The organism is Natrinema limicola JCM 13563, from assembly GCF_000337475.1.
Classification (GTDB): Archaea; Halobacteriota; Halobacteria; order Halobacteriales; family Natrialbaceae; genus Natrinema; species Natrinema limicola.
In genome coordinates this window covers 1-56,324 of record NZ_AOIT01000050.1, presented here as the reverse complement: position 1 = coordinate 56,324, position 56,324 = coordinate 1, and the positions used below count along the sequence as shown (strand labels likewise).

General features: G+C 64.1%; 56 protein-coding genes and 1 pseudogene (1 of these 57 running past the window's edge). 29 read left to right on the top strand and 28 right to left on the bottom strand.

The features are described 5' to 3' along the window. On the bottom strand, positions 1–745 hold the beginning of the coding sequence (locus C476_RS12850) for a DNA polymerase II large subunit (RefSeq protein ID WP_008013641.1). The gene continues 2,885 nt to the left of window position 1, outside the view; 745 of the gene's 3,630 nt are visible here — the first part of the coding sequence; it begins with the start codon at positions 743–745; its stop codon lies off the left edge, out of view. 1 nt (position 746) lies between these two features. Then, entirely contained in the window at positions 747–1,166 is a 420-nt protein-coding gene (locus C476_RS12845) for a PPC domain-containing DNA-binding protein (RefSeq protein WP_008013638.1), read from the bottom strand. A 265-nt stretch (positions 1,167–1,431) separates the two neighbouring features. Between C476_RS12845 and C476_RS17875 the strand changes: the two genes are divergently transcribed. Beyond that, positions 1,432–1,836: a hypothetical protein gene (locus C476_RS17875; RefSeq protein ID WP_206536889.1), complete on the top strand. Its 405-nt coding sequence runs from the start codon at positions 1,432–1,434 to the stop codon at positions 1,834–1,836. Positions 1,837–2,142: 306 nt separating this feature from the next. Here the strand turns inward: C476_RS17875 and C476_RS12840 are convergent, their stop codons facing one another. Next, complete coding sequence (locus C476_RS12840) at positions 2,143–3,279, bottom strand: MFS transporter (protein ID WP_008013636.1); 1,137 nt, start codon at positions 3,277–3,279, stop codon at positions 2,143–2,145. A gap of 88 nt (positions 3,280–3,367) precedes the next feature. After that, positions 3,368–3,706, bottom strand: coding sequence for a DsrE family protein (locus C476_RS12835; protein WP_008013635.1), 339 nt, complete (start codon positions 3,704–3,706; stop codon positions 3,368–3,370). A 158-nt stretch (positions 3,707–3,864) separates the two neighbouring features. Between C476_RS12835 and C476_RS12830 the strand changes: the two genes are divergently transcribed. Next, positions 3,865–5,268 carry an O-acetylhomoserine aminocarboxypropyltransferase/cysteine synthase family protein gene (locus C476_RS12830; RefSeq protein ID WP_008013633.1) on the top strand — a complete coding sequence of 468 codons (1,404 nt, stop codon included), beginning with the start codon at positions 3,865–3,867 and terminating at the stop codon, positions 5,266–5,268. After that, positions 5,265–6,473 carry a homoserine O-acetyltransferase MetX gene (gene metX / locus C476_RS12825; RefSeq protein WP_008013630.1) on the top strand — a complete coding sequence of 403 codons (1,209 nt, stop codon included), beginning with the start codon at positions 5,265–5,267 and terminating at the stop codon, positions 6,471–6,473. Before C476_RS12830 ends, metX begins: the two co-directional genes overlap by 4 nt. 96 nt (positions 6,474–6,569) lie before the next feature. On the opposite strand, the gene C476_RS12820 is transcribed toward metX, so the two are convergent. The 3 genes from C476_RS12820 to C476_RS12810 form a co-directional block, all read right to left on the bottom strand. Continuing rightward, positions 6,570–6,965 (bottom strand): hypothetical protein, encoded by a 396-nt coding sequence (locus C476_RS12820; protein ID WP_049911841.1) that lies wholly within the window; start codon positions 6,963–6,965, stop codon positions 6,570–6,572. Between the two features lie 197 nt (positions 6,966–7,162). Further along, the gene (gene serB, locus C476_RS12815; protein ID WP_275039680.1) at positions 7,163–7,828 is read right to left on the bottom strand and encodes a phosphoserine phosphatase SerB; all 666 of its coding nucleotides are present in this window, start codon (positions 7,826–7,828) and stop codon (positions 7,163–7,165) included. 41 nt (positions 7,829–7,869) lie between these two features. Beyond that, positions 7,870–8,325, bottom strand: a complete 456-nt coding sequence (locus C476_RS12810) for a universal stress protein (protein WP_008013626.1) — start codon at positions 8,323–8,325, stop codon at positions 7,870–7,872. 129 nt (positions 8,326–8,454) lie between these two features. On the opposite strand from C476_RS12810, the gene serA reads away from it, so the two are divergent. The 6 genes from serA to C476_RS12785 all read left to right on the top strand — a co-directional run bounded on the left by serA (position 8,455) and on the right by C476_RS12785 (position 14,141). Beyond that, a complete protein-coding gene (gene serA / locus C476_RS12805) occupies positions 8,455–10,041 on the top strand; it encodes a phosphoglycerate dehydrogenase (protein ID WP_008013625.1) in 1,587 nt (528 codons plus the stop codon). A gap of 92 nt (positions 10,042–10,133) precedes the next feature. Next, positions 10,134–10,502, top strand: a complete 369-nt coding sequence (gene hisI, locus C476_RS12800; RefSeq protein WP_008013624.1) for a phosphoribosyl-AMP cyclohydrolase — start codon at positions 10,134–10,136, stop codon at positions 10,500–10,502. A gap of 3 nt (positions 10,503–10,505) precedes the next feature. Continuing rightward, positions 10,506–11,684, top strand: coding sequence for a DUF7118 family protein (locus C476_RS12795; RefSeq protein WP_008013623.1), 1,179 nt, complete (start codon positions 10,506–10,508; stop codon positions 11,682–11,684). 102 nt (positions 11,685–11,786) lie between these two features. Continuing rightward, positions 11,787–12,449 carry a DsbA family protein gene (locus tag C476_RS12790; RefSeq protein WP_008013622.1) on the top strand — a complete coding sequence of 221 codons (663 nt, stop codon included), beginning with the start codon at positions 11,787–11,789 and terminating at the stop codon, positions 12,447–12,449. Between the two features lie 52 nt (positions 12,450–12,501). Then, positions 12,502–12,639: a hypothetical protein gene (locus C476_RS18735; protein WP_160162900.1), complete on the top strand. Its 138-nt coding sequence runs from the start codon at positions 12,502–12,504 to the stop codon at positions 12,637–12,639. Positions 12,640–12,641: 2 nt separating this feature from the next. Next, positions 12,642–14,141, top strand: coding sequence for a glycosyl hydrolase family 28-related protein (locus C476_RS12785; RefSeq protein WP_008013621.1), 1,500 nt, complete (start codon positions 12,642–12,644; stop codon positions 14,139–14,141). A 40-nt stretch (positions 14,142–14,181) separates the two neighbouring features. Here C476_RS12785 and glmM read toward each other — a convergent pair whose 3' ends face one another. After that, a complete protein-coding gene (glmM, locus tag C476_RS12780; protein ID WP_008013616.1) occupies positions 14,182–15,558 on the bottom strand; it encodes a phosphoglucosamine mutase in 1,377 nt (458 codons plus the stop codon). A 179-nt stretch (positions 15,559–15,737) separates the two neighbouring features. Between glmM and C476_RS12775 the strand changes: the two genes are divergently transcribed. The 4 genes from C476_RS12775 (at position 15,738) to C476_RS12760 (ending at position 18,426) form a co-directional block, all read left to right on the top strand. Beyond that, the gene (locus C476_RS12775; protein ID WP_008013615.1) at positions 15,738–16,613 is read left to right on the top strand and encodes an HVO_0234 family beta-propeller protein; all 876 of its coding nucleotides are present in this window, start codon (positions 15,738–15,740) and stop codon (positions 16,611–16,613) included. A gap of 117 nt (positions 16,614–16,730) precedes the next feature. Continuing rightward, positions 16,731–16,931: a hypothetical protein gene (locus C476_RS12770; RefSeq protein WP_008013613.1), complete on the top strand. Its 201-nt coding sequence runs from the start codon at positions 16,731–16,733 to the stop codon at positions 16,929–16,931. Next, positions 16,928–17,785, top strand: coding sequence for a ribose-phosphate diphosphokinase (locus C476_RS12765; protein WP_008013611.1), 858 nt, complete (start codon positions 16,928–16,930; stop codon positions 17,783–17,785). The genes C476_RS12770 and C476_RS12765 overlap by 4 nt, the downstream gene beginning before the upstream one ends. Positions 17,786–17,886: 101 nt before the next feature. Beyond that, positions 17,887–18,426, top strand: coding sequence for a heme NO-binding domain-containing protein (locus C476_RS12760; RefSeq protein WP_008013609.1), 540 nt, complete (start codon positions 17,887–17,889; stop codon positions 18,424–18,426). A gap of 38 nt (positions 18,427–18,464) precedes the next feature. Here C476_RS12760 and C476_RS12755 read toward each other — a convergent pair whose 3' ends face one another. The 3 genes from C476_RS12755 to C476_RS12745 all read right to left on the bottom strand — a co-directional run bounded on the left by C476_RS12755 (position 18,465) and on the right by C476_RS12745 (position 24,340). Beyond that, positions 18,465–20,567 carry a CARDB domain-containing protein gene (locus C476_RS12755; protein WP_008013607.1) on the bottom strand — a complete coding sequence of 701 codons (2,103 nt, stop codon included), beginning with the start codon at positions 20,565–20,567 and terminating at the stop codon, positions 18,465–18,467. A gap of 241 nt (positions 20,568–20,808) precedes the next feature. Further along, positions 20,809–24,015, bottom strand: coding sequence for an isoleucine--tRNA ligase (gene ileS, locus C476_RS12750; RefSeq protein ID WP_008013603.1), 3,207 nt, complete (start codon positions 24,013–24,015; stop codon positions 20,809–20,811). A 94-nt stretch (positions 24,016–24,109) separates the two neighbouring features. Further along, positions 24,110–24,340 (bottom strand): hypothetical protein, encoded by a 231-nt coding sequence (locus tag C476_RS12745; RefSeq protein WP_008013601.1) that lies wholly within the window; start codon positions 24,338–24,340, stop codon positions 24,110–24,112. 117 nt (positions 24,341–24,457) lie between these two features. On the opposite strand from C476_RS12745, the gene C476_RS12740 reads away from it, so the two are divergent. The 3 genes from C476_RS12740 (at position 24,458) to C476_RS12730 (ending at position 26,045) form a co-directional block, all read left to right on the top strand. Continuing rightward, complete coding sequence (locus C476_RS12740; protein WP_049911839.1) at positions 24,458–25,135, top strand: uracil-DNA glycosylase; 678 nt, start codon at positions 24,458–24,460, stop codon at positions 25,133–25,135. A gap of 92 nt (positions 25,136–25,227) precedes the next feature. Beyond that, positions 25,228–25,647 carry an HIT family protein gene (locus C476_RS12735; RefSeq protein ID WP_008013599.1) on the top strand — a complete coding sequence of 140 codons (420 nt, stop codon included), beginning with the start codon at positions 25,228–25,230 and terminating at the stop codon, positions 25,645–25,647. Positions 25,648–25,808: 161 nt separating this feature from the next. Further along, entirely contained in the window at positions 25,809–26,045 is a 237-nt protein-coding gene (locus C476_RS12730) for a hypothetical protein (RefSeq protein WP_008013598.1), read from the top strand. Here the strand turns inward: C476_RS12730 and C476_RS12725 are convergent. The 3 genes from C476_RS12725 to C476_RS12715 form a co-directional block, all read right to left on the bottom strand. Next, positions 26,037–27,065 carry an A24 family peptidase gene (locus C476_RS12725; RefSeq protein WP_008013597.1) on the bottom strand — a complete coding sequence of 343 codons (1,029 nt, stop codon included), beginning with the start codon at positions 27,063–27,065 and terminating at the stop codon, positions 26,037–26,039. The two genes, C476_RS12730 and C476_RS12725, sit on opposite strands and share 9 nt — an antisense overlap. A gap of 715 nt (positions 27,066–27,780) precedes the next feature. Next, positions 27,781–28,170, bottom strand: a complete 390-nt coding sequence (fer, locus tag C476_RS12720; RefSeq protein WP_008013596.1) for a ferredoxin Fer — start codon at positions 28,168–28,170, stop codon at positions 27,781–27,783. 221 nt (positions 28,171–28,391) lie between these two features. Continuing rightward, positions 28,392–29,573, bottom strand: coding sequence for an inorganic phosphate transporter (locus C476_RS12715; protein ID WP_008013595.1), 1,182 nt, complete (start codon positions 29,571–29,573; stop codon positions 28,392–28,394). A gap of 317 nt (positions 29,574–29,890) precedes the next feature. Between C476_RS12715 and C476_RS12705 the strand changes: the two genes are divergently transcribed. Then, on the top strand, positions 29,891–30,406 hold the full coding sequence (locus tag C476_RS12705) for a hypothetical protein (protein WP_008013593.1): 516 nt from the start codon (positions 29,891–29,893) through the stop codon (positions 30,404–30,406). 27 nt (positions 30,407–30,433) lie between these two features. On the opposite strand, the gene C476_RS12700 is transcribed toward C476_RS12705, so the two are convergent. The 3 genes from C476_RS12700 to C476_RS12690 form a co-directional block, all read right to left on the bottom strand. Continuing rightward, complete coding sequence (locus C476_RS12700) at positions 30,434–30,862, bottom strand: universal stress protein (protein WP_008013592.1); 429 nt, start codon at positions 30,860–30,862, stop codon at positions 30,434–30,436. 36 nt (positions 30,863–30,898) lie between these two features. Beyond that, on the bottom strand, positions 30,899–32,077 hold the full coding sequence (locus tag C476_RS12695; RefSeq protein ID WP_008013591.1) for an inorganic phosphate transporter: 1,179 nt from the start codon (positions 32,075–32,077) through the stop codon (positions 30,899–30,901). A 251-nt stretch (positions 32,078–32,328) separates the two neighbouring features. Further along, complete coding sequence (locus C476_RS12690; RefSeq protein ID WP_008013590.1) at positions 32,329–34,191, bottom strand: SLC13 family permease; 1,863 nt, start codon at positions 34,189–34,191, stop codon at positions 32,329–32,331. 117 nt (positions 34,192–34,308) lie between these two features. Here C476_RS12690 and hisA point away from each other — a divergent pair, with 117 nt between their 5' ends. After that, the gene (gene hisA / locus C476_RS12685) at positions 34,309–35,061 is read left to right on the top strand and encodes a 1-(5-phosphoribosyl)-5-[(5-phosphoribosylamino)methylideneamino]imidazole-4-carboxamide isomerase (protein ID WP_049911835.1); all 753 of its coding nucleotides are present in this window, start codon (positions 34,309–34,311) and stop codon (positions 35,059–35,061) included. Positions 35,062–35,139: 78 nt separating this feature from the next. Here hisA and C476_RS12680 read toward each other — a convergent pair whose 3' ends face one another. Then, positions 35,140–36,636, bottom strand: a complete 1,497-nt coding sequence (locus C476_RS12680) for a TrkH family potassium uptake protein (RefSeq protein ID WP_008013587.1) — start codon at positions 36,634–36,636, stop codon at positions 35,140–35,142. A gap of 126 nt (positions 36,637–36,762) precedes the next feature. After that, positions 36,763–37,029, bottom strand: coding sequence for a hypothetical protein (locus C476_RS12675; RefSeq protein WP_008013585.1), 267 nt, complete (start codon positions 37,027–37,029; stop codon positions 36,763–36,765). Positions 37,030–37,294: 265 nt separating this feature from the next. Between C476_RS12675 and hisB the strand changes: the two genes are divergently transcribed. Next, the gene (hisB, locus tag C476_RS12670) at positions 37,295–37,882 is read left to right on the top strand and encodes an imidazoleglycerol-phosphate dehydratase HisB (protein WP_008013579.1); all 588 of its coding nucleotides are present in this window, start codon (positions 37,295–37,297) and stop codon (positions 37,880–37,882) included. Between the two features lie 21 nt (positions 37,883–37,903). Here the strand turns inward: hisB and C476_RS12665 are convergent, their stop codons facing one another. Next, positions 37,904–38,635, bottom strand: a complete 732-nt coding sequence (locus C476_RS12665; RefSeq protein ID WP_008013577.1) for a hypothetical protein — start codon at positions 38,633–38,635, stop codon at positions 37,904–37,906. A 151-nt stretch (positions 38,636–38,786) separates the two neighbouring features. On the opposite strand from C476_RS12665, the gene C476_RS12660 reads away from it, so the two are divergent. Then, positions 38,787–39,290, top strand: a complete 504-nt coding sequence (locus tag C476_RS12660; RefSeq protein ID WP_008013576.1) for a hypothetical protein — start codon at positions 38,787–38,789, stop codon at positions 39,288–39,290. A gap of 122 nt (positions 39,291–39,412) precedes the next feature. Here C476_RS12660 and C476_RS12655 read toward each other — a convergent pair whose 3' ends face one another. Beyond that, a complete protein-coding gene (locus C476_RS12655) occupies positions 39,413–39,823 on the bottom strand; it encodes a DUF7522 family protein (RefSeq protein WP_008013574.1) in 411 nt (136 codons plus the stop codon). A 178-nt stretch (positions 39,824–40,001) separates the two neighbouring features. Between C476_RS12655 and C476_RS12650 the strand changes: the two genes are divergently transcribed. Then, positions 40,002–40,616: an IMPACT family protein gene (locus C476_RS12650; protein ID WP_008013573.1), complete on the top strand. Its 615-nt coding sequence runs from the start codon at positions 40,002–40,004 to the stop codon at positions 40,614–40,616. Between the two features lie 143 nt (positions 40,617–40,759). On the opposite strand, the gene C476_RS12645 is transcribed toward C476_RS12650, so the two are convergent. The 3 genes from C476_RS12645 to C476_RS12635 are packed head-to-tail and all read right to left on the bottom strand — an operon-like array spanning position 40,760 to position 45,000. Then, on the bottom strand, positions 40,760–43,468 hold the full coding sequence (locus C476_RS12645; protein ID WP_008013571.1) for a TRAP transporter permease: 2,709 nt from the start codon (positions 43,466–43,468) through the stop codon (positions 40,760–40,762). Then, positions 43,465–44,010 carry a DUF1850 domain-containing protein gene (locus tag C476_RS12640; RefSeq protein ID WP_008013569.1) on the bottom strand — a complete coding sequence of 182 codons (546 nt, stop codon included), beginning with the start codon at positions 44,008–44,010 and terminating at the stop codon, positions 43,465–43,467. Before C476_RS12640 ends, C476_RS12645 begins: the two co-directional genes overlap by 4 nt. A 36-nt stretch (positions 44,011–44,046) precedes the next feature. Then, entirely contained in the window at positions 44,047–45,000 is a 954-nt protein-coding gene (locus C476_RS12635) for a TAXI family TRAP transporter solute-binding subunit (RefSeq protein ID WP_008013567.1), read from the bottom strand. Positions 45,001–45,229: 229 nt separating this feature from the next. On the opposite strand from C476_RS12635, the pseudogene C476_RS19390 reads away from it, so the two are divergent. Then, positions 45,230–45,424, top strand: a pseudogene (locus tag C476_RS19390) (YgaP family membrane protein); the annotation flags it as partial. 299 nt (positions 45,425–45,723) lie between these two features. Here the strand turns inward: C476_RS19390 and upp are convergent. After that, a complete protein-coding gene (upp, locus tag C476_RS12625; RefSeq protein ID WP_008013564.1) occupies positions 45,724–46,401 on the bottom strand; it encodes a uracil phosphoribosyltransferase in 678 nt (225 codons plus the stop codon). A gap of 236 nt (positions 46,402–46,637) precedes the next feature. Here upp and C476_RS12620 point away from each other — a divergent pair, with 236 nt between their 5' ends. The 3 genes from C476_RS12620 (at position 46,638) to C476_RS12610 (ending at position 49,494) form a co-directional block, all read left to right on the top strand. Next, the gene (locus C476_RS12620; RefSeq protein ID WP_008013562.1) at positions 46,638–47,360 is read left to right on the top strand and encodes a DUF5828 family protein; all 723 of its coding nucleotides are present in this window, start codon (positions 46,638–46,640) and stop codon (positions 47,358–47,360) included. Between the two features lie 88 nt (positions 47,361–47,448). Next, a complete protein-coding gene (locus tag C476_RS12615; RefSeq protein ID WP_008013560.1) occupies positions 47,449–48,639 on the top strand; it encodes an inorganic phosphate transporter in 1,191 nt (396 codons plus the stop codon). A gap of 135 nt (positions 48,640–48,774) precedes the next feature. Then, positions 48,775–49,494 carry a hypothetical protein gene (locus tag C476_RS12610; RefSeq protein WP_008013558.1) on the top strand — a complete coding sequence of 240 codons (720 nt, stop codon included), beginning with the start codon at positions 48,775–48,777 and terminating at the stop codon, positions 49,492–49,494. Between the two features lie 490 nt (positions 49,495–49,984). On the opposite strand, the gene C476_RS12605 is transcribed toward C476_RS12610, so the two are convergent. Then, positions 49,985–51,394, bottom strand: coding sequence for a hemolysin family protein (locus tag C476_RS12605; RefSeq protein WP_008013556.1), 1,410 nt, complete (start codon positions 51,392–51,394; stop codon positions 49,985–49,987). A gap of 112 nt (positions 51,395–51,506) precedes the next feature. On the opposite strand from C476_RS12605, the gene C476_RS12600 reads away from it, so the two are divergent. From C476_RS12600 to C476_RS12590, 3 genes are read left to right on the top strand one after another with little or no spacing between them, the layout of a single operon-like run. After that, positions 51,507–51,818 (top strand): glutathione S-transferase N-terminal domain-containing protein, encoded by a 312-nt coding sequence (locus C476_RS12600; RefSeq protein ID WP_008013555.1) that lies wholly within the window; start codon positions 51,507–51,509, stop codon positions 51,816–51,818. Continuing rightward, positions 51,818–52,333, top strand: coding sequence for a redoxin domain-containing protein (locus C476_RS12595; protein WP_008013553.1), 516 nt, complete (start codon positions 51,818–51,820; stop codon positions 52,331–52,333). Before C476_RS12600 ends, C476_RS12595 begins: the two co-directional genes overlap by 1 nt. 51 nt (positions 52,334–52,384) lie before the next feature. Continuing rightward, positions 52,385–52,969, top strand: coding sequence for an L-threonylcarbamoyladenylate synthase (locus C476_RS12590; RefSeq protein ID WP_008013552.1), 585 nt, complete (start codon positions 52,385–52,387; stop codon positions 52,967–52,969). 8 nt (positions 52,970–52,977) lie between these two features. Here the strand turns inward: C476_RS12590 and C476_RS12585 are convergent, their stop codons facing one another. Together C476_RS12585 and C476_RS12580 are read right to left on the bottom strand one after the other, a co-directional pair. Then, a complete protein-coding gene (locus C476_RS12585) occupies positions 52,978–53,664 on the bottom strand; it encodes a CRISPR-associated protein Cas4 (RefSeq protein ID WP_008013551.1) in 687 nt (228 codons plus the stop codon). A 449-nt stretch (positions 53,665–54,113) separates the two neighbouring features. Continuing rightward, complete coding sequence (locus C476_RS12580) at positions 54,114–54,704, bottom strand: hypothetical protein (protein ID WP_008013550.1); 591 nt, start codon at positions 54,702–54,704, stop codon at positions 54,114–54,116. 182 nt (positions 54,705–54,886) lie between these two features. Between C476_RS12580 and C476_RS12575 the strand changes: the two genes are divergently transcribed. Beyond that, positions 54,887–56,324, top strand: a 1,438-nt coding sequence (locus C476_RS12575) for a (Fe-S)-binding protein (protein ID WP_008013549.1), incomplete at its 3' end; no start/stop codon positions are given.

Sequence of the window (56,324 nt, the reverse complement as noted above, 5' to 3'; positions counted from 1 at the left end):
TCCCCTCCGCGAGGACCAGACACATGCCACCGCGGGCGCTGTTGGTGTCGACCCGCTCTAAGTCGCGAAAGCCAGAGACCTCCTCGTCGCCGGTGGCTTCCCCATCCAGCATGATCGGCATGTGTTCGGCGATGAACTTCGTCTCCTTGTCCTTGGGCGTGTACTGGAGGCCGGTCTCCTTGTCGTACAGCGAGATTTCCTCGGCGTAGCGCTCGATCTCCTCGTCGCGAGCCTTGTACTGCTCGATCCCCACGAGCGCGCGAGTGTAGTCGGCGACGAGCACCGACAGCGCCTGTGCAGTGCCACCCGCAGAGCGGATCGGGCCGGCGTAGTAGACGTTGACGAACTCGGAGCCGTCGTCGTTCTGGATGATTTCGACCTTGTCGATCCCCTCGATCGGTGCGGCGACGACACCCTCGGTCAACAGGGCGACCGCGGTTCGGACCGCACCCTCGACCTTGCCGGCTTTCGTCTCGTAGTCGCCGACCCGGCCCTCGGCGAAGTCCTCCGCGAGCTCGAGCGCGGCCTCCTCTCTGCTCATCTCACCTTCGAGTTCGCGGACCCGTTCGGCGACGCCATCGATACCCAGAATGTTCTCGACGCGATCGGCCATGTCGCGTGCGGTCGGGATCTCGACTTCGGGTTTCGGATCGCCGCCCCGTTGTTTGGCCCGCTCGGCCACGTCGAACGCATCGTCTAACTGGGACTCGAGCCGTTCGAAGTAGCGTTCGTCTTCCGGCCGCATATCAGAGCCAGAGGTCGAGGTCGGTCGTCTCGTCGTGGTCGCGCTCGAGTGGCTCCTCGAAAACGCGCATGTGAACCTCGCCGGCCCAGACCGTCGCTTCGTTCAGATGGCCGGCGACCGCGTTGCCGTCGGGCCCCGAGAGGACGACGTGGGTGTGGGCGAAGCGATCTCCCTCGAGCAGCGAGACGTTTCCAACACAGCTCGCAACCTCGAGCGGTTCGTCGAATTCGATCGGCTCGTACTCACACGCGTCCTGATCGTAGAACCACAGTTCGGCGTCCTGGACCGCGCCGAGCGCGGTAAACCAGGCGGCATCGGCGTCGACCGCGTCGGCGAGGGACTCGATCTCGGCCCGCCAGTCGGCACCCGTCTCGAGGCGGGCAACGTACTCGTCGGTCGTCTCGACGGCGCGATAGTGCATACCGCTACTGTGTCGGCCGGCAGAAAAAGCCCACCGGTCGCGAGACAAGACAGCCACAGTCGCTGATAGGTTGCAGACTGCTGTGGCGTTCGTACGGTCTGCTGTCACTGTGTCTTGGCGCACCCACACGACACGGATGCGTCAAAACGGGCTAATAGATTTCTGTGAGCGTGTCATAAAAGGACTCACAGATATATTATTCCGGTTGCATTGATATAAATAAACGTCTCCAAAATCACTTATTGATTGAACATATATTTCTTGTATGAAACGTCGTACCCTTGTTTCGGGCACGATTCCGCTCTGCTCGGGGCTTGCTGGATGTACGGGGCTGCTCTCTGATCCCCTGATGCTCTCCGTAACCGTCTTTAACCGGTCCGAGAGTCCCTACACAATCGAAATGGCGTTTTCACGAACAGCTGGAGACCGCTCCAGAGGCGAAGCCCGGGGGTTCTCAGGATCGATCGATGTTGGGCCAGACGAGCAAACTGTCCGTAAAGACGTTGCTGAACGACAGCAGTATGTTATAGAGTACAGCCTCTTCAGAGACGATGGTGGTCTAACAGAACAAGACAGCTTCCACTACTATCCGGGTGACGAGAGTAAGGGTGGTGGTCTGGCGTTTGATATTACTCCGTCAGGAACCCTGACGCGAAGGTGGGCCGTTTGAACGTGTCCTTATCGAAAATACCTTGTTGGGAAATTGCTTTTGGTTGATAGGAAATGGACGATATACCAGGCATTCCGTTAGTAACACTCTGGTTTTTCATACTAGTCTACATACAAACAGGCTCAGGAGGAGGCGGTGTAGTTAATATGATTCTAGGAACAGTTGCTATTCTTCTTGCGTACATTCTCCCACTCACCCTAATCATTTTCACTGTTCTGAGACTGATCGATAACTAAGTTAGCAATACTTACCGTCCGCTACGGAGTCCAATCTGCTATAATCAATTCCATGATACGCTCGCCCATATCAGGCGTCACCGCGGCCGCTCGAGCGAGCGCGATCAGNGCGGCTGGCGACGGTACCACCGAGAGCGAAGCCGCCGAGGAAGCCGAGGCTGCCGGCGAGGTTGAACCCGGCCATGGCGAGGCCGCGCTCGCTCTCGTCAGCCAGATCGGAGACCAGCGCCATCGTCGCGGGGGCGACTAACGCGCCGAGGACGCCGACGGCGATCATCGCGACCGCGGCGGTCGGGATCGACGGCGCAGCGCCGACAGCGATGATCCCGACGCCGTAACACAGCGAGCCGACGACGATCGGAATCGTCCGCCCGATCCGATCCGAGAGCGCACCCATGGGATACTGCAGGAGAGCGAAGGGCGCAAAAAAGCACGCCAACATGAGCCCGGTCATCCCGGCACCGAGGCCGAACTGCTGTTGGAAGTACAGCGTCCCCACGAGCGCGAAGAAGCCGGCCGTGAGCCGGTCGACGAACCCGAAGGCGTACGGGACGGAAAGCGTCGGCTGCTGGCGAATCCCGTCGACGAGCGCGCGAGCAGTCCGGCGCGTGTCGGGCGTCCGGTCGTCGACGCTCGAGACGGCTAGACTCACGCAGACGAGCAAGCCGGCGGCGACGACCAGCGGCGCGCGCGGATCGAGCTCGGTCAGTTGGCCGCCGATCGGCGCGCCGAGTGCAGCCCCGGAGCCGATGGCGATCCCGGCCGCGCCCATGTTCCGGCCGTGGCCGCCCTCTAAATCCATCAGCATGGTCATCGTCAGCGAGAACGCCCCGACAGTCATCGCTCCCTGAAAGACGCGAAGGGCGAGCACGCCCGCGAAGGGGATCGAGCCCAGCGTGGGGACGGCGGCGAGGGCAGCGTAGCCGACCGCGCCGGCAATCGCGCCGACGACGATAAACGGCGTCCGCCGACCGGTCGTGTCGCTTACGATCCCCCAGACGCCGACGAACGCGACGTAGGCAGCGAACTCTGCGATCAGAAACCACATACTCGCGTCGAGCGCGCTCGCGGCAAAGGCCGAGGTCGTCTCGTCGGCCCCAAGCGTCGCGACGAGCGTCGACACGCCCGGATAGAGCAGTAGCTGTGAGAACAACACTGCGAAGACGAGAGCGGCGAGGACGATCCGATCGCGGTCGCTCGAGTGCACGGACAGCCGTTGACGCTACGAGCCTATGAAGCGTCCGTTCTACCTCGGCGACGTCGCGTCGACCCCTGAAGCCACAGTGTAAACGGCGCTACGGCCGAATGTAGGCATAGCCTTCGCTCTGGAGTCGTGTGAGTTCACCGCCGCCGGAGGGGACGGTTTCGACACCATCGACGAGTTCCGATTCCGCGAGGTCCTGTAGCTCGAGGGTGTTACTGCAGGCTTTGACGGCGATCCCTTTCTCGAGCAGCGATTCGACCATGTCACTGCCATCTCCGCCGGCCGTCAGCGGCTCGATCCCGTCGGCCTGGGCGACGATCGCGATATCCTCGATCTCGACGGCGTTGTCGTCTGTGAGATTCTCGGCGATGGTAAGCGCCGTCCGTTGCTGCTGTGGATCGGCAGCGATGAGGTGAAACACTGTCTGCATACGTTGACAGCCGGCTTGTCTTGCAATAGGTGTTGAGCCTGCAGGCGAAACGGCTCCCGGAGCAGCGATGGCCGACGATGAATGAGAGTCATTCTCTAGTCTGCTGTTTTTGCCGTTACTGCGACGCATATGAGGATGGAGCAGTATGCATACTAAACATGAGCGACGACGCGAGCGACGGGCACGGGGCCGACTCCGACGCCGAGCGTGGCGGGCGTGGGCTCGGCACGCGCAGCGTCCACGCCGGCCAATCTCCCGATCCGACGACCGGAGCGAGAGCACCACCGATCTATCAGACTACCTCCTACGTCTTCGAGGACGCCGACACTGCCGCCGACCGCTACGCCTTAGAGGACGATGGCTACATCTACTCTCGGATCGCCAACCCGACGGTCACGGTTCTCGAGGAGCGCCTCGCCGCGCTCGAGGGCGGTGCGGGCGCGGTTGCGACCGACAGCGGCATGGCCGCACTCGATTCTGCCGTGTTGATCCTCGCCGAGGCGGGCGACAACATCGTCTGCTCGACCGACACCTACGGCGGGACATCTACCTACTTCTCGAAGACGGCCACGCGACGGAACATCGAGCCGAAATTCGTCCCCACCCTCGAGTACGACGCCTACGAGGAGGCCATCGACGAGGACACCGCATTCGTCCACGTCGAGACGATCGGCAATCCCTCGCTCGTGACGCCCGACTTCGAGCGCGTCGCCGCGATCGCCCACGACAACGGCGTGCCACTGGTCGTCGACAACACCTTTGCGACGCCAGCACTGTGTCGACCGCTCGAGCACGGGGCCGACGTCGTCTGGGAATCGACGACCAAGTGGCTCCACGGTTCGGGAACGACCGTCGGCGGTGTCCTGATCGACGGCGGCTCGTTTCCCTGGGGCGAACACGGCTACGACGAAATCGCAGGGCAGAACCACGCCTACCACGACGTCGACTTCTCGCGGGACTTCGCCGACGCGCCCTTCGCCGCCGCCGCTCGCTTCCGGTCGCTGCGCAGTCTCGGCAACCAGCAATCACCGTTCGACGCCTGGCAGACGCTCCAGGGACTGGAATCGATGCCGCTGCGCGTCGAGAAACACTGCGAAAACGCCGCGATCGTCGCGGAGTACCTCGATGATCACGACGATGTCGCCTGGGTCACCCATCCCGGCCTCGAGTCCCATCCGACCCACGACAACGCTTCGCAGTATCTCGAGGACTTCGGCGGGATGGTTGCCTTCGGGCTCGAAGGGGTCGACGGGTCCGAAACGGACCCGTCTGCTCGCGAGACGTCGTCTCGCGGTGGCTTCGAAGCGGGCAAAACCTTCTGCGAGGAGGTCGAACTGGCTTCCTTCCTCGCGAACATCGGCGACGCGAAGACGCTGGTGATCCACCCCGCAAGCACGACCCACGGCCAGCTCTCGCCGGAGGAGCGAGCAGAGGCCGGCGTCACCGAAGACCTGATCCGACTGTCGGTCGGCATCGAGGACCCCAAAGATATCCTGGCCGACCTCGAGCAAGCCATCGAAGCCGCGACACAGGTCTGTCGATCGGACGGTGAGACACGATGACGACGAAGGACACAGTCGACCTCGGCGAGTTCGAGTTCCTCTCGGGCGAGTCGATCCCGCGTCTCGAGGTGGCCTACGAGACCTACGGCGAGTTTACCGGCGACAACGCGGTGTTGATCTGTCACGCGCTGACCGGCAGCGCCCACGTCGCCCGCCGTCCGGACGCCGGTGACGAGACGGCCGGGCAGGCCCGCGCCTGGTGGGGCGATGTCGTCGGGCCCGGGAAGGCGGTCGACACCAGCGAGTACTACGTGATCTGTGCGAACACGCCCGGCTCGTGTTACGGGACGACTGGCCCCGCAAGCGAGAACCCGAAGACGGGCGAACCCTACGGTACCGACTTCCCACCGGTCACGATCGGTGACTGGACACGTGCCCAACGGCGGCTGCTTGACGAACTGGGAATCGGCCGGCTGCATGCCGTCATCGGCGGCAGCGTCGGCGGCATGAACGTCCTCGACTGGCTGCGGCGGTATCCCGACGACGTCGAACGGGCCGGTGCGGTCGCCACCGCTGCCAAGCTCGACCCACAGTGTCTCGCGCTCGATACCGTCGCTCGACGAGCGATCACTAGCGATCCCAACTGGAACGGTGGTCACTACTACGGCGGCCCCGAACCCGAAGACGGACTGGCACGCGCCCGCCAGATCGGGCACATCATGTACCTCTCGAAGGCCTCGATGGGTCGAAAGTTCGGCCGCCGCTCCGCAGGTCGCGAAACCGTCCGCGAGGAGCCGCCGGATCCCGCGGCCGCCTTCTTCCCCTATCGGGAGGTCGAGTCCTATCTGGACTATCAGGCCGACAAGTTCACCGATCGGTTCGACGCCAACAGCTACCTCTACATGACGCGCGCGATGGACGACTTCGATCTCTCGGCGGGCTATGAGTCCGACGCCGACGCGCTGGCGGCCTTCGAGGGTGAACTCCTCATCGAGTCGTTTACCGGCGACTGGCATTTCACCGTCGAACAGGCCGAGTCACTGGCCGAGTCGGCACGCGAGGCCGACGTCGACGTCGCCCACCATGTGATCGAGTCCGACCACGGCCACGACGCCTTCCTCGTCGAACCCGAAACCGTCGGGCCGCCGCTGTCGGACCTGCTCGCCGACGGCCTTGGCGGCAGCTCGATTACCGACACGGCCCCGGAACAACCCGACGAAACCGGGGAGTTCGCACCGGTTCACACGAGTCTGTTTTCGAGGTAATCGGGTCTCGAGGCCCGCGGTGCTGGGGCCGGCAGCTCTACTGTTGGCCGACGGGTAATCAAGCGACGGCAGGTCAGTACGATCGGAAAAAGAGAGTTAGCGGCCGTTGCTCTGTCCATAGGCGTTCGAGGACCCGTGATCGAACGGGACGTACTGTTCGGTGGTCGACTGACCGGAGCGGCGACGGTCGAGCCAGTATTGCAGATCGGCGACGAACAGGGCGAGGTTTTCACGCGCGACGAGTTTCATCGAGACGCCCTGTGGCGAGCGGAACAGCGCGATCAACGACCACATCGTCCCGGCCGCAAGCGCACCAACGGCCGAAAAGCTCATCCCGAGCGTGAAAAACGTCGTCGCGTACACGAGCCCGATGCCCATCGACGGCAGGCTCGTGCCGAGGGGGACACGCGCACTCGAGTCACGCAGCGTCGGTGCGAGGAAAACGATCGAAAGGCTGCTCCCAATCATGAATACGAGGTCTTGCCACATCATCATAGTTGCTTACTCAGTTGTGAGTTAAAACTCTCTCGGTCGGGAAACCGGCAGTTAGCACTGAGAGTCAGCGATCACTGACAAAACGACAGAAACGGCGAGTAAAACGGGAAGCGACGACGGGAACCACATCGACTCGTCGTCTCGGGACCGCAACAGGCGATTACGTGGCCTAACTACGTGTTATTTTCGAGCGCTCAGGGCTCGGCGAGGACGGTCTCCTCGATCAGCGTCTCGCGGGCCTCGTCCATCGACGTGACGACGACGTCACAGTGGGGTTCGACCGCCGGTTTGGGTTCGAAGCCGATCGCCAGCCCGGCAACCTTGAGCATCGGCAGGTCGTTCGCGCCATCGCCGACCGCCACGGTCTCGTCGAGGTCGACGCCGACGTCGTCGGCGAGGGCCTCGAGCGCGTCGTCTTTGGTGCCCTCGATCAGCGGCCCCTCGACGTCGCCAGTGAGTTCGTCGCCGTTCATCGGTAGCCGGTTCGAGACGATGTGGTCGACGGAGACGCCTTCACGCTCGAGGGCGGCCGCAACACCGCGCTCGAATCCGCCGGTGAGAATGGCGGTCGTGACGCCGGCGTCGTTCAGTTCTTCGATGAGGTCGGCGGCTCCCTCGCGGAGGACGACCTCGTCGAAGGCCGCTTCGGCCTCTGCTTTGGGGAGGCCCTCGAGCAGGGACGCACGCGAGCGCAGACTCTCCGCATAGCCGATCTCGTCGTTCATCGCGCGCTCGGTGATCGATTCCATGTCGTCGGCGACGCCACAGCGGTCACCGAGTAGGACGGTCATTTCGGAGTCGGAAAGCGTTCCATCGAAGTCGAAAGCGACGACTGTCATTGCTCGCCGCTTGTGGGTCACCGGATAAACCAGTTCAGGTTTCGACTCGCGATCGTGACCGACTACTCCTCGCCGTCGACCGGCGTCTTGACGATCGTCACCGGCCGCGAGGCCAGCCGCGCGACGCGGTCGGTGACGCTGCCCAGCAGCTGGCGGTACTCGCCGGACCGTTCTTTCGAGCCCATGACGAGCAGGTCGACATCCGCCTCGTCGGCGTATGCGAGGATCTGCTCGTGGGGATCGCCGTGTCTGACGACCGTCGTCGTCTCGACCCCTGCCTCCGCGGCTGCCTCGGCGGCCGACTCGAGCGCCTCTTCACCGACCTGCTCGAGGGCGGCCTCTAACCCTTCGAACTCGTGGACGTATTCGTCGCCGCTGTAGGAACTGTAGACGTCGCTGTCGACAACATAGAGAAGGTGAAGGTCGGCCCCGGCGTGGTCGGCGACGGCGACGGCGTGGTCGATGGCGAATTCGGTCCCCTCCGCCGCGTCGGTCGGCAACAGGATGCGCTCGTACATATCCGACCGTACGTGCGTCATCCCGATAATGGTAGGTGGTCCCTCACAACATTCGAGAGAATGGAGACAAATTTTGCCACCGGGCGCGACAACGGAAGGGTTTACGTGCTCCGCACGGTTTGCCCGCACATGAAGGTTCTCGTCACGGATCCGATCGCGGATGCGGGTCTGGACGTACTCAGAGACGCCGGCCACGAGGTCGAAACGGGCTACGAACTCGAGGGAGACGACCTCCTCGAGGCAGTCTCGGACGCACACGGGCTCATCGTTCGCTCCGGGACCGAAGTCACCGACGAGGTCCTCGCGGCCGCCGAGGAACTGGTTATCGTCGGCCGAGCGGGTATCGGTGTCGACAACATCGACATCGACGCCGCCACTGACGAAGGTGTCATCGTCGCTAACGCCCCCGAGGGCAACGTGCGCGCAGCCGCCGAGCACACCGTCGCGATGACGTTCGCGGCCGCCCGCTCGATCCCGCAGGCACACATCCGCCTGAAAGACGGCGACTGGGCGAAAAGCGACTACCTCGGTGCCGAACTCAACGGCAAGACGCTCGGCATCATCGGCCTCGGCCGCGTCGGCCAGGAAGTCGCCAAGAAACTCGACTCGCTTGGGATGGACCTCGTCGCGTTCGACCCCTACATCTCCGAGGAGCGCGCCGACCGCCTCGGTGCCGAACTCGTCGACTTCGAGCCGTGTCTCGAGCGCGCCGACTTCCTCACCATCCACACGCCGCTGACCCCCGAAACGGAGGGCATGATCGGTGAAGACGAACTCGACCTCCTCGAGGACGGCTACATCGTCAACGTCGGCCGTGGCGGCATCATCCAGGAGGACGCACTCGCTGCCAAGGTCGAGGACGGCACGCTTGCCGGCGCGGCGCTGGACGTCTTCGCCGAGGAGCCACTCTCCGAAGACTCACCGCTGCTCGAACACGACGACGTCATCGTCACGCCCCACCTCGGCGCATCGACGGAAGCGGCTCAGGAGAACGTTGCGACCTCAACCGCCGAGCAGGTCAACGCCGCGCTCGCCGGCGAACCGGTCGCCAACGCCCTGAACGCCCCCTCGATCGACGAGAGCGCGTTCCCCCGCGTCGAGCCCTACATCGACCTCGCCGAAACCGCCGGCAAGGTCGCCGCACAACTGCTCGAGGGCCGCATCGAGGACGTCGAAGTCGTCTACGAGGGCGAAATCGCCGACGAAGACGTCGAATTCGTCACCGCAAGCGCACTCAAGGGCGTCTTCGAACCCCTCGAGTGGCAGGTCAACGCAGTCAACGCACCCCAGATCGCCGAGGACCGGGGCGTCGACGTCACCGAGTCCAAGACCCGCCAGGCCGAGGACTTCCAGAGCCTGATCTCCGTAACTGTCAGCAACGACGACGACGAGGTCTCCGTCGACGGCACCCTCTTTGCGGGTGACGACCCGCGGATCGTCCGCATCGACGGCTACCGCGTCGACGCCATCCCCCACGGCCGGATGGTCATCACGCGCAACACCGACGAACCCGGCGTCATCGGCCTCATCGGTTCCGTGATGGGCGACCACGACGTCAACATCGCCGGTATGTTCAACGCCCGTGAGACCATCGGCGGCGAAGCACTGACCGTCTACAACGTCGACAGCGAGGTCCCCGACGCAGCGAAAGCGGAACTCGAGGACGACGAGCGCGTCATCGGCGTCAGCGACATCACGCTGAACGGCCAGAACTAACCACTACACGCGGCGAACGCGCTGTTTTTCGGCGAGTCGATCGAACGACCAGTGGCAAAAGACCTATCGCTCGGACGACCAACGTCTCGAGTATGGACGACGACGTTGCAGTCGACTTCGGTGAGGACGGCCTCGTCCCCGCCGTGGCACAGGACGCCGACACCGGCGAGGTACTGATGCTTGCCTACGTCTCGCCGGAGGCCCTCGAGCGAACGCGCGAGACTGGCCGCGCGCACTACTACTCGCGAAGCCGCGACGAGCTCTGGGAGAAAGGCGCGACGAGCGGCCACACACAAGACGTTCAGGAGATTCGCGTCGACTGTGACGCCGACACCCTGCTCTATCTTGTCGACCAGGAAGGCGGCGCGTGTCACACCGGCCACCGGTCGTGTTTCTACCGGACGATCGAGGGAGAGAACGTCGGCGAACGAGTGTTCGACCCTGACGCCGTCTACGAGTAACCGATGAGCGAGCGCGTCCCGCCCGCCGACGCCCGCTCCGACGCCGCCGGCAGTAGCGACGACGATCCGACACCGCACGAGGCACTCGAGGCCGCCCGCGACCGCCTCGAGACGATCGACGCGCAGATCGACGATCACGACGCGGACACCGTCGAGGCGGTCGCAACCGCCTACCGAACCGCGACCGACCTGTTAGAGGACTACGTCGACCGCGCGACCGGGACCGGCAAGGAGAATTTTCAAGCATATATCGAACTCGAGGGCAAGTTCGACGGGCTGGTCACCGGACTCGACGAGGACCTCCCCGAATACGAGTCCTTCGAGGACGCCCTCGAGGCGATCGACAAACGCCGGCTGAGCGAAGCCGATTTCGAGCGGGCTCACGACGCCCTCGAGCCGGCAGCAAAATACGCGGCCATGCTCGACGAACGCGAGGCCGCTCGCGAAGCGCTGGCGGAAGCCCGCAAAGCCGCGAGCAAACGACTGCGGACGATCGACGACGAGATCGACGCACGCAAGCGGCTGCTCGAACTCGCGGATGCGGATCTCGACGCCCCGGTCGAGCGACTCCGCGAGCCGATCGAAGACTACAACGAGGCGATCCGCGAGGCCGTTCAGGCGTATCGCCTCGAGACGAGCGCCCGCGAGGTGTTCGCCCTGCTCGAACGGAGCCGGTGGTATCCGTTCGTGACCTACGAGCGCCCGCCCGACGATCTGGCGGCGTACGTCCGCGAGAATCAAGCCGGCGAATATACGATTCCCGAGTTGCTCGAGTACGCCGACTACTCACGGTCGAAGCTCTCCCATTACGTCGACAGCGCGGACGAACTCAAGCGGTCAGTCGCGACTCAGCAGACGTATCTCGAGGGGATCGACGCCGAGGCGCTGACGATCGACTGGCCGCCCGAGCCTGCAGGTGCCCTGCGAGCCCGGACGCGGGAGTATCAGCCGTTCGTCGCGCGAATCGCCGGCGAGGACGTCGTCGCAGCTTTACGCGAGGTGCGGTTGCTCGCGACCGATCCCGACTACGACCGCTTACAGACCGCAGCCCAGGCCGTCGACCGGCTCACGCCCGCCGAACGAGAGCGGCTGGCCGACGGCCGCGTCGACGACGAACTCGAGGCGTTGCGGGCCGAACGGGAGCGACTCGAGGACGCGCTCGCCGTCGACGATCCGGTCTGAAGGCGGCCGGCGGTCGCGGTTGGCGGGAGAGATGCCCGTCGTGGGAGCCGCTCTCGTTCGCAAACGGCATCGTATATATGTCACTGCGCCGTTCGCACGACTATGCGAACGACGCGGCGGTCAACCCTTATTGCACTTGGTGGAACAATCACGCTGTCTACCACGGCCGGCTGTCTCGGTGGCTCCAGCAACGGCTCGTTTCCCAGCGACTGTGACGGGACAGAAGTCGAAACGGTCAATTCGCTGCCCCGCCCCGCACTGGGTCCGGAAGACGCCCCCGTCACCGTCGACGTCTTCGAGGACTTCGCCTGTGGACACTGTGCAACGTTCACCACTGACGTCTATCCACAGATCGAATCGACCTACATCGAGCCCGGTGAGATTCGCTATCGCTACTTCGACTGTCCGATCCCTGTCGATGAAAACTGGTCGTGGCGTGCTGCCTCGGCCGCCCGCGCAGTACAGGATCGAACCGACGCCGAGACGTTCTTTTCCTTTGCCAAGGGGATCTACGAGGAGCAAGCCCGGCTCGGCGAGGACGGCTACCAGTTCATCCGCGAGGTCGCCGACGACAACGGCGTCGACGGCTGTACGGTCGCCACAGCAGCCAAAGAGGAGGCATACCGCGAGGTCGTCGAGGCGGACAAACAGACAGGCGACGACCGCGGCGTCCCCGGAACGCCGGCCGTCTTCGTCGACGGTGAATTCATCGAAAGCTACGAGTGGGACACCGTCAGCGCCGCGATCGACGCGCAACTCGAGTGAACAGTCGGCCGCCGAACAGGTAGTTTATACGGCGGAAGACGAGTCAGAGATCATGGACGATTCAGGACCGGGACGACGGGACGTCCTCATCGCAACGTCGGGGGTTCTCACGGTTGCAGGCTGTACGAACAGCGCGGCCGTCGAATCCGGGTACGGAACAGCGTACGGAGACGCATACGGGAGTGAGTAAACATGGTCGATCACACACCGCGTCTCGGACTGGGGACGTACGAGCAGGGCGAACAGTGGGACCACACCGACGCAGTCGAGGCGATCGACGAGCACGCGATCGTCCGCGGGCCGATCAGCGAGCGACCGGCAACCGGCGAGTACGACGACGAACTGTATCACGCGACCGATCAAGGAATTACCTGGCGCTGGGACGTCGCGAGCGACGACTGGGTGTACTTCAGCGGTCGCGGAAGTGCCGAGCAGCCAGTTCCGGGAACGAGCCACTTCGAGGCAGTCCAGCTCACTCACGCTCGCACCGAAAAGACCCCCGTGTGGAACGTCGAGGCCCACGGCATCGAAGGCGACGGGACGACCGAAGTCGGCCAGGCGGTCCACGACCTCCTCGAGGATGTCGCTGACGCCGGCGGCGGGATCGTGTACTTCCCGCCGGGGCGCTATCTGCTCGAGCGGACGCCACTGATCGGTGACGACACGATCGTCCTCGGTGCTGGCCGTTCGACCGTTCTCGTCGGAATCCGTCCCGACGGTGAGAACGGACGGGCGCTGCTCTCGAATATGGGCTACGACGAGCCGGGCTACGACGGGGCATCGAACTGGGGGGTCTGCAACGTCCGGATCGATTCGCCGGAGTCGACCGGGATCATGCCCGCCCACGCGGAAAACGTTCGGTTGGAGCGGATCTACGGCGACCGCATCCACTACCACCACATCGACGTCGTCTCGTCGAAAAACGTCGTCGTCGACGGCTACTGGGCAACCCGCGGCGGCAAGGGTGAGTCAGATGCGCCGGTGCAGTTCGACAGTCAACAGCCGGATACGAGCTGGAACAGCGTCTGGGACGGCAGCGCCGACGCGCTCGTCGCGGACGACGGGACGCCGACCAGAGACTGTACCCTCACGAACTTCGAGATCGACCCGGCAAACGACCCCGACTACGGCGTCCACCTTCACCGCGGGACGAACGAGGGGATCACCATCACGGACGGCCAGATCACCGGCTGTGAGTATACGGCGATCAGAGCCGATCCGGACGAGCAGATCGTGGATCTGACGATCGACCGGGTCTCGTGTCTCGAGAACGCACGGGGGATCACGCTGGGAGAAATCGAAGACGGCCGTCAGGGGTTGACGATCAATAACGTCACGATCAGAACCACCGACAGCGACATCGCCGGCGGCTCGGGGCTGTACGCGGCCGGCTTCGACGGCGCTGCGATATCGAACGTCACCGTCGACGGCCCGTTTACGAACGCGATCATCTTCGACGACATGGCCGACCTGAAATTGAGTAGCGTAACTGCGACGGGCGCGGATCATCAATCGTTCCGATTCAGAGCAAACGTCGACGCGACGCTCACGACCGCTCGAGCGGCCGACTGTGGTACTGCAGGCATCTACGTCGGCCCTGACAGTCGTGTCGCCTACGGCGGTGTGACGTTCGACGACGTTGGGGACGAAGTCGTCGTCGACGGCGAACTTCGGGAGTGGGCCTCGTCGTGATTGGCGTCGAACTCGAAGGGACGAGCAACGGAGCCCGGCGTTACGCGTCGGCTTTCGCAGCAGCCAGCGCCTCGTACATGTCGCTGGCGAGGGCTTCGGCGCGGTTTCCATCGCGGGCTTCGGCATAGATCCGGACGAGCGGTTCGGTGCCGGAGGGACGCGCGAGCACCCACGCGTCGCCGTAATCCAGTCGGTAGCCGTCGCGGGTGTTGAGCTCGGCGTCGGCGGCGTTGGCCTGGTTGGCCGCCGCATCGAGCATCGCGTCGCGTTCGGCCGTCGACTCGTATTCGACGTTGTGCCGGACGTTGACGTAGCCGTCGTAGGGCGCGACGAGCTCGCTGACCGGCTTCTCGGCAACTAACTCGAGGAATCGCGCGGCTGTGTAGGCACCATCCCGCGAGAGCCGATAGTCGGGGAAGAAGATTCCACCGTTGCCCTCGCCGGCGATCGGCACGTGGCTGTCGTTTGCCGTGAGTTCCTGAATGCGAGTGATGATGTTCGTCGAGCCGATCGGGGTGAGCTCGAGGTCGGCCCCGACGTCGTCGACCACGTCGACGAGTCGCTGGGAGACGTTGACCGCCGAGACGGCCGTGTCGCCGACCTCGAGTTCGGCAGCTGCGAGTGCGGCCAGCGTCGCGTCGCCCTCGACGTACTCGCCGGCTTCGTCGAAGAAGATGGCGCGGTCGGCATCGCCGTCGTGGGCGATGCCAACGTCGGCGTCGGTCGCACGAACGAGACGGCCCAGATCGGAGAGGTTGTCGGGGACGGGTTCGGGATCGCGACCGGGGAAGTGGCCGTCGGGCTGGCTGTTGACGGTGACGACGCGACAGCCCAGTTTTCGGAAGAATTCGGGACTCGTCAATGAACCCGCACCGTGGCCCGGATCGAGTGCAACGGTGAGGTCGGCGTCGGCGATCGTCTCTCGGTCGGTCGCCGCGAGCAGTTCATCGACATAGGCCCGGCCGACGCCATCGATCTCGCGAACGCGCCCCGTCTCGTCCCACGAGGCGACGGAAAACGATTCGGCGAGCAGGGTTTCCTCGATCTCCTCGAGCGCGGCCACCGAGAGTTCGACGCCGTCGGGGCCGACGAGTTTGACGCCGTTGTACTGGGGCGGGTTGTGTGAGGCCGTGATGACCACGACCGGCACCCCTTCGCGTTCGGCGTAGGCCTGTGCCCCCGGCGTGGGGACGACCCCGAGACGGTCGACGTCGGCACCCGTACTCGCGAGCCCGCTGGCGGCCGCATCGGCCAGCATACGCCCCGTATAGCGCGTGTCGCGAGCGATCGCGACTCGGTCCCCACCGTGGCCGTCACCCCAGGTCGTCCCCGCCGCTTTCGCGACGCGTAGGACGAACGCGGGCGTCAGCTCTTCGTTGGCGACGCCCCGCGTCCCACTCGATCCGAAGACTTGCATCACGCGTTAGTCCGGGCGGACTCCCCAAAGGGATTCCGCAACTCGATCCGAAGACTGAGCCGGGCTGCTGTCACTGGATCCCGGCGCACCCACATGGCGGATTGGGGCGTGTCGGCGCGAACTGATAGTCGTCCATATGAGGGCGGAACGTTTTCGGGCCATCCCTGTCACGTTCCTGTATGCAATCGATCGAGGAAAAACGCGTCTACGGCGATCGGCAAGGGGCGATCACGGCCTACGTCGCAAGCGCGATGGGCGTCGTTCGCGTCCGGGTCGCCGGTGACACAGTTGGCGAATTCGGCCTCTGTGAACGCTGTGGTGCTCGAGACGTCGCAGCCAGCCCCGACGCCATCGCCGTCGCGACGGACGACGACGTTCGCATACTCGGACTCGAGGCGGAATCCACGTCCGACCGTGAGGGTGACACGCCGGTCGTGGCCGACGACGAGTCGTTCGTCGAGACCGGCTTCGGCCCGGCGGTCGCCGTCGGCTTCGATGGCGACGACGTGCTCGCAGCCGGGCCGGACGGTCGCGTCGCGCGTCGCACAGCCGGGGCCGACGAGTGGACGACGCTTTCGGACGGCCTCGAGACAGCGGTGCGAGCGATCGACGGCGATCTCGTGGGCACGGCCGACGGCGTGTATCGAGTCAGCGACGACGGGCTCGAACACGCTGGGTTGTCGGACGTGCGTGACGTCTCGGCTGCCGGTGTGCCACTCGCGGCCACCGCGGACGGGCTCTACAAACTCGGCAACGGCTGGATGACCGTCCTGGAGGGGCCGTTCGAGACCGTCGCCGCGGATCCGCGCTCGGAGCGGGGCGAGCTCGTCCGCGCCCACGCGGTCGCCACAGACGGCGTCTACGAGTTCGTCGCCGACGAGTGGCACGCGATCGACGGCTCGAGCGAGCAGATCGTCGGCGTCGGCTACGGCGAGACGACCTACGCCGTCACGGACGAGGGGACGTTCCTCGCGTGGAGCGATGGGGAGTGGCGAACGCGAGCGCTGGGCGTCAGGGACGTGTCGGGGCTCGCCGTGCGACCGGAGCGGCAGTAGACCCACCCCGTTGGTTCTCGCAGCGGTACCGGAGACCGACACGCGAGCGTTGCATTCCAGATCGCACGGAGACGGAGTATACAAGAGTTAACGATACTGAAAGACGGCGGTCAATAAATGAGCGATCGCTCACGACGACGGCTGCTGGCTGCGACCGGTACCGTCTGTACCGGTGCTGTCGCCGGCTGTACGGGCAGCGGCGATAAAACGGATGGAACCGACGGACTCGTACCGACCGACGAAGCCGACGTGCTCGAGGGGCGACCGCAACACAGAACGAAAGCTGGTTTAGCCCCCGGAGTGTGCCACCGACTATGATCGTCAGTGGATCCACGTCTCAGGCACTCGCCGCAGCACTCGCTCGCGAACTCGAGGAACCGCTCGCCGCCGTCGAGTACGATCGGTTCCCCGACGGCGAACTGCTCGCGGCCGCCCCCGGCGTCGCCGACGCAGAGCCCGATCGGGCAATCATCGTCGCCTCGACCGTCTCGAGCGACGCCCACCTCGAGGTACTTCAGTTGCAGGATGCCGTCCGCGAGGCTGGCGTCGAGGAGGTCGTCACCGTTCTGCCGTACATGGGCTATGGCCGCCAGGACAAGGCGTTCGAACCGGGTCATCCCATCTCCGCGCGTGCGATGGCGCGGGCGATTTCAACCGGCGCAGACCGCGTGCTGACCGTCGATCCCCACGAGGAGGCGGTTTGTGAGTTCTTCGAGCCGACGGCGACGGCCGTCGACGCTGCGGGCCGACTGGCCGAGCCACTGCCCGACGACCTCGCGGATCCAGTGTTCCTCTCGCCCGACGCAGGCGCGATCGACCTCGCCGAAACGGTCTGCGACGCCTACGGCACGGGCGAGACCGACTACTTCGAGAAGGTTCGCCACTCCGGCACCGAAGTCGAGATCACGCCAAGCGACGTCGACGTAGCCGACCGCGACGTCGTCGTCGTCGACGACATCATCGCGACGGGCTCGACGATGAGCGAAGCCGTCGGCGTCCTCCGGGAGCGATCGGTCGGCCGCGTCTTTATCACCTGCGTCCACCCGCTGCTGGCTCGCAACGCCGTCACGAAGCTCTCGCGGGCCGGCGTCGAAGCGATCTACGGCACCGACACCATCGAGCGCGGCGTCAGCACCGTCTCGGTCGCACCGGCGCTCGCGTCGTACCTGTAAGCAAACGGTTAAGTACTCGCCCGCACCTGGCTTAGACGTTAACGTTTCACACAATTCGATGCGCCTGTGTGAACTGCGACGACAGCTGGAAGAACAGATCAATGCACGGACTCGTCCACAAGACCCTCAAGGAGTACGTCGTCGACCGAACCGACGACGAGACCTGGGACACGATCGTCGACCGGGCCGGCCTCGAGCCGACGCTGTACCTTCCCGTCAGCTACTACGACGACGCCGAGATCGACGCCATCCTCGAGACGCTGTCGGGGATGGCCACCCAGGACAGGCGTGCGATCGAACGCGACGTCGGCCGCACACTCGCGCCTGAACTCCTCTCGACGTTTAGCGCCCACGTCAGCCGCGACTGGACGGCGACGGAGCTACTCGCCGAACTCGACGATGTCTACAGCGATATCGAAACCGCCACGGACGACACGTCGCTGCCTGCGATTTCCGCTTGTCTCGAGTCCGATCACGGGGTCGTCACGTACGAGACTCACCGCGATACCACCTACTGTGGCATGGCCCACGGGATTCTCGAAGGGGTCGTCGCCGCGTTCGACGGCGACACGACCGTCACCGAAACAGCCTGTGTCGACTACGGAGCCGACGCATGTCGGTTCCGGGTTGACCTCGAGTAGCGCCGAGACACGGACTCGGAGCCACCGATTGCTTCCCGTCAGTACTGGCGCGATCGCACTGCGACGATGAAGAGCATCGCGACCGCGACGAGCGCCGCCGGAATCCCGAACCCGGGCACCGTCTCGATCGCTGCTGCCGGGCCGCTGCCAACGGGCGCGGTAGCGGTTCGGTCACCGACAGCGATCTGATATCGGCCCACCTCGTCGAACCGAAGATCCGCCTCGATCGTCGTCGAGTCGCCGACCCGAAGCGCCACTGGTCGCTCGGCAACGACACCCTCGACGGTCCGGAACTCGAGGGCGGCCGCTGCCGGGCGCTCGTCGGCAGCCTCGACCGTCGCAGTCACCGTCACCGGCTCGCCGGGATCGACGCGCTCGGGCGAAACGTGTAGGTCGGTGACGGTCACGCTCGCTTCCGAGCGAACGACGGCGGTCAGCCGGTCGGAGCCGACGCGAAGCGTATACGCGCCAGGCTCGGCGGGCGTCCACGAGAGGTGGTGCTGTGCCGTCTCGCCGGCTGTGAGTCGACCCCGGCGGATGTCGACCGGCCGGCCATCAACCTGCAGCGTCGCGTCGTACGTCCCGTCTCGGCTGCCGACGTTCTCGACCGTGACCGGCAGCGACACCGGTTCGCCGGCCGGGACTGCGATCACACCACCAGATTCACCGGTGGTTCCCGTCGACCCCGAGGCGTTCCACCGTGGCCACTCCCGGCCCGCCACCTCGAGTGAGTCCATTTCTAACTCGGACTCGAAATCCGCGACCGGCTGGTCGAAGGCCGCCGCGTGCTGGCTCCGGGTCCACATCTCGGGCGTCGCCGTGGTTCGCGTGTATCGTTCGGCAGCGGCCCGAACGTCGGCCCCGCCGTACTCCGCAAGCGTTTGCAGGAAGTCGGCCTCGGTGATTCGGCCCTCCTGGGTGTTCAACGCGCGGAAGACATCCTCGAGCGTCCGGTCGCCGTCGGTCGCGAGCCGCAGTCGGCGATCGAGCTCGCCGTAGACGAGTGCTCCCTTTGCGTAGTCCGTCTTCGGATCCGCCCACGTCGAGCGATCGACCAGCACTCCGTCGGCGTATGGCGATCGCTCGCCGCGCTCGAGGAGGACGCTGAAGTCGTCGAAGTCAGTGCTACCGTACTCGAAGGCGAGCAGGCCTGCGTAGTAGTCGGCCTGGGCTTCGATGAGCCACGCCGTCTTCGGCGTGGTGTCGGTCGCCGCATTCGAGAAGCGCTGCCGGACGTGGACGTACTCGTGAAGCCAGGCCGGGTTCGGCTCGTCGAGCTCGGCGTCGGCGACGACCCACGCGTCGGCGCGGCCGTACTGAATCCCGCGTGGCCCCCAGTCGGCCCCGGTTGGCGCTGCGATCACGACCACCTCGTCGCGTCGCATTCCGACCTCGAGTCGGTCGCGTGCGTCCGCCAGCGCCGTCAGGATCGCGTCCGGCGACTCCTCGAGCCGTGCCACGTTGGGGACGACCAGCCGGATCGTCCCGCCGTCGGTCGTTCGCTCGTAGGTCGTCACCGGACCGAAGACGGCGATGTCGCCGCCGGTCGCACCCGGCCCGTCGACGGTCACCGTCTCCTCGATGCCAACCGGGTCGGTCCGTCGAAGGGAAACGTTGAGCGATGGCACCGCGACGATCCCCCAGTCGCCTGTATCGACGAACGTGTATCCCGTCTCCGACGTGCGTGTCCCGTCGCTCCCGCCTCGCCGATCGGCCGGCATCGTATAGCGGATCGCTGGTTCGTCAGTCGTGCCGGTCCACGCGTAGGTCCGCTCGCCCGTCCGCTCGAGCCCCGTCACCGATTCGACGGTCGCACCCTGTTGGAGTTCGATCTCGAACTCGGTGACAGCACCGGGGACGTGAAACGTCGTCTCCGTCTCGAACACGTCGGGGTCGTCGGGGCGATGTCTGAGAACGGTCGTGCGGTCGAACACGTCGGCGCTGGATGTGGTCGCCGAACCAACGTTCGTTCCGACCGATACCAGTGTCTCGCTGGAACTCGCAGCCAGTTCCCCGCCGGAATCAGCGACAGCAGAGTCAGTGGGTGCAGCCGCCTGTGCCGGCTCGAGGGCACCGACGCCGGCCGGCAGACTACAGACGAGCACGACGACGAACGCGAGGGCGGGGACTCGAGAACTCACTACCCACTGCTGGTCAGTCAGTGCGCAAGACAGTTACGGCAACGTGTCTATCAGGATTGCGCTACGAAACGGTGTAAATCAAACCGAATCGCTGTGAGCCGCTACTCAGACGCTTCCGCAGCCGCCAGCGCCTCGAGCGCGATCTCGGCATCCACCTTTTTCCGTTCGGGTCGCTCGCGGCGCTCGCGACCACTCACGCAAAAATCTGGACCAAAAAACCGCCTCGCTTCGCTCGGCAGTTCTATTCCGAGGCCTCAGCAGCCGCCAGCGCCTCGAGCGCGATCTCCATCGTCACACCGTCGACGTCCCACTCCTTGCGGTGGCCGTCCTCGACGGCGCGGCGTTCGTCGGCGCGGACTTCCTCGTTGATCAGGTCCGTGCGCTCGGCGACGAGGTCGGCGACGCGGTCGTCGTCGATCTCGAGGTCGAGTGCGATCCGCTCTTCGACGTCGAGATCGAGGTCCTTGCGCATCTCCTGAACGCGGCGGATGACCTCGCGAGCGTAGCCCTCGCTTTCGATGTCGGCAGTCAGCGAGGCGTCGACATAGGCGACGCCGCGGTCGTCGCCGTCGGTGCCGAAGGCAGTGCCGGCGATGTCGTCGGGCGTCTGAGTCACAAAGGAGACCATCGATTCCTCGAGTTCCTCGTCGTCCTCGAGGACGTCCGCAACGGCATCTTCGAGCGCTTCGAGACTCGGTTCGTCGATGCGGGCCTCGTTGAGCGCGTTCATGACCTGACCGGCGCGGTCGCCGAAGGCTGGGCCGAGTTCGCTCATGTCGGCCTCGGCGCTGTACTGGAGTTCGCCCCAGCGGTCCTCGGGCGAGACGAGTTCGATCTCGCGGGCGTTGAGCCGCTCCTCGAGCAGGCCAGTGTGGCGCTCGACGGCCTCGACGACGCGCTCGTCGTCGGCGGCGACGACCACACGCGGGACCGGCCAGCGCAGCTTGCGACCGGCCTGTTGGCGGGCGTTCGCGCCGGCTTCCTCGATGGCGCGGAGGAGGGACACGTCCTCCTCGAGTTGCTCGTCGACCCAGTGCTCGTCGACGTCGGGCCAGTCTTCCATGTGGACGGTGTCGAATCCATCCTCGCCGGTGAGGGTGCCGTAGATCTCCTCACTGATGAAGGGCGCGTAGGGTGCAAGCAGGGCGACGCTCTCCCGGAGCACCCGGTAAATTGTCGCGTAGGCAGCCTGTTTGGAGGCGCTGTCGTCTTCCTCCCACATGCGCTCGCGGACGGCCTGGACGTAGAACCGGGAGACGTCCTCGACGACGAACTCGAGAAGCGCGTCGACGGCTTTGTCCTGGCGGAAGTCCTCGAAGTGGGCGGTCATCTCGGCTTTCGTCGATTGGAGGCGAGCGAGTACCCACTCGTCGAGGGGCTCGAGGGCGTCGTCGACCTCGTCCAACGACGTCTGCTGGGGATCGAAGCCGTCCAGGCGCATGTACGGCAGCGGGAACCGGAAGACGTTCCACAGCGTCCGGAGGTGGTTCTCCATCGTCTGCATCCCGTCCCAGTCGAAGCGCATGTCCTCGCCCTGCGGGTTGTTCGACAGCAGGAACAGCCGCATGACGTCCCGACCGTGGCGGTCGATCGCCTCGTGGGGATCGATCAGGATGTCCTTGGACTTGCTCATCGCGCGGCCGTCGGGCATGAGCGCGTGGCCGTGCATCAGCACCTCCGTATATGGGCTCTCGCCGAGTGCGGCGGTGCCCATCCCCAGCTGGGACCAGAACCAGCCGCGGGTCTGGTCGTGGGCCTCGAGAATCAGATCGGCCGGCCAGAGTTCGTCGAATCGGCTGTCGTCCGAGGGGTAGTCGAGGGTGCCCCACGACGCGACCGAGGAGTCGAGCCAGACGTCGAAGACGTCGGGGACGCGGGTGTAGGTGGTGCCGTCTTCGGTGATCGTCAGGTCGTCCACCGTGTCCTTGTGGAGGTCGACCGCCTCGGGATCGACGTCCTGATCGACGCGGTCGGCGAGTTCCTCGCGGGTGCCGATGACGATCATGTCCTCGTCGTCATCCCGGTCTTCGGGGGTCCAGACCGGCAGCGGAATGCCCCAGTAGCGCTGGCGGGAGACGTTCCAGTCCGGCGCTTCCTCGACAAAGTCACGGAAGCGGCTGTCGCGAGCCCACTCGGGGTGCCACTCGCTGTCCTCGATGTTCTCGAGCAGGTCGTCTTTGATATCCGTGATCGTGATGAACCACTGGTCGGTGACGATCTGGAGGATACCCGTGTCACAGCGCCAGCAGTGGCCGTAGCTGTGGTGGACGGTGCCGGAAGCCAGCAGCGCGCCGTTGTCCTCGAGGTCGGCCATGATCTCGTCGTCGGCATCCTTGACGAACTGGCCTTCGTATTTGCCAGCCTCTTCGGTGTAGACGCCGTCGCCACCGACCGGACAGAAGATCGGGAAGCCGAGTTCGCGGCCGCGCTCGAAGTCGACCTCACCGTGGCCGGGCGCGGAGTGGACGAGGCCGGTGCCGTCGCCGTGGGTGTCGACGTAGTCGGCGGCGTAGATCTCGAAGACGCCCTCGCCGTCGACGTGGTCGGGCACCTCCTCGGCGAGCGGGTGCTCGTAGGACCAGCCGATGAGTTCCTCGCCGGAGAGTTCCTCGACGATCTCGTAGTCGTCGTAGCGCCCCTCCTTCAGTACCTCCTCGTGTTTCGCATCGGCGAGATAGAGGAGTTCCTCCTCGCCGTCTTTCTCGGCACGCACGCCGACGTAGTCGCCGTCCTCGTCGACTGCAACGAAGGTATTCGCCGGAATCGTCCACGGCGTCGTCGTCCAGATGACGATCGAGCCCTCGCGCTCGGCGAGATCGAATTTGACGTAGATCGAGGGGTCCTCGACGTCCTCGTACTCGACCTCGTTGTTCGCGATCGCGGTCTCACAGCGTGGACACTGCGAGATCGAGCGGTGGCCCTGCTCGACTAAGCCGCGGTCGGCAGCGTTCGAAAAGCCCCACCAGGCCGCTTCCATATACTCCGGCTCGAGGGTCTTGTAGGGGTTGTCCCAGTCCATCCAGACACCGAAGTCCTGAAAGTCGGACTGGAGTCCCTCGAGTTGCTCGTTGGCGTAGTCCTTACACTCCTGGATGAAGTTCTCCTCGCCGAACTCCTCGATGTCTTTCTTGTTCTCGAAGCCCAGGCGCTCCTCGACGCGGGTCTCGATGGGGAGCCCGTGCATGTCGTAGCCCGGCCGATCCGTGACGTCGTACCCCTGCATCCGCAGGTATCGCAGGTAGACGTCTTTCAGCGATTTGTTCCAGGTGGTCCCCATGTGCGCCGACCCCGACGTGTACGGCGGGCCGTCGACGAAGAAGAAAGACTCACCGTCCGATCGGTGCTCGACCGTCTGCTCGTAGGCGTCGACGTCGTCCCAGTACTCGAAAACCCGTTGCTCGAGTTCGTCTGGGTCGTACTGGTCGTCGACCTCGCCGAACCTGCTCATATCCGACCTAATCGCCTCCGGCAGTAAAGAGGAATCGATATTGCGGGTTGCTCCGAACCCCGCTGGTCAGTACACAAACCCGAGTCGCGATCGCTCAGACGTATTCTGCGAGGACCTTCTTATAGCCGAGCCCGTACACGCCCGCATAGAGCATGACGCCGCCCAGGGCAGCCAGCCACAGCGCGATCATTGCCTCGCCAGCGCCGAGATGCTGGAGACTGGCCTGTTCGACGAGTGCGCCGCCAACCGTCAACACACCGGCGACGACGGTGTAGACGAGCAGCGAGAGTGATTCCGTGAGCAGTTCCGGACCGATCGATGTCATTAGCACGCAGATAGCCACCCAGCCAAAGTAAACCTGTCCCCTCGCGTGCGATACGATCACATGAACTGGTCGCGCCGAACCGACTCGCATTATTGCCTCGAGAACGGACACTCGAGTGTGCCCGCGTCCGACGCTGACACCAACGGCGACGCCGACTCGGCAGCCGGCGAGCCTGCCTATCCAACCAATCGCAACGTCCTCGAGGCAGACTGCACGCGTTGTCCTGCCCTCGCAGACGCTCGCGAGTGCATCTCGTGGGGAACCGGCGATCACGACGCCGACATCGTGGTCGTCGGCGAGGCACCCGGCTACGGGAACCCCGATGCAGAACGCTGGCGAGGTGGCAACTGGACCGGCAAGGCCTACACCTCGCGCCACTCCGGCCGGCGCATCCGCCGGATGCTCGAGCAACTCGGCTACGACGACGCCTACTACACGAACGCGGTCAAATGCTTCCCGGCCGATCCGGACGATTCGACCACGAACCGCGAGCCCACCGACGCGGAACGGGCGACCTGCCGGACCCACCTGCTGACCGAACTCGAGGTCATCGAGCCGACGGTCGTGCTCGCGACCGGTAAACACGCGACGGCGAGCGTGCTCGCAGCCGAAGACCGGGAGCTCGAGGGCTTTCTCGACAGCGTGCTCGAGCCGGTGTGGTGTGACCGCCTCGATGTCTGGCTCGTCCCGATTCTACACCCCTCCTATCAAGACGTCTGGATCGGGCGCTTGGGATACGAGCCCCAGGCGTACCTCGCGGCGATCGGCGAGACCATCGACGAGTTGTGTGCGTGATCGGTCGCAGGCGACGCCGACTTCCACGATCCAGAGACAGCCTCGAGCGCGCTCGGGAAACCTTCATACGATGAGGCGACACACACTGGCGTATGAGTACGATCTTCAGTCAGATCGTCGAGGGAGAGATTCCTGCACGAATCGTCTACGAAGACGAGACCACGGTCGCGTTTTTGGACGCGAATCCGCTTGCTCCCGGTCACACGCTGGTGATTCCGAAAGACGAGTACGAACGGGTCAACGACGTGCCCGCGGACGTCGCAACGGATCTCTACGCGACCATCCACCGCATGGTCCCCGCCGTCGAGGACGCCGTCGATGCCGACGCGACGACCGTCGCGTTCAACAACGGCGAAGCGGCCGGCCAAGAAGTGCCCCACGTTCACTGCCACATCGTCCCCCGCTTCGAGGACGACGACGCCGGCCCCATCCACGCCATGTTCGGCCAGCGGCCCGAGCTCGACGACGACGAACTCGACGAGATCGCCGACGATATCGAATCTCGAGCCTGATACGAACTCCTGTAAATCATTGCCGGTGCACCCGCGACCGTCCTGCGGGTGCACCGGTACACAGTGACAGCAGACCGTATGAATCACCCATGGATCACGGTTTCAGCATCGGTTTGGCACACTGCCGGGTTATTTTTACTCCCCGCGTGTGAGGCTCGCGTATGACGCTTGCCGATATCGTCGCTCAGGTTCGCGAGTACCCTGTCGCCATGGCTCTCGAGCTGGGCAGCATCCTCGTCTCGTGTCTGCTCTTTTTCGGGACGTTCGTCTTACTTGCACGCGGCGCGCCGACCGGCACGGGTGAGCCGTGGCTGGTGCTGATCGGTGTCGGGACGGCCTTCGTGCTCGTCTGGACGGTGGTCGTGCCGCTGTACGAGCGAACGCTGTACTCAGAGTAGCGTGCCCAGCAACAGGTCGCCGTAGCCCAGCGCGACCACCAGCCCGACGAACACCGGGACGAGAAACGGCGTTCCCGGCGAGACCCAGACCGTCTCCTCGCGGGCGAGCACCTCGAGGCCGTCGCGGAGCGTCTCGGGGGTCGTCCCGTACGCCGAGCCCTCGATGTCGTCGAGAAACGCCTCGGCACCCCAGGGATCGTCGTGCTCGATGGCAGTCGTCGAGCCGTCTTCGGCCTCAGCGGCCGCGCTATCGTCGTCCGACGCGAGCGTACCGCCGTCGCCGCGTTGCCCCCCGTCGGCGGTGACGGCCCCGTCGGTCGGCGGGTTCGGCTCGGCGGGCAGGCTCGCCGGATCGCGATACTGCTCGGGCTGCTCGCGTAACTCCGCAAGCGAGAGTCCCCGCCAGCGGAGGTACATCCGCAGGGCGTCGAGATCGAGCCCGCTCCGGGTGAGCCCCGCCGGCGTCTCGAGCAGGCGGCCGTGCGTCTCCGGAATCCGCTCCCAGAACACCGGCCAGCCGACGACCATTACCGGCGCGATCCGGCCCGCAACGGCGTTGCGAACGGCCAGGACGAGCGGCAGCGCGATCCCGACGAGGACGGCGTTGGTCAGGATCGTAAACGAGAACGCCCCGAGCGGTGGCGTTGCGAGGGGCACCGTCCACGATCCCAGCGCGTACTCGGGGAACGTCGGAAAGAGAACGGCCAGGACGAGCAGGGCCTTCGCGTCGGCCCCGCCGAAGCCGCCGACCCACCAGAACAGGTAGGCGATCGGGACGACCAGCCCCAGGCTAAGCGCCGTCGGCACGAGAAACTCGTAAGTCCAGCCGGTCCCGCCAGCAGTCCAGGCCAGCCAGCCGTCCCAGACCAGCAGGACAGTCCCCAAAAGCGAGAGGGGAATCCAGACGCTACTCGAGACGCGTCTGGTCTCGAAATCGCGGTAAGCGACCCAGGTGAAAACCGGGACAGCGAGGAGTCGGCAGAGATCCGGTCCCGTCGCGACAGCGCCAGCGAGCGTCACGTCCTGCTTTCTCGAGCGCGATGGCGTTATTGTTTCGGCTCTCTCGGCGGTCGCCCATCGCTCACAGAGCCGTCAGATATCGTCGCCGGCGCGAGCGGTGACGGAGTCGGGACTGGTGGTGTGGTGGCTCGTCTCTCGGCCGTTCGCCCAAAGTAGGTCGAACAGCTGCAACTGCGTCCAGTAGAGAGTATTGCTCGTCGTGAACCGCCTCGGCCTGTCCTGCCTGTAGAGATGCCGACGTAGCCCCTCTGCGTTCCTGTTGGCGACGGTTCACAGCGGCGAACCGGCCACACCGCACACCGCGACGGGTGAGCGGCGGCCACCTCGTCGGCACACACGAATTCGTCATCCACGAACGGGCGTTCGGTGACTCCGTGTCACTCGAGCACTGATACGGTCTGCTGTCAGTCAGTTCCGGAGTGACCACGAGCCGTCCTGCGGTCCCTCCGGTAAACAGTTACAGCAAAGTATGAGACGATTCCCTGTCACTGGTTCCCGGCGCATCCGCACGACGGGCTGTGGGTACGTTGAAACCCGCTGACAGGAGTCCGTATGAAACTGTCGGGCAGACCGATTCACGTGGTGGTCACTCGAGTCCACGGTCGGACAGCAAACTGGCGGCCCAGGGGCTACTCGAGCGAGACGACTCGACGGACTACGCGAAAAGCTGCCCCACATGGGGGCGACAATTACCTGTCGGCGCGCGGTGTGCCGTTTAAATGACGCGGTTCTGCAGGTAGTCGAGGTGCTTTGCGTTGTAGACGATCTTGACCTCGTCGGTCTCAGCCGAACCGATACAGGTCAGACGGACGTTCTTGTCCTCGACCTCCTCGTCGGAGAGGATCTGCTGCATGTCCATCTGGATCTCGCCTTCCTTGACGATTGCTGCACAGTTCGCACAGGCACCGGCGCGGCACGAGAAGGGCCAGTCGTAGCCCTGCATCTCGGCCGCCTCGAGGATGTATTCGCCCTCGGCGACGTCGAGCGAGCCGTAGTCCTCCTCGTCGAGGCCAGCGTCAGCGGCCTTCTCGAAGAGGTCGTCGTCGTCCATGTCCCAGCCCTGGTCGTCCAGTACTTCGTAGTTGAGGTATTCTACCGTGGGCATCACTTCACGGTTCGAGCGCCGTACTGGTATAGCTTGCTGTTCAGACCTCAATCGTCTTTGAGTCAGGATCGACCAATTCGAACTCAAGACGGACAGGATTTAGTGAACGATGGTGGGTGCCACAGGGGGAGAACTGAGAATCCGTCTTACGAACGGCCAGTTGATCGAGATAATTGCCGGATTCGGACGCACAGTGCCGATCACGTCCCGGCCGGCTCCGATCAGAACCCGAAGATCGGCAGGAAACGGAACGTCAGATAGGCACCAACCGTCGAGATCGCCGGCACGACGTTTTGCATGAGGATGACGCGGGCCGTCGTCGAGGGATCGAACAGATCCGATGCCTGTGGGATATCCTCGGGTTCCTCCTCGCCGATCTCGGGGGAGCGTTCGCCCTCCGCTTCGGCAGTCAGCGCGCCGACCGAGACTGGCGTCTCCTCGCCGCGAGCGGCATCGGACAGCGTCGTCGTCCGGGTAGCCCGGCCCCAGCCCAGCCCGACGATGCTCATCGTCGCGATGACGACGAAACTCGCCGGGACGCCGATCGACGAGAGGGTGACGACGATCCCCGAACTGATGACGGCGACGACGATCGCCGCCGTCAGCGGGAGGTTCGTGATGTCGTTGCCGAGCGTATCGAGCGTGCGGCGGGCGATCGTAAAGCAGCCGACGGCGACCGCCGCAGAGCCAATCAGGATCAGCGTCGTCATGTCGACGTCGCCGGTGCCGTAAATCGGCGCGATCGCGTTGGCGATATTGCTCGTTCCCGAGGAAAAGCCCATCAGACAGCCGATTGCGACGACGGTCAGCGCACCGGTGATCTCCCGGCGGTCGGCGTCGACGCCGAACTGGAGCCGGGGGACGAGTCCCGATCGATCGATCGAGACCATCGGTCGGCCGGCCTCTTTCTCCTCGATAGCGACCCAGGCGTTGATCCGAGGGTAGAAGTATCGCCCGACCACGCCGGCCACCCAGAAGCCGACGATCGGCGCGACGACCCACCAGACGACGATCTCACCGAGTACGTCCCAGTTGAGTTCGCCGGTCGCCATCCCCAGTGCGGCGATCGCTCCGACCGCAGTCATCGACGTCGAGGCGGGGACGCCTGCGTAGTTGCCGATGAACAGCGCGCCGCCGATAAAGAAGAGCACGGCGACGTTCGACCGCAGGGTAAAGATGGCGGTGTCGGTGACGAGTTCCTCGCCGAGCGTGGTGACCACCTTCGGGCCGATGGTGTAGGCACCGAGGAAGAAGAAAATCGACATCAGCCCGGCAGCCATCACCTTCGTGATCACGTTCGCGCCGACGGCCGGGCCGAACGCCGGGCCGGTCGTCGAGCCACCGATGTTGTAGCCGACGAAGATCGCGGTGAGGACCCCTACGATAAGCAGTACTTCCGTCACACATGGAACTCTACCGGTGTGACCGTAAAAATGGCTCTGTCTGCCGTGATCACCGAGGGTCGCACCCGCGTCACCGCCATCGCTCGAGCGGCCCGTTTTGCCTGAAGTCGGACGATCAAGTCTGAGACCGCCATCCTCGCGACTCCCAGCCAAAGCATTTCAACTGTACCTACCGTACGGTCCGGTATCATGTGCTTCAATCGGGACTTCCTCCTCCGACAGGACCGACGAGACACACCCCTCGACGGTGCAGTACGAACTGCAATCGGTCGACGCGCGGACCGCCTCGAGCCGACCCAACCGGGTGACGGTCGACGATGCTGAATCCTGCTCGCGTCGACGCGATTATCGATCTCGCGTATGGCGCGTTGATCGTTCTCTCGATCGGCCTGATCGCGACACTCGATACGTCCGTCGGGCTCGCGTTCGGCATCGGCGTGTTCTCTTCGTACGTCTTGCACGTCGTCTGGAAGATGGCCCGGTTCGATCCGGACTGGATGACCAAAGCCGTCGAGGAGACGGTCGAAGAACAGGTCGAAGACGTTCAGACACAGGTCGAGGAGACTGTCGAACAGACCGTCGGTGAAACGGTCGAAGAACAGGTCGAAGACGTCCAGACACAGGTCGAGGAGACCGTCGAACAGACCGTCGGTGAAACGGTCGAAGACGTCCAGACACAGGTCGAGGAGACCGTCGAACAGACCGTCGGTGAAACGGTCGAAGACGTTCAGACGCAGGTCGAGGCCGTCAGCGAGCGGGTCGACCGCCGCCCTCGAGAGGACGAAGTCGAGGAGATCATCGAGGAGTCGGTCGAGGACGAGTCGGAGACCTGACGGCGCGACCGTCCTCGAGACGAGACATCACCGGACGATGATCACCGGGACCGGTGATCGCTTCGAGACCGTCTCGGCGACGTTGCCGACCAGGAATCGGCGCGTCGCACGGGTCCAGTCTTCGCCGTGACTGCCGAGGACGACCGTGTCGTACTCTTCGGCGCGGTCGATGATGTTTCGAGCCGGATGGCCGATGCCGACGATCGTTTCGATCTCGCGGTCGCGGTCGGCTGCGATCTCGCGAGCGCGGTCGAAGACTGGCTCTGCACGCTCGGCTGCGGCCGCGTCGAGGTCGTCCTCGAGCGAGAGCCCCACCGCGTCGCCCATCATCATCGATGGGACGCCGACGACGTGAAACACGGTGACTGCGGCGTCGGGATGGTTGTCGAGTGCGTACTCGAGGGCGTAGCCGGCATGATCGGAGTCATCCATCGGAACCAGAATCTTCGAGAGCATGCGCCGAGCTACGGCCTCCAGCGACGTAAGGTTCCGTCAGGCGACACCCGGGAGGATCGAGAAAAACGCGTACGCGAGGATCGTCGACATCGACGGGCCAATGATCCACATCGAGACGTACTTGATGATCGCGCGGGGGTTGAAGAGATCCGCGCCGTGAAGCACCGCTTCGGACTCGGGTTCGCCGATTTCGGGGGCCGTCTCGCCCGCCTGCTCTTCGGCGACGATAGCGCCCAGTTCGATCTCGGGGTTCTCGACGTCGCGAGTGACTGCCTCGCGGACCGTGATCGGGCGGGTCGCCCGGCCCCAACCGATGCCGACGATCGTCATCACCGTCGCCATCACGAGGCTGATCGGGATGCCGGCCCACGAGAGCAGTGTCGTGATCGTGGATGCGGTCACCATGACGAACAGCGCCGCGAGCAGCGGGATGTCGCTCAGTTCGCCGCCGACGGAATCCATCGTTCGCCGCGCGATCGTGAAGCCGCCGAGTCCGATCGCGAGCGTGGCGACGACGATCGCGGTGTCGGCGTCCAGTCCGCTGGCGGTCCCGACCAGCGGTGCAGCGGCGTTCGGGACGTTGCTCGCGCCGGCGCTGAACGCCATGTAACAGCCGATAACGAGGACGACGGCAGTCGTGATGAACTCCTGTCCCGTCGTGTTCGGGCCCAGCGTCGGCGTCGGAATCGTGCCACGACGATCGAGACGCAGCAACGGCCCCTCGGACTTCTCGATTTGTACCCGTCGATTGACCCACGGATAGATGTAGCGACCGATCAGCACGCCGATCCAGAGGCCGATAATCGGCGTCACGATCCACCAGGAGACGATTCCCGCGATCGTCTCGTAATTGAGCGTTCCGGTTGCCAGTCCGAGGCCGGCGATCGCGCCGACGGTCGTCATCGACGTCGGAACGGGGACGCCGAAGACGTTGGCGATAAGCATCCCTAGGCCGATGAAAAAGAGCACGCCGACACCGGCTGTCAGGGTGAGGTCCGTCGTGATGATCCCCCCGCTGAGCGTGTCCATCACGTTCCGACCGACGGTCCAGCCCCCGAAGAAGACGAAGAACGTCATAACCGCCGCCGCCGTCGTCTTCGTGACGATCCCGGCACCGACGGACGGTCCCCACGTGATCCCCGTCGACGAGCCGCCGATGTTGAAGCCAACGAAAATCGACGCGACGACGCCGACCAGCAGCACGGTTTCGACCATCGGCCGACAGTACACCGCTGCTCGTAAAATAACTATTGGAACCATCTGACACATTTGAGTATTGATATGAAAATCCCGAAGCCTCGAGCGCTGCTGGTCCAAACAGCCATCCGTTGGAATCAGTCGGATACCTGAGTAACCGACCCAGAAGACGCCTGCTCGGCGGCCATTGTCGCGCCAGCCGTTCGAACCGAAACGAGAACGGGACGCACGGCTCGGCTCGAGTCGAGACGAACCGGCCCAAGGCGCGCTCACACCCCCCAGAAGGTGGCGATCCCGAGCACGGTGACGATCGACAGCACCAACTGCAGCGGCGCGCCGATCCTCGCGTAGTCGCTGAAGCGATAGCCGCCGGGGCCGTAAACGAAGAGGTTCGTCTGGTAGCCGATCGGGCCGAGGAATGCAGTGCTCGCGGCGAAGGTCACCGCCAGCACGAACGCGAAGGGGTTCGAGCCGATGCCAGTCGCTGCAGCCGCCGCGACCGGAAGCAGGAGGACGACGCTGGCGTTGTTGCTGATGACCTCCGTGAGCAAGCCAGTCAGGACGTAGAACAGCCACAGCACGACGATCGTCGGCAGGAACCCCGCAGACTGGACGACCAGCCAGGCGAGATACGCCGCACCACCGGTCTGCTCGAGCGCGATCCCCAATGGAATCACACCAGCAAGCAGGAAGATGATGTCCCACTCGACGGCGTCGTAGAGTTCGTTGGGCTCTAAGACGCCGGTGACGACCATCGCGACGACGCCTGCCAGTGCGGCGACGAGGATCGGGTAGAGCTCGAGGGCAGCGACGGCGACGACCCCGATCATGATGGCGACGGCGGTCGGGGCCTTATCCGCGCGGTACTCGGGCCGAGGCGGCTCGCGCGCGACGATCACGTCGTCGCGGCGGGCGAGGCGATCGAGCGTGTCCGGTGGTGCTTGGACGAGCAACGTGTCACCGACATCGAGGTGCGTGCCGACGATGCGCTCGCCGACGAGTTCGCCGTGGTGGCGAAGCCCGAGAACGGCTGCGTTGAACTCCTCGCGGAAGGCCTCGGGGTCGAGCCGCTCGCCGACGAGCCGCGAGTCGAGCGCGACGACCAGTTCCGTAATGATGCCCGCCTCGGTCGGCGCCGTGAGGTCGTCGACGGCGGTTGCGCGACCGACCGGTTCGACCCCTTCGACGGCCTCGAGCGTCGCGATGGCGTCGCGGTCGGTCCGGACGACGAGCACGTCGCCTTCTGCCAGTCGGGTCGCCTGCCGGGGCGCGACCGATCGGGCCTCGTCGTGGACGACCTGAACGATGTCGACGTCGGACCCAAGGATGGCGGTCGCCTCGCGGACTGTCTGGCCGACCAGCGGGGAACCCGGCACGACGGCGACGTCGGCGACGTAGTCTTCGATGTCGTACTCCTCGAGGTAGTCCGCCCGCGGCGGGACGCGTTCGGGGAGCAGGTAATGGCCGACGAAGATCAGATACAGCGACCCGATGAGGAGGACGATTACGCCGAGTTTCGTGAACTCGAACATCGAGAACCGGTGGAGTTCGGGGTACTGGGAGCCAAGGCGTGCGCTGACGTCGCTCGCGAGAATGTTCGTCGAGGTGCCGATCAGCGTGAGCATCCCGCCCATCTGTGAGGCGTACGACAGTGGGATGAGCAGCTTCGACGGCGACGTGTTCCCGCGGTTCGCGACGTCTGTGACGACCGGCACCAGCAGGGCGACCACCGGCGTGTTATTCAAAAAACCCGACACGGGGCCGGTCGCGGCGACGGTCGCGAACAGTTGCCTGCGAAGACTGTCGCCCGCGAACCCAGCCATCCGCCGCCCGAGTTCCTGGACGAGGCCGGTTCGGCTGATGCCACCGCTCAAGATGAGCATCGCCAGCACGGTGATCGTCGCCTCGTTCGCAAAGCCCGAGATACCGGTCGCGGGATCGACGCCCGTCCAGGGCTCGAGCACGACCAAAATCACGATCAACAGGATCGCAGTGACGTCGATGGGCAGGCGCTCGGTGAGAAAGAGGACGAGCGCGAGGCCGACGACGCCAAAGACGACGAGGGTATCCGTCGTCAAGTCGGGTTGAGAGACAGTCGTCTGTGCGATAAAGTCGCACACCGACACCGGCATAGGGCGACCGACACCGACCACACTTGTAACGATTCTGTCGAGAGCAGGAACAGTGTCGCGGCGATGGCGGTCGGCGAAACCGTCGCCTTTACTCGCACCGGCCTCGCGCACTCGAGTATGCACACCGACGCCGACGACGCGCGCGAAGAGTTCGAGGTGATCCCAGCAGTCGACATTCAGGACGGCGAGGTCGTCCAGCTCGTCCAGGGCGAGCGCGGCACTGAGAAGACCTACGGCGACCCTATCGAGGCTGCCCGGCGGTGGATCGACGCCGGTGCCGAGACGCTGCATCTCGTGGATCTCGACGGCGCGTTCGAAGGCGAGCGCGCGAACGCCGACGCCATCGACGCGGTGATCGACGCCGTCGACGTCCCGACGCAACTGGGTGGGGGCATCCGCACCGCCGACGACGCCGGCGACCTCCTCGAGCGCGGCGTCGACCGCGTCATCCTCGGCACCGCGGCGGTCGAGAACCCAGAAATCGTCGCCGAGATCAGCGCGGAATATCCCGATAGCGTCGTCGTCAGCCTCGACGCAAAAGACGGCGAAGTCGTCGTCGAAGGCTGGACCGAGGGTGCGGGGATTTCGCCGGTCGAGGCTGCCGAACGCTACGCGGACCTCGGGGCAGCCGCGATCCTCTTTACGAACGTCGACGTCGAGGGCCAACTCGAGGGCGTCGCAACCGAGCCCGTCCGCGAGCTGGTCGACGCGACGGACATCCCCGTGATCGCCAGCGGTGGTGTCGCGACGCTCTCGGACGTGCAGGCACTCGAGGACGCCGGCGCGGCCGCGGTTGTCGTCGGCAGCGCGCTGTACGAGGGTAACTTTACGCTCGAGGAAGCGCAGGCTGCGGTCGAGGAAGACGACTAGACACGACTGGCGACTCGAGCGGGACGCAGTTCGATGGTTGCAGCGCAATCGTGAGTGGGCCGCCGACTGCCTCGGCGTTTAGCGCTCCCAGAACTCGGGAGTCAACAGGACGAGCACCGGAATGATCTCGATGCGGCCGATCCACATCATGGCGATCATCACGGTTCGAGTCAGCGGTGAGAACGCGAGGTAGTTGTCGAACGGGCCGGCGACGCCGAAGGCAGGACCGATGTTGAGGAAGATCGAGGCGGCCGCGCCAAGGGCGTCGAACTCGTCGACCGGATTGCCGACGCGGGCGGCATCGACGATGATGACGACCGTCAGCAGGAAGAAGATGACCAGCGCGAGGGTGACATACGTGAAAACGTCGCCGATGGTCTCCTCGTCGACCACCGTCTCGTCGAGGCGAAGCGGTCGAACGGCATCCGGATGAACGGCCAGAAACAGGTTGCGGCGGAACGCCTTGAGGACCACCAGCCAGCGCAGCGACTTGATCGAACACGTCGTCGATCCGGCCATCCCGCCGGTGAACATACAGAGAAACAGCATGTGCTTCGCACCGGGCGACCAGAGATCGAAGTTCGCCGACGCGTAGCCCGTCGTCGTCACCATCGACACCACGTTGAACAGGCCGTGGCGAATCGTCGGCTCGAGCCCCATCGCAATATCGGGATCGAGCGCGAGGGTGGTGATGACGATCGTCGCGACCGACGCGAGGAGGGCGACGTAGAACCGGAACTCGGCGGACTCGAGCGGCCGGCGGAGATTGCCCTGCGTTACGGCATACAGGATCACGAAGTTGGTCGCGCCGACGATCATGACCGGGATGAGCGTCCACTGGACGATCGGCGAGAACGCGCCGATGCTGTCGGGCTGTGGCGAGAAGCCGGCAGTCGAGACGCTGGTCAGGGCGTGTGCAACGGCGTTGTAGAGGTCCATCTCGGGTGCGAAGCCGGCGAGGTGGAAGGCGAAGAGAACGACCGTCGTCAGGACCGTCAATCCGACGTACAGTCCCCAGATGAGACGGGCCGTCCGGTCGAGGTGGGGATGGAGTTTGTGGACGCTTCGAGTCTGGGTTTCGGTCTCCATCAGCTGGGCACCGCCGACGAGCAGATGTGAGAACAGGCCGATCGCGACGATCAGGATGCCGAGGCCGCCGAGCCACTGGAGGAGCGCCCGCCAGAGCAAGAGCGCCCGGGAGTGAACCCCAAAATCCGCGATCACGGTCGCGCCAGTCGTCGTCACGCCGCTCATGCTCTCGAAAACGGCGTTGACCGGCCGTGCGAACACGCCCGTCCCCGCGACGAGAAACGGAATCGCCCCGACCAGCGCGACGCCGAGCCACGTCAGCGCGACCATCAAAAACGCCTCCCGTTGGCCGATCTCGCGGTCGTCGGTCAGCGCCTCGAGGCCGGTCCCAAAGACGACGGTGACGGCGAACATGACGAGAAACGGCAACGGATCGTCCCCGTCGACGATGGCGAGCGCGAGCGGCGCGACCGTCGGGATCGAGAGCCACTTGAGGACTGTCCCGGCGAGGCTACAACTCGAGCGCCAGTCGACACGAAGCGCCATCTACCGACGTATCAACGGCCGGCAAGATAACGATTCGGAGTGAAGAGACGACGCATATGGACGACTGTCACTGAGACGGTCTGCTGTAACGAGTGACCGGTGGGCACTGACCGATAGACGACCGGCTCACTCCTGTTTGTATCCGTGACCAACGTAGAGAGCGAAGACGTTGGCGGCGAGCAAGAGGAAAAATACCAGCGTCACGTCGGGATCACCAAGCCCCTGTGTGAGCAGCGGGAGATGGACGAACGGGAGCGCGATCGCGGCCCAGAACGAGAGAAACTGCGTTGGGCCCTTGAGCGAACGGAGGATCCAGTTCGACTGATCGCGCTTGACCTCCGGCTCAGGGCTCGACGGGGCGATCGAGTCGTTCGAAACGGGAGAGTTTGACATCGGGACGGAGCACCTCTTCTTGAATACACCATTCACCACAGGGCCCATATAACGGGTCGAAGATTGGCGCGGTTTCGGTCCGTTTTACGTGAATGTTGTAATCCGGCTAATGTTTTTATACCGTGTAAGAAACGTCCAGACATTTTATAACTGATTTTGAGAGAGTTTCTTGGATTAGTGTCGAACAGAGAAGAGAAGGGCTCCGAACCGGTGTCGCTGGGCAGCGAGCGCAACCCCCTTGTACCGGGGACGGTATGCGTTCGACATGAGCGAGCGAGCGGCGACCCGCACGCGCGAGACGGCCGAGACGTCGATCGAGTGTACGCTGACGATCGACGGGACCGGGACGGCCGCGATCGACACCGGCATTGGTTTCTTCGATCACATGCTGACGTCGTTCGCCAAACACGGTCTGTTCGACCTCGAGGTCGAGTGTGACGGCGACCTCGAGATCGACGACCACCACACGGTCGAAGACGTGGCGATCGTCCTCGGCGAGGCGTTCGACGAGGCGCTGGGCGATCGCTCTGGGATCGTCCGGTACGCCGACCGGAAAGTGCCCCTCGACGAGGCCGTCGCAAGCGCCGTCGTCGACGTGAGCGGCCGACCGCGCTTTTATTTCGACGGGACGTTCTCTCAGGAGCAGATCGGCGACTTTACCAGCGACATGGCGCGTCACTTCGGCGAGTCGCTGGCGATGAATGCCGGTCTGACGCTGCACCTCGCGGTCAGCGGCGAGAACGCCCACCACGAGGTCGAGGCGCTGTTCAAGGCGCTGACCCGGAGCCTCGACGATGCGACCCGGATCGACGAGCGACGGCAAGGAACGCCGAGCACGAAGGGCACGCTGTAGCGGCTCGCGACCAGCGATGTGTTACGGACGGCGCAGTTCCCCCCGGTTTTCGACGAACTCACCGTCCTCGATCGCGTACTCGACGATCGCTTCGACTTCGTCGCTCTCGAGGTCGTAGGCTCCCGCAGCCAGGTCCTCGACGGCACGTCGCTGCATGGGGAACTCGCGGTTTCGGAGGAGTCGAACGACCTTGCTGTAGGCCCGCGGCGGGCTCGCCGACGAGGGTGGCGTGTCGGCACTGTCGGTCGCGTCCGCAGGGTCTGCGCCGGTGTCGTCCGATTGTTCGTCGCGCTCGAGCGTGATACCGCCCTCGAGGTTCGGCGCGTCCGCGTCGGCTTCGTCGGCGTTCGGATCGGACGCATCGGCGTCTGGATCGGACTCGCTGGCGTCGGTATCGCCCTCGTTGTCGGCATGATCTGTCTCTGACGTGTCGAAAGCGGCCGTCTCGTCGGTGGGAACGTCCGTGACGGTCGCGTTCGAGTTCGCCGACGCGGGGCGAGACCGGGTCGTCGCGCTGTCAGCGGCGGTGACGACCGAGTCGTGTGTGGGTCGGCTGTCGTCGGTCGCGTCGGAATCCGCGATCCCAAGGCGGACGAGCAGCGGTTCGAGCAGCGTCTCGAGTCGATCCCGGCAGTCTGGACAGCAGACGACGCGGCGTTGTTCGGCCTCCGTCGGCTCGAGTTCGGGCGGGACGATTTCGAACGTGCCGACGGCGTCGGCGGCACAGAAGTCACAGGTCCGAAGTTCGCGCATACTGACTGATCACGTGGCCGAGTTCTAAAAGCATCCGTCAGACGCCGGTATCGACACGGGATCGGCTGTGGACCACGACCCGTCGCGGTGGGGCCACGAGCACGATCGATCGCCGGACATTATACTTACGCACTCGTAGGGGTGACAACGGATGTTCGACGAGATCATGGAGAAGTTCGAGGGGTCGCCGAGTCAGCAGGCCGTGATCCGCCTGCTGCTCGAGCGAGGGTTCTCCGTCAACGACGACGGGCGCGTCGTCTCTGGCGGCATCGAAATTCCGAACACGGGAATCGCTCGCGAAATCGGCATCGATCGACGGGTCGTCGACTCGACGACCGACGTCATCCTCGAGGATCCCGAACTCCGACGTATCTTCCAGAACATCTCGCAGGTGCCGAGTCTGATGGACCTGGCGCCAGTGCTTGACCTGACGGTGCTGACGATCACGCCTGACGACGCCGAACGAGAGGGAATCGTCGCCGAGGTAACGGGAACGCTCGCCGACAACGGGATCTCGATCCGCCAGACGATCAGCGAAGACCCCGAGTTCACCGACCAACCCCGACTCTACCTGATTACCGACGAGGAACTCCCGGGCGACGTCATCACCGAACTCCGCGACCTCGAATTCGTCCGGAAGATCGAGTTGCAGTAGCCGCCAGTCGCTCATACTGTCGGACAGCAGTCAATACGAAGTCGGTCGCGGATTCGCGGTCGTCTCCACCGGTGACGGCCGCAGCAGCGCGACCGATCGTCACGTCGTTCTGTCCGGCAGTATCAGTCGTCGGCAGCCTCGGCGTCGGCAACAGCCGCGAAGTCGGTGAGCACTGTCTCGAGCGCGCTCGTCAGTTCCTCGAAGCGGTCGATCGACATGGCGTCGGTCGTCACCCAGACACCGTACGGTCCCCGGATGACCCGCGAGAGGTAGCCGTTTTCGAACAGCCGAATCGTCGCCTGATAGTCGCCGAGTTGCGTGTTTCGGTACGCCGACTGCGAGTGAAAGCCCCGCCGTTCGTGGTCGGCAAAGCCGACGAGGTCGGCCGTTCGTTCCAGATCCGAGCGCAGATACAGTTGCTCGACGACGTCCTCAGTGAAGTACGTGATACTACGGAGTTCGTCGCCCACCGTCGTCCGGCAGACGCTTCGAAGCTCGTCCGCAAGTTGGGAATCGATCGCCTCGCTTTCCATATGCCCACACACCACATAGAGAAATAATAACGTACTGGTCGGGGCGAAACATACCTGGCGGCCCATCTGCAGCCGCCAGACGAGGGGACCGACGGGCTCTTTTCACCGGCCGGAAAAGTGTCGCTATGGCCAGTCTCGAGCACCGACAGGGGGGGACCGACTCGAGAGGTGAACGGCGGTGAGCGACGCATACCTGACAGTCGCCGACGCCGCTACCGCCGAGTTCGTCGTTCAGGGCTCGGAGTTTATCGGCCACGTCCGGCCGGTCGACTCCGTCGATGCTGCCGAGGCGTTTATCGACGCCGTCCGAGAGGAGTACGCCGATGCGACCCACAACGTTCCCGCCTACCGCGTGCGGACCGGAGATGACGGCGAGGGGTACTTCCTCCGGGAGTACGCAAGCGACGAGGGCGAACCATCGGGCTCGGCCGGCAAACCGGCGCTGAACGTGCTCACCCAGCAAGACCTCGAGAACTGTGCGGTCGTCGTCACTCGCTACTACGGCGGGACGAACCTCGGCGTCGGCGGCCTCGTCCGGGCCTACTCTCGGGCGGTCAAAGAGGCCGTCGAGGCGGCGGGCGTCATCGAGGAACAGCCACACGAACAGCTGTCGATCACCGTCGACTACGACGATTCAGGAACGGTTCGCTCGATTTTAGAAAGCGAGGGCCACGAGTTCGACGCCGACTACGAAGCCGACGTGCGGTTTGACGTGCGCGTCCCGCTCGCAGCGGCCGAAGCGCTCCGTGATCGGGTTCGCAGTGCGACGAGCGGTCGGGCCGACCTCGAGTGAGGCGGTCTGCTATCACTGGGTACCGGCGCACCCGTGCAGCGGGTCGCGGGTACGCCGGAACTGACTGAGAGGAGTCTGTATGAGACGGAGACACCCAGTCGGCCAGCCGCAAAGAGAAGTGGAACGGAACCGCGACGGACGCCTTAGGCCTCGCCGACGGTCGGCGTAGCGGACTCGAACTCGGACCCGGACAGTCGCGTGTAGTTGCGGTGTGACAGCGAGACGAGGATCGCCAAGCCGAGCACGCGAAGCAGGAGCGTCGCCAAGAGGCTGGTGAGGCCGATGGGGACGCCGGCGAGTGCAAGTGCGCCCTCGAGGACGAGCAGCGGCACTTCGGGCACCATCAGGAGGATCGAGGCGATCGCGTACAGCGCGCGTGTGCCGGCGCCGACCGACGAGTACTGGTAGCCGATGATTGTGACCCCGAGCGCGTAGACGCCGAGGAACATCCCGAGGATGGGGACGACGACGTCGGGGAGGAAGAAGCTAAGATCCGTGACGTCGCTCCAGCCGATGAGTCCCCACTCGCCGTTGACGTTCCGTGCGAGCAGGATGCCCGGGGAGAACACGAACGCAAAGGGGACGAGGATCTTGTTCAGCGAGAGGAGGAACGCGGCGGTCGCGGTTTTGAGTTCGTCGGCTTTGGCGACGCCTGCGCCGGCGAAGGCGGCGACGGCGACCGGCGGCGTGACGTCAGCCATCAGGCCGAAGTAGAGGACGAAGAGGTGAGCCGCGACGACCCAGACGCCCAGATCCTCCATCGGCCCGCCGAGCATCGCGACTAGGATGATGTACATCGCAGTCGTGGGCATTCCCATCCCGAAGATAATCGCCGCAACGCCCGTCAGGCTGAGCAGGATCAGGATCGAACCGCCGCTGACGGCGTCAATGAGCGCTGCGAGGTTCGGGCCGAGTCCAGAGACGCTGATCACGCCCGGAACGACGCCTGCGGCTGCGACGGCGATGACGACCGTGGTCGCGGTTCGTGCGCCCGAGTCCATCGATTTCAGGACGAACGTCCCGAAGCGGTAGCCCGCGGTGTCGGCGAGCGACGGCCGGCCGAGCGACGCCGCAGACCGACGTGCGGACTGCGAAACCGAGTCATCGAGCTCGAGCAGCGGTGCGTCCGCTCGCGGTCGGGCGAACAGGAATGCAACGCTGACGAGGATTGCGATCGTCCCGAGATCCGAGACGGCCGCGCTCGCCGCAGCACCGAGTGCGTACGGATCGGCGGCCGACTCGAGGCCGAGTAAGACCTGCACCGCAGACCCGAGGCCGACGCCGTAGGCCGCGAAGGCGGCGGTGTGAGCGAGCGTGACCGCGGCAATCGAGCCGAGCAGCGGCACACGGTTGCGCTCGTCGTAGGCAGCCACGACGGCGATCAACGCGGTGATGGCGATGATCGTGTACCAGCCGGCGCGGTTGATCGACAGGCGAGCGATGACCAGGAAGTAAATCAGGAGGACGAGCGGAATCAGATAGAACCAGCCGGTGCGGAAATTCTCGAGCCCGTTGGGCAGTTCCCCGCGCGCGAGGCCGCCGATTCCGCCACGGACCGCCTCGAAGTGGACCATGACCCACATCCCGAAGAAGAACGCGATCGCAGGCAGGGTCGCGGCCATGATCACGTCAGAGTACGCCGTTCCAGTGAACTCGACGATGAGGAACGCGGCCGCGCCCATCACAGGCGGAAGGACCTGTCCGCCAGAGGAAGCCGACGCCTCCACTGCACCCGAGAACTCGGGTGAGTAGCCCGACCGCTTCATCAGCGGGATCGTGAACGCGCCCGTCGTCACCGTATTGGCAATCGACGAACCGCTGAGCATTCCCATGAAGCCACTCGAGACGACGCTCGCTTTCGCCGGCCCGCCTTTTCTGGTGCCGGTCATCGAGTACGCGAGGTCGATGAACCACTTACCAGCACCGCTCATCTCGAGGAAGGCCCCGAAGAGGATGAAGATGTAGATGAAGCGAACGCTGACGGAAACGGGCGTGCTCATGATGCCCGCCTCCGTCGTGTACCAGAGGTCGTAGACGATACTCGCCCAGGTGTCGGGCTGGATCGCCAGCGCACCGATCGCCGAATCGCTCGGGATGAAATACCCCCAGCGAGCGTAGACGATAAACGACGCGATCAGCGACATGAGCACGACGCCGAGCGTCCGGCGCGTCGCCTCGAGCACGAGCAGAATGCCGAGTGCGCCAAGCAGGAACGCGCCGGACTGCCCATCAAGCGGCAAGAGCATGGTCAGCCCGGCGGCGAACGGCTCGAACTGTGGCGGAACGGACTCAGCGAGCGGTGCGCCCGACTGGATGCCGAAGGTCGCGAGCCGCTGGATCTCGTCGTACGAGGTGACGATATAGTAGGCCGGGAACAGCGAGAGGGCGGCGAGGAGGGCGTCAAGCGGTGTGATCCGACGCAGGCTCGGGTCGATAGCTGCCCACCGGACGCCGTCACGGAGTCGTTCGACGGCTCGCGTGACAGGGCTGTCCGGACCGAGCCGGTCGCTGACGGCAGGAACGATCGCGCCGAGGCGGCGGGCAACGAATCCGTCGCCGGTGCTCGCCGGGAACAACAAAAACGCGAGGACGAGCGCGAAGGTGACGTGGATCGTGTACACCTGCAACGGCTGGAGCGACGCGATTTCGACGGTCCCGATACCCGGCAGTGTCGCGCTGAACTGGTAGCTGCGGGCTGCGATCCACATCTGGAACGCCGAAAACGTGATGCCGATCAGGGCGACGAATGCAGCCGATAGCCCCTGATGGGAGCGACTCCGCTCGACCTCCTGTAGTAATTCGTCCTGTTCTTCGTTCGAAAGAGACTCCGCGTCCTGTGTGTCTGTACTCATAGTATCATGTGTGAACTTCTCGGTTCGTCTATCGATACGGCTCGGGCCGCAGACTGGCGGAGTTCGTCGACGAGCGTGCGCTCGGTTACCGAGAGAGTGACTGCGTCATCGGAAAGCGAGACCAAGTCGTAGCGCTCACCGTCGACGATGAGTTCGTGTCCGGCGATCCACCCCGGAACGACGCCGAGTTCGTCGTACGATTCGTTGCGCTCGAGGACGAGTCCCTCGTCGGTCGTCTCGATCGGTGCATCCGACGGCAGGCCAGCGCCGTGTGAATGAAACACCATTCGATCCATTCGGAGCTGGGTCCCGTCGACGACGTAGATGTCTTCGACAGTCGTCTTCTCGACGCTATGAGTGTACGAGAGCGTCACGACGTCGCCATCGTCGACCGGCACCGAAAGCAGTTCGTCGCCGGTGTCTGCATCGGTGACGACGAGCGTTCGCTGTGCCGACGCAGTCGATGTAACGGTTGCTGTTGCTCCAACCAGTACGAGGACGGCCACGATAACGGCCAGATAGCGGTACGGTGAGCGATTCACGGTCGATAAATTACGGAAGTGGTTGCGCTGGTTGGCTTAGCCGAAATATGCCGCAGCGCCTGGGTGAAGGTCGATCGGCATGCCGTCCTGTGCCGAGTCGACATCGATGAACTCCGACTTCTGGTCGATAGCGTCGACGTTGTCGAAGATCGCCGTCGTGACGGCTTCGACGACCGCTTCGTCGACACCTTCGTGGGTCGCAATCATCGCCTGCATCGACACCGTCTCGACGTCCTCGCTGATGCTGTCGTAGGTATCGGCGGGAATCGTGTCCTCGGCGAACCACTCGGCGTCGTTCATAACGTCCTCGCGGGTCTCGCCGCCGATCTCGACGAGCGAGATGTCCGAGCTGGTCGCGAGGTTCTCGACGGAGCCGACCGGCCAGCCGCCGACGACGAACGCCGCGTCGACGTCGCCGTCACGGATCTGGTCCGTCGCCGTATCGAAGTCGGTATTCTGCTCGGTGAAGTCACCCTCCTCGATGCCGGCGGTCTCGAGGATCTGCAACGCGTTGACCTGCGTCCCGCTGCCCGAGTCGCCGGTGTTGACCGTCTTCCCGTCGAGGTCTTCGACCGTCTCAATCCCAGAATCGGCCTGCGTGATGACGTGGATCGTTTCGGGGTACAGCGTCGCGACGCCGCGAATGTTCTCCATCGGGTTGCCCTGGAGGTCCTCGGTACCCGTGCCGTTGACCGCGAAGTAGGCGACGTCGTTTTGAATCAGCGCGAAGTCGGCATCCTCGCGGTTGAGGCTACCGACGTTCTCGAGGCTCGCACCGGTCGACTGTACCTGCAGCGAGTAGTCCGTGTTGTCCTCGATGATGGTCTTGAAGTTGTTCGAGAGTGGGTAGTACGTGCCGCCAGTGCCACCAGCGTGCCACGAAAGGGTATTTCCACCTGCACTGTCACTGCCGCTACAGCCGGCGAGTGCCGTCAAACCGACAGCACCTGCTGCTGTCACGAATCGTCGTCTGTTGAGATCGTATGACATACTCCCACGATAATAGCGAAGCTATTTATGCATTATCAATTTTGAGGAGCTATGTTTCCACATCTGTTACTGGTTGTGGACAGTCAACAAATGTTTGTTCACTAATATTATCCATAATCAATAATATAAGGTATATAATTAACATTCTGACTGTCAGCAGCAATCGGATTCGACCGGTCCCGGCGAAGGCAAGGGAATCTATACGCCACTTCGTCGTGTTCGATTGAGCATGGACAGGAACGTCTGTGGAATCGATCGAGTCGGCCGTATACTTCTCGCGATGGGACTCCTCGTCGTCGGCTATCGAACCCGACAGCGGACGCTTGGCACGCTCGCGTTCGTCGCCGGCAGCGACCTCCTCGCCACCGCGGTCATCCAGCGCTGCCCGCTGAACGCGTTACTCGGAATCGACACCTGCGACACGGCACAACAGAGCTTACGCGATTCACTCCCGCCCTGTTCGCTCCTCGGTTCCGACAGCGCGTCGGAACACTCGTCACTCACGGGAAGGACGGGATNCTCCCGCCCTGTTCGCTCCTCGGTTCCGACAGCGCGTCGGAACACTCGTCACTCACGGGAAGGACGGGATTCTCTCGCTGAATCAAGATAGCGTCGAAGCGGGCCGCTCGAGTCCGGACCGACGCTGTCGCTCATAGCAGTTCGATTTACGACGATCAACAACAGTCCGGGTTCCCGGTCAGTGAGAGAGCGCGCGCAAGCGGCTCACGTCGTCCGGAACGCCCGGTCGCCGGCGTCGCCGAGGCCGGGAACAATAAAGCCGTCGTCGTCGAGGCGGTCGTCGATCGAGACCGTCAGCAGGTCGGCCTCGTCGTGTTCTTCGCCGACGCGGAGCAGGCCTTCAGGGGCCGAGACAGCCGAGAGCACGATCAGGTTCTCCGGCTGGGGAGCGTTCTCGATGACGTGATCGAGGACGGTACACATCGTACTCCCCGTCGCGAGCATCGGGTCGGCGATGATGACCGTGTCTTCCTCGGTGATCTCGGGCAGTTTGACGTAGTCGACCGAGATGGGGAACGAACCGTCATCGTCGCGACCCGCTTCCTCGTCACGGCTGGCGCTGATGACACCCTGTCGTGCCCGCGGGAACGCCTTCAGCAGGCCCTCGACGAACGGCGTCGCGGCGCGCAAGACGTTGATAATGACTACGTTGTCCAGTCCCTTGACGCGCTCGCCCATCGTCGACTCGAGCGGCGTCTCGATCTCGACGTACTCGGTTTCCATCCGCCCGTCGATGATCTCGTAGCCACAGATCCGGCCGAGTTTGACTAGCCCCTTCCGGAAGCTGACCTGCTCGGTCTCGACGTCGCGCAGGCGCGAGAGCGTATCCTTTGCCAGTGCGTGCGTGATGAGATAGGCATCATCCCGGTCTTCAATCGGCATACCCGTACAGCCACTCGCCGGATAGTTCACAGTATCGATCAACCACAAGCCTCACACCGATCCCCTCGGCCACTGGTCACGATAGACATGGTCGCATTCGACGAGGTGTAATTCGTCGTGTCCCCACGGCTAGCGCGGGCCTCGAGTCCAGATACACGAAAAAAGGCCATTGGCACCCTGACAGGTGCCGGCAGAGAAGTTTATACTCGTTCGCACGTTATCAGTCGGCCAGCCGAATGGAAGAGAGTATCTCGGGATTCAAGGTTCGCGGTGACTGGGGCGACATCGTCGAACACGGCGAACGCATTACGCGCGCGCTTCGAGAGATCGATGTCCACGACTCCGAACAGGCCGCCGACGCGGACTACACCGCCGCCTTCGAGGAGTGGGAGGAGTGGCGTCCCAAAGCCCATGAGACCCTCGAGTCGGACGTCAGCGAGAAGACGGCCGATCAGGCCAGCGTCGAGGAGGGCAAAGGAGAAAAGGCCGGGAAAGGACCCGACGAAGACATCAAAACCGCCGGCGAGAAACTCTCGGAGTCGTACGAACGGCTCGAGGACGACGACGCCGAGGCGGCGGTCGACACCTGGAAGGAGTCGATCGACTACGTCGCGCGAGCGGCCGACTCCGCAGGGCGCAAGGCGCTACGACGAGTCGAAGACACGGTCTACCAGAACGTGATGACCCAGCTCGCGCCGTACTACTTCGACAACGAACTCGTCAGCGCCAACATCCAGCAGTCGGCGCGCAACGGCGGTAACGGCGAGCAGTTCGTCTTCGAGATCAACGTCAACGACGACGAGCTCAAAGAGGAAGTCTCCGACCGCCTCGCCGAGTACGAAGACGAGATCGACCGCTGGCACGTCGAAGTCGAGAAAGATACCGACGCCGCCGAGGCCATCGAAGGCGCAGAGCCCCCACCCGAACCCGACGACAACTCCAAGTCGACGACGAACTGACCGCGTCGGCGCGAAAGACAGCGACAGCCCCTACTGCCAGCCGAAGGTCGGCACACACTTGTAGGAACATCCAGTAGGAAGGGAATAGATGGTCGATATCGCCACAGCCGGCGCATTCGCCGTGGCCGCGCTCGCGAGTCTCTTCATGGCCTGGGCGATCGGTGCCGGCTCGAGCGGGTCGACGCCGTTTGCCCCGGCAGTCGGCGCAAACGCGATTTCGGTGATGCGAGCCGGCTTTCTCGTCGGGTTGCTTGGCTTTTCCGGCGCGGTGTTGCAGGGGGCGAACGTCTCCGAGGCGGTCGGCACCGAACTCATCGGCGGGGTAACGCTGTCGTCGACCGCCGCCACACTCGCCTTGCTCATCGCGGCCGCACTGGTCGCGATCGGGATCTTCACGGGGTATCCGATCGCGACGGCGTTTACCGTCACCGGCGCAGTCATCGGGACCGGCCTCGCCATGGGCGGCGCTCCCGCATGGGCGAAGTACACCGAGATCGCCACCCTCTGGGTGCTGACGCCGTTTATCGGCGGCTCCATCGCGTACGCGGTCGCTCGAGCCCTGCGGGCCGACGCGATCGCAGAGGAACACCTCGTGATCGGGCTGGCCGCCATCGTCGGCGCGATCGTCGCCAACATCGAGTTCGCGATCCTCGGCTCGGGGGCCAGCAGCGCGTCGATCGCACAGGTATCCGGCAGTTCGCTCCCCGTTCCCGCGGCTGCCGGGACCGCTGTGGCCACGCTGATCATCGCGTCGCTGTGGGCGGGCGCGACCGCGCTCGATCTCGGCAACGGAACTGAACGCGGCGAACGGCACTTCCTGCTCGTCCTCGGCGGCCTCGTGGCCTTCTCGGCCGGCGGCAGTCAGGTCGGGCTCGCGATCGGCCCGTTGATCCCGCTCACGAACCAACTCGAGTTACCGTTGCTCGCGATGCTCGTCGGCGGCGGCTTTGGCTTACTGCTCGGGTCGTGGACCGGTGCACCACGGATGATCAAGGCGATCGCACAGGACTATTCATCGCTGGGACCGCGCCGATCGATCGCGGCGCTGATCCCCTCGTTTATTATCGCGCAGGCCGCGGTATTCTTCGGTATCCCGGTCTCGTTCAACGAGATCATCGTCAGCGCGATCATCGGCAGCGGGTACGCGGCGGCCGGCGCTGGCGGTGGCGTCAGCGCTCGCAAGATGGGGCTGACCGTCCTCGCATGGGTTGGCTCGCTCGCCGGTTCGATCGTCGTCGCCTACGTCAGTTACACCGCTGTCAGCGCACTCCTGCTGTGAGACCGGCTGCTGTCCCGATGTCCCGGTACAATCGCAGGATGGGTCGCGGTCCCGCCGGCACTGACTGACAGCAGACCATATGCGGTCCTCAAGCAACATCGAACAGTCTTTACACGACGGGTCGTGACATCGAGTATGGACGAGGACGCCGTCGACGGCACCGAACTCCCCGACGATGCGGTCCAGTGGCGACGTGACGCGAACACTTCGCGTACTGTTCGGCTGCTCTGGACCTTCGGCGTCAGCACGTTCTTCGCCGCGATCAGTATCGTCGTCAGCTGGCGGCTGTACCGAATGGCCAGCGAAGTCGGCGGTGGCATCGTCGTCATCGCCCTCCTCGCAGCGCTGGCCACGACAGTCCTCGCACTCGCCGCCACGGACGAGCCCGAGCGCTATCTCGAGTGGCTCCCGGGAGGCGTCCCGTCGGGGACACGCCTGGATCGGGCAATGGACGCTGCCGTCGGCACGGTCGTGATGGGAATCGTTATCGGCTCGCTGCTGGGTGTCGGCCGATACATCTCACAGAACGAATTGCTAGCCGTCGGTGCCAGCCCCTTCACTGCGCTGGTCACACTGTTACTCCCGCTTGCGCTCGTCGCACTCGTGCTGGCCTCGTTTCTGCAGTCGGTCGGTACGCTCGATCGTGATGCCAAGACGATCTACCTCTACGAGCCGAAACAGGCGATCGATCTCACGGTGATCGAGGACGTCTCGGTTCGCCCGATCGGCGATGCCGCCGTGTTATCGCTTCGCTACGCCCAGCCGGACGGACAGTACGTCCAAGGGCCGCGTCGACTCGTCGTCCCGCCCGCAGTCGCACGCGACATCGCAGCGATCGTCAACGGGGAACAGTGAACTACTCCGCCTACCGCGCTCGGGCCTACCCGGCCCTCGCTTGTTGAGGACGGAGCTTCCTGTTTCTGTGTCGGAACTTGCAGGAACAGATCCCACAGCGTTCACGAGAACTCCGTTCTCGTGTGGCCCATCAGAACTCTTCGACTTCTGAGAACGATTCCAGACTCCGCAGGCGACTTCCCTTCACGGGTGGTTCGGAGCGTCCCACTCCTACCGAATCGACACTCGGCCACAACCGACGATGCACGCTTTTTGTCGTCGTTCGAAAGAGCTTCGCTCTTTCGTGATGACGAAACGCCGAAGGCGTTTCGAACCACGTTTGAACAACGCCTGAAGCGCGGTGAGTATCTTACTACCACCTTCGACCGAAGCGGTAGTGAGGATGACGATTCACACGAAAACAAGACGTGCGGGCGCTGTATCCCCTCCCTGCTCGCTTCGCTCGCTGCTTCGCTCGCTGAGGAAGGGGGCTTAGCGCCCTCAATTACAGCTACCGCTCGCTCTCGTTTTCTTCGACCTCGAGCGTGGCAGCCTCGCTGTCGCCCTCCGCTTCGTCGTCGGGTACCGCGAGTTTCTTGAGTCGCGCCTTCAAGATACGCGTGTTCTCGACGGTCTCGACCGTAATGCGGACGCCGTCGTAGGTGATCTCCTCGCCCTCCTCGACGAGTCGACCAGCGCGGTTGAAGATGAAGCCGGCGATGGTCTCGAACTCCTGGCCCTCGGGGAGATCGATCTCGAGGGTTTCGTTGACATCCTCGATGTTGACCTCGCCACGGACGAGGACGGTGTCGTCGTCGATCGCCTCGATCGGCTGTTCCTCGCCACCTTCCAAGATCTCGCCGACGATCTCCTCGATCATGTCTTCCATCGTCACCAGCCCCTCGGTGGTGCCGAACTCGTCGATGACGATCGCCATGTGCATCCGGTTTTCGCGCATTTCCGAGAGCAACTCGTCGACGTTTTTCGACTCGGGGACGTGCAGCGTCGGCTGGATGAGATCGCCGAGCTCGAGGTCGTCTGTGCCGGACTCGCCGTAGTTGAGATCGCGGACGAGATCGCGGATGTGAACGACTCCTAAGACGTTGTCGAGACTCCCCTCGTAGACCGGCACACGGGCGTGGCCGCTTTGAATACAGGTCTCGATCGCCTCGTCGATCGTGGCGTCTTTCGGCACCGCCGTCATGTCCAGTCGCGGCGTCATGACTTCCTTGACGATCGTATTGTTAAATCTGAAGATCCGCTGGAGCATCTCGTGTTCTTCTTCCTCTAAGACTCCCTCGCGCTCGCCGGACTCGATCATCTCCTGAATCTCGTCGCGGGTGACGTAGGGCGTCTCGATCGCACCCGTCGTCGACCCCGTGAGACGGTTAAGCTGCCGGGTGAGGTAGTCAAAGAGGACGACGAGCGGGAACATCAGTTTCTCGGCGACTTTCAGTGGCCCGGCGACGCGAATCGACCAGGATTCAGTGTTCTCGACCGCATAGGACTTGGGGGCGCTCTCGCCGAACAGCAAGACGACAGCGGTAATCCCGAGCGTGGCAACTGTCACGGCCGTCAGGCCACCGAGGTACAACCCGAGGATCGCAGTCGCGATCGACGACATCGCGATGTTGACGATGTTGTTCCCGACGAGGATCGTCACGAGCAGCCGATGTGGGTCCTCCTTGAGCGCCTTCACGCGCTCTGCGCCAGGAATCCCGTCTTCGGCCATCCCTTCCACGCGGTGTTTCGGGATCGAAAACAGCGCGATTTCGGATGACGAGAAGAACGCTGAGAGACCAACAAGTCCAACGAGGGCGAGCGCTCCGAGGATCGTCACCACCGACTGATCGATCTCGAGTCCCACCAGCGGGACCTCATAGACAGCCAACACGGCCTCGAGGGGCGGAGACAACGCCATTGATATACAGCCTTATCCCTGAATCGGTTAACAGTTTCCTATTCGAGGATCACTAACGGCCATCGCCGCCGACGACGACACGTTTACCCGGTCGTTTGCGCTACAGTTGCCCATGAGTGAGACCGCCGAGCCACCGATCACGTTTTACCGGCTGCAGGGCTGTCCGTTCTGCGAGCGGGTCGCCCGGCTGTTAGGCGAGTACGATCTCGACTACCGATCGCGGTTCGTCGAACCGATGCATTCCGACCGGGACGTTGTCAAACGCGTTGCCGGCGTCCGGACCGTGCCAGTGATCGTCGACGAGACCACCGGCGTCACGATGGCCGAGAGCGAAAACATCGTCGGCTACCTCGAGACGACCTACGGCGACAGTGACGCCGACCGTCCCGACGCAACCGCAGCAAGCGCGGGAGGTGGGGATTGATGCTCGGCTTCGACGTCGTCGACCTCGGCCCGGCAGATCATCCTGACCCCGGTGAAACAGCGCCCGCGTTCACCCGCCCGCTGGTCACCGACGAGTTCTGGGAGGACCGGCCGCTCTCGGCGCTCGTCGACGAGTGTGACGGCCCAACTATCCTCGTGTTCACGCCGATGACCGGCTCGTTCCTCGCGAAGTACGTCTGGGACGAACTCACGGCCCGTGACTGGGACGAGCGTGCGGGCCAGGTCGTCGGTCTCACGGCCTCGACCCCCTACGAAGTCACGCGGTTTCTCGAGGACAACGACTACCCGTTCCGATTCTTCGCCGATCCGAGCAACGAGGTCGCCGAGTCCTACGGCATCGCCCACGATCTCGACGGCATGACCGGCATCAGCGAACCCCGAGTCGCCTTCTTCGCACTCGACGCGGATCGCACCGTCGAGAGTGCGTGGGTCGCTACCGACTGGCCCGAGTTCCCCGACTACGACGACCTCGAGGCCGACCTCGGCCTCGAGTAACACAGCCCCGAGCGACAGCTTTTTGCTCGAGATCGGTCGAGTTCGAATCGAATGAGCGAATTCGACCGTGCAGCCGAGGCAATCGACGCTGGGGACCTCGTCGTCTACCCTACCGAGACCGTCTACGGCCTCGGCGCGGCGGCACTCGAGCCCGACGCCGTCGAGCGGGTCTTCGAGGTGAAAGGACGCGATCGATCGAAGCCACTGTCGTTTGCAGTGCCGTCGGTGCCGTCGGCGCTGCAGTACGTCCGCGCGACCGAACGGGAGCGGCGATTCATGGCGACGTTTCTTCCCGGACCCGTGACGGTCCTCTGCCGGCGACGTGAGACCATCCCGGAGGAACTCACGGCGGGTCGCGACCGCGTCGGGGTCCGCGTACCGGATCATCCCCTCGCGCTCAGGCTCTGTGAGCGCGCCGGCACGCCGATTACGGCGACGAGCGCGAACGTCAGCGGCCAGCCGAGCGTCCGGGAACTTGGAGACCTCGATCCCGAGATCCGCGAGGCCGCCGCAGTCGTTCTCGACGGCGGCAAAACGGACGGCACCGAAAGCACCGTCGTCGACGTCTCATCGGCGACGATCCACCGCCGGGGCGCACAAGCCGACGAAATCGAGGCCTGGCTCGAGACGCACTGATCGACCCGTCAGCCGAGTCCTAGCAGTGACCGCAGGGTCCGTGTTTTGACCCCACATTCGGTGGCGAACTCACAGGCGTTGCATTTCGACCGGGCCGTCGTCCGCGGCGGTGGCCCGTCCAACTCGCGCACCGTCCGAAGTGCGCTGCGATACTGGGCCTTCCGTCTGGTCGTTATGTCGATCGACCGGATCACACCGTATGCCGGATACTCGAGCCAGGCTCGCTCGACCGATTCTTGGTGCTCCCAGGCGAGTGCTTTCGCAGCCGCAACCGCGTGAACCGACTGCGATTGCCAGACACCGGTTTCGGGCGGTGCACCCGACGAAAGCAGTACCGGCTCAAGCGGGTCGGCGAGCACCTTGTGAACGATTCCACGACAGTGCCGGCCAGTCGCGAACACGTCCCGCTCGTCGGGATTCCGAAGCCGTTCCCAGTCGCCTGTGTCCTCGAGTCGCCGTTTCGTCGCCGCCAGCCGCTCGCGGTAGCGACCGGGTGAGACGGCAATGGGCTCGGACGTGAGGGCATCCGGCGGGGCCTCGAGCAGGGGTTCGTACCGGGGCTCGAGTGCGCGGATCGCCTCGACTTCCGGCGGTGGCTCGCGCTCTTCGGCCGGCAGCGCGCGCTGATAGTAACACTTTCGCGCGCAGTAAGCGGCAGTTCGGAGGTCACTGAATGAGACGTGGGTGCGGGTCACGAGTCGTCTGGCCGCGGCTTCCTATAAAAAGGCTCGCTGAGTGATCCGACGGCTGTCCGCTGGCGGTTCGTGAGAGGGTCAACGGAAATCAGTGCCGCATCCGCGAGCGAACCCGACGGGTGAGCGAGTGGGCCGACGACTGATGTGGAGCGAACGCAGTGAGCGAAACGGAGGGAGGTGTGTCTTCGTGAGCAGAGCGAACGAAGGCTCGGAAGGCGCAGCCTGCGAGCGATAGCGAGCAGGATCGTCTTCCGGTGCTTTTGATCAACCTTTTACCGAGGGACGTCACGCTGTGCGGCGAAGCCGCCAGCGTGACAGACCGTGGTTCGAGACGCCAAAGGCGTCTCGTCATCAAGCGAAACCGAAGGTTTCGCGGACATCGCGAATCTTCGATTCGCTCAGTCACGAGAGAGCTTCGCTCTCTCGAACGACAGCGTAAAAGGTTGGTCTTAGAAGTCCACGTCGGTCTCCATGCCCTCCGTCGCGTCCTCGAGGCCGTCTTCGCGGACGTCGGTGGTCATGCGCTCGGTGATGTCGGCGTCGGCGAGGATGCTGTCGAACTCGTCGCGGTAGCGGTCGTTTGCCGTTCGAGACTGGGTCTCTGCCTTGGCGACGCGGCGGTACCGACGGATTTGAGACTCGCTAACGTCGTATTCTGCAGCGAGCGTCGCGTCGTCGTCCTCGCGGTCGCGGATCGCCGCGAGGTCGACTTCGTCGGCGTCGTCCTCGCCGATGAGATGCAAGGACAGCCGCGCGTCGAAAACCACGTCTTCGTCGACCGCCAACTCGGCAGCGAGGTCGGCGTCGCTTCGTTCGTCGTAGAACCCTCGTGCGACCGTGATCAACTCGTCGTCGGACAGCGGCGTCTCGAACGCGTAGCGCTCGCGCATCTGCTGGACGACGCTGCGGAGGCGTTCTTCGTCCGATCGCTCGTCTCGCTCGAGAGAGCCGCGAGTATCTTCCTGTGATTCGGTGACGGTTTCCTCGCCGTCGGTCACGTCGGTGAAGAGATCACGGAGTTCCTCGGTTTTCTCGTTCATGGGTGGACACTCCCGACGGGAGTCTATTTAAGCCTGTTGCCAGATAGCGTCGATCGAAGTCATTCGAATGTGGACAGGAATTATAAACTAAAAATAATGGTATAATTTTCGCAAGACTGCAGCGGGATTTGCCTCGGTGCAGTGTGACAAGAATTAAGTCACAGCCCACCACCTCATTGTGCATGAATACGTTAGCACAGGCAGACGTCGCAAGGGAGACGTACTGGGGGATCACCAGCGTCGAGTATGCGGTGTTTTACTTCCTTGCGTTCGTCACGGTTGCCGTCTTCACTTACGGTGTCTACCGACGGTTCGCTCGGTACACGCAGGGTGACGGGGAGTCGCTCCCTCGCCTCGACGATTTGCAACGCCGTGTCGTAAGCGCGGCCAAGATCGTGCTTTCGAACGAGAAGCAGTTCAACAGAGACCTCTACGGCGGGTTGATGCACTCGTTTATTCTCTGGGGGTTCCTGACGCTGTTTATCGCGACCTCCATCCTGATGGTCGAAGAGTACGCCGCGAAGAAACTGCTCCATATCTCCTTCTGGAACGGTGACTTCTATCTCGCCTACCAGTTCATGGTCGACGCGATGGGCCTGCTGTTCGTCGTCGGCATCGGCATGGCGCTCTATCGGCGCTACTGGATCCGCAATCACCGTCTCTGGGACCGTCACACCTCTCTCGAGGACGATCTGTTCATCTGGACACTGTTCGCCCTCGGCATCGGTGGCTTCCTGCTCGAGGGACTGCGCGTCTACAGCGCCGGGATTCCCGACTACGAGGTCGTCAGCTTCGTCGCCTACGGGATGGCGCTTGGCTTCGACGCGCTCGGGCTGGCGACGCTGGGTCCCGAGCAGGCCGGGCTCAACGGAGCCGGATTCAACGTCGAGAACCTCCACTGGCTCGCGTGGTGGACCCACTCGCTGATCGCCTTCTTCTTCATCGCGTGGATCCCCTACGCCAAGCCGTTCCACATGCTCTCCTCGTTCGCCAACGTCGTCACCCGTGACGAGAAAGCCGGAAAACGGCTGCCCAACGTCCCTTCGGACCTGGACGCGACCAACGCCGAGTCTATCGACGACTTCACCTGGAAAGAGTTGCTGGACCAAGACGCCTGTACCAAGTGTGGGCGGTGTTCGTCGGTCTGTCCCGCTAAAGCCTCCGACCGCCCGCTCGATCCGCGCAACGTCATCCTCGATCTGAAATCCTACCGTGAGGACCTCGAGGCCGGCGGCGAGGACCAGCCGATCGTCGCCGACGGCGGCACCTCGGTGATCAACGCCGAGACGATGGAGTCCTGTATGGCCTGTATGGCCTGTATGGACGCCTGTCCCGTCGAGATCGAACACCTCAAGAGCTTCACCCGGCTCAACCGCCAGCTCACCGACCAGGGTGACATCGACTCGAGCATGCAGGACGTCTTCCAGAACGTCATGCAAAACGGCAACACCTTCGGTGACTCACCCCGCAATCGCGGCGACTGGACCGAGGAACTCGAGTTCGACGTGGCCGACGCCCGCAAGGAGGAAGTCGATTACCTCTGGTACGTCGGCGACTTCCCGAGCTACGACGAGCGCAACAAACAGGTCGCGCGGTCGCTGGCAACCATTCTCAAGGAAG

Bases quoted from the DNA above. Each gene is read 5' to 3' on its own strand.
- C476_RS12845 (WP_008013638.1), bottom strand. From the start codon at position 1,166: ATGCACTATCGCGCCGTCGAGACGACCGACGAGTACGTTGCCCGCCTC.
- C476_RS17875 (WP_206536889.1), top strand. From the start codon at position 1,432: ATGAAACGTCGTACCCTTGTTTCGGGCACGATTCCGCTCTGCTCGGGG.
- C476_RS12835 (WP_008013635.1), bottom strand. From the start codon at position 3,706: ATGCAGACAGTGTTTCACCTCATCGCTGCCGATCCACAGCAGCAACGG.
- C476_RS12830 (WP_008013633.1), top strand. From the start codon at position 3,865: ATGAGCGACGACGCGAGCGACGGGCACGGGGCCGACTCCGACGCCGAG.
- metX (WP_008013630.1), top strand. From the start codon at position 5,265: ATGACGACGAAGGACACAGTCGACCTCGGCGAGTTCGAGTTCCTCTCG.
- C476_RS12820 (WP_049911841.1), bottom strand. From the start codon at position 6,965: ATGATGTGGCAAGACCTCGTATTCATGATTGGGAGCAGCCTTTCGATC.
- C476_RS12810 (WP_008013626.1), bottom strand. From the start codon at position 8,325: ATGTACGAGCGCATCCTGTTGCCGACCGACGCGGCGGAGGGGACCGAA.
- serA (WP_008013625.1), top strand. From the start codon at position 8,455: ATGAAGGTTCTCGTCACGGATCCGATCGCGGATGCGGGTCTGGACGTA.
- hisI (WP_008013624.1), top strand. From the start codon at position 10,134: ATGGACGACGACGTTGCAGTCGACTTCGGTGAGGACGGCCTCGTCCCC.
- C476_RS12795 (WP_008013623.1), top strand. From the start codon at position 10,506: ATGAGCGAGCGCGTCCCGCCCGCCGACGCCCGCTCCGACGCCGCCGGC.
- C476_RS12790 (WP_008013622.1), top strand. From the start codon at position 11,787: ATGCGAACGACGCGGCGGTCAACCCTTATTGCACTTGGTGGAACAATC.
- C476_RS18735 (WP_160162900.1), top strand. From the start codon at position 12,502: ATGGACGATTCAGGACCGGGACGACGGGACGTCCTCATCGCAACGTCG.
- C476_RS12785 (WP_008013621.1), top strand. From the start codon at position 12,642: ATGGTCGATCACACACCGCGTCTCGGACTGGGGACGTACGAGCAGGGC.
- glmM (WP_008013616.1), bottom strand. From the start codon at position 15,558: ATGCAAGTCTTCGGATCGAGTGGGACGCGGGGCGTCGCCAACGAAGAG.
- C476_RS12775 (WP_008013615.1), top strand. From the start codon at position 15,738: ATGCAATCGATCGAGGAAAAACGCGTCTACGGCGATCGGCAAGGGGCG.
- C476_RS12770 (WP_008013613.1), top strand. From the start codon at position 16,731: ATGAGCGATCGCTCACGACGACGGCTGCTGGCTGCGACCGGTACCGTC.
- C476_RS12765 (WP_008013611.1), top strand. From the start codon at position 16,928: ATGATCGTCAGTGGATCCACGTCTCAGGCACTCGCCGCAGCACTCGCT.
- C476_RS12760 (WP_008013609.1), top strand. From the start codon at position 17,887: ATGCACGGACTCGTCCACAAGACCCTCAAGGAGTACGTCGTCGACCGA.
- ileS (WP_008013603.1), bottom strand. From the start codon at position 24,015: ATGAGCAGGTTCGGCGAGGTCGACGACCAGTACGACCCAGACGAACTC.
- C476_RS12745 (WP_008013601.1), bottom strand. From the start codon at position 24,340: ATGACATCGATCGGTCCGGAACTGCTCACGGAATCACTCTCGCTGCTC.
- C476_RS12735 (WP_008013599.1), top strand. From the start codon at position 25,228: ATGAGTACGATCTTCAGTCAGATCGTCGAGGGAGAGATTCCTGCACGA.
- C476_RS12730 (WP_008013598.1), top strand. From the start codon at position 25,809: ATGACGCTTGCCGATATCGTCGCTCAGGTTCGCGAGTACCCTGTCGCC.
- fer (WP_008013596.1), bottom strand. From the start codon at position 28,170: ATGCCCACGGTAGAATACCTCAACTACGAAGTACTGGACGACCAGGGC.
- C476_RS12705 (WP_008013593.1), top strand. From the start codon at position 29,891: ATGCTGAATCCTGCTCGCGTCGACGCGATTATCGATCTCGCGTATGGC.
- C476_RS12700 (WP_008013592.1), bottom strand. From the start codon at position 30,862: ATGCTCTCGAAGATTCTGGTTCCGATGGATGACTCCGATCATGCCGGC.
- C476_RS12695 (WP_008013591.1), bottom strand. From the start codon at position 32,077: ATGGTCGAAACCGTGCTGCTGGTCGGCGTCGTCGCGTCGATTTTCGTT.
- C476_RS12690 (WP_008013590.1), bottom strand. From the start codon at position 34,191: ATGCCGGTGTCGGTGTGCGACTTTATCGCACAGACGACTGTCTCTCAA.
- hisA (WP_049911835.1), top strand. From the start codon at position 34,309: ATGCACACCGACGCCGACGACGCGCGCGAAGAGTTCGAGGTGATCCCA.
- C476_RS12680 (WP_008013587.1), bottom strand. From the start codon at position 36,636: ATGGCGCTTCGTGTCGACTGGCGCTCGAGTTGTAGCCTCGCCGGGACA.
- C476_RS12675 (WP_008013585.1), bottom strand. From the start codon at position 37,029: ATGTCAAACTCTCCCGTTTCGAACGACTCGATCGCCCCGTCGAGCCCT.
- hisB (WP_008013579.1), top strand. From the start codon at position 37,295: ATGAGCGAGCGAGCGGCGACCCGCACGCGCGAGACGGCCGAGACGTCG.
- C476_RS12665 (WP_008013577.1), bottom strand. From the start codon at position 38,635: ATGCGCGAACTTCGGACCTGTGACTTCTGTGCCGCCGACGCCGTCGGC.
- C476_RS12660 (WP_008013576.1), top strand. From the start codon at position 38,787: ATGTTCGACGAGATCATGGAGAAGTTCGAGGGGTCGCCGAGTCAGCAG.
- C476_RS12655 (WP_008013574.1), bottom strand. From the start codon at position 39,823: ATGGAAAGCGAGGCGATCGATTCCCAACTTGCGGACGAGCTTCGAAGC.
- C476_RS12645 (WP_008013571.1), bottom strand. From the start codon at position 43,468: ATGAGTACAGACACACAGGACGCGGAGTCTCTTTCGAACGAAGAACAG.
- C476_RS12635 (WP_008013567.1), bottom strand. From the start codon at position 45,000: ATGTCATACGATCTCAACAGACGACGATTCGTGACAGCAGCAGGTGCT.
- upp (WP_008013564.1), bottom strand. From the start codon at position 46,401: ATGCCGATTGAAGACCGGGATGATGCCTATCTCATCACGCACGCACTG.
- C476_RS12620 (WP_008013562.1), top strand. From the start codon at position 46,638: ATGGAAGAGAGTATCTCGGGATTCAAGGTTCGCGGTGACTGGGGCGAC.
- C476_RS12615 (WP_008013560.1), top strand. From the start codon at position 47,449: ATGGTCGATATCGCCACAGCCGGCGCATTCGCCGTGGCCGCGCTCGCG.
- C476_RS12610 (WP_008013558.1), top strand. From the start codon at position 48,775: ATGGACGAGGACGCCGTCGACGGCACCGAACTCCCCGACGATGCGGTC.
- C476_RS12605 (WP_008013556.1), bottom strand. From the start codon at position 51,394: ATGGCGTTGTCTCCGCCCCTCGAGGCCGTGTTGGCTGTCTATGAGGTC.
- C476_RS12600 (WP_008013555.1), top strand. From the start codon at position 51,507: ATGAGTGAGACCGCCGAGCCACCGATCACGTTTTACCGGCTGCAGGGC.
- C476_RS12595 (WP_008013553.1), top strand. From the start codon at position 51,818: ATGCTCGGCTTCGACGTCGTCGACCTCGGCCCGGCAGATCATCCTGAC.
- C476_RS12590 (WP_008013552.1), top strand. From the start codon at position 52,385: ATGAGCGAATTCGACCGTGCAGCCGAGGCAATCGACGCTGGGGACCTC.
- C476_RS12580 (WP_008013550.1), bottom strand. From the start codon at position 54,704: ATGAACGAGAAAACCGAGGAACTCCGTGATCTCTTCACCGACGTGACC.